Source organism: Viridibacillus sp. d25.2, assembly GCF_055456015.2.
In genome coordinates this window covers 2,767,818-2,825,488 of record NZ_CM196652.1, presented here as the reverse complement: position 1 = coordinate 2,825,488, position 57,671 = coordinate 2,767,818, and the positions used below count along the sequence as shown (strand labels likewise).

The 57,671-nt window shown below is 33.0% G+C and carries 54 protein-coding genes and 4 pseudogenes (2 of these 58 cut by a window edge); 42 read left to right on the top strand and 16 right to left on the bottom strand.

The features are described 5' to 3' along the window. Positions 1–632 carry the 3' portion of an asparaginase gene (locus ACZLO7_RS14025; protein ID WP_464939960.1) on the top strand. It extends 385 nt beyond the left edge of the window, so 632 of the gene's 1,017 nt are visible here — the last part of the coding sequence; its start codon lies beyond the left edge, outside the window; its stop codon occupies positions 630–632. Positions 633–982: 350 nt separating this feature from the next. Here the strand turns inward: ACZLO7_RS14025 and ACZLO7_RS14020 are convergent, their stop codons facing one another. Together ACZLO7_RS14020 and ACZLO7_RS14015 are read right to left on the bottom strand one after the other, a co-directional pair. Beyond that, positions 983–1,393: a GNAT family N-acetyltransferase gene (locus ACZLO7_RS14020; protein ID WP_464939961.1), complete on the bottom strand. Its 411-nt coding sequence runs from the start codon at positions 1,391–1,393 to the stop codon at positions 983–985. Between the two features lie 256 nt (positions 1,394–1,649). After that, entirely contained in the window at positions 1,650–2,504 is an 855-nt protein-coding gene (locus ACZLO7_RS14015) for an MraY family glycosyltransferase (RefSeq protein WP_464939962.1), read from the bottom strand. Positions 2,505–2,836: 332 nt separating this feature from the next. On the opposite strand from ACZLO7_RS14015, the gene ACZLO7_RS14010 reads away from it, so the two are divergent. The 6 genes from ACZLO7_RS14010 to ACZLO7_RS13985 all read left to right on the top strand — a co-directional run bounded on the left by ACZLO7_RS14010 (position 2,837) and on the right by ACZLO7_RS13985 (position 8,581). Further along, positions 2,837–3,034 carry a DUF6501 family protein gene (locus ACZLO7_RS14010; protein ID WP_100797522.1) on the top strand — a complete coding sequence of 66 codons (198 nt, stop codon included), beginning with the start codon at positions 2,837–2,839 and terminating at the stop codon, positions 3,032–3,034. A gap of 85 nt (positions 3,035–3,119) precedes the next feature. Beyond that, a complete protein-coding gene (locus ACZLO7_RS14005; RefSeq protein WP_464939963.1) occupies positions 3,120–3,983 on the top strand; it encodes an ATP-binding protein in 864 nt (287 codons plus the stop codon). A 10-nt stretch (positions 3,984–3,993) separates the two neighbouring features. Then, entirely contained in the window at positions 3,994–5,892 is a 1,899-nt protein-coding gene (locus ACZLO7_RS14000) for a vWA domain-containing protein (protein WP_464939964.1), read from the top strand. A 326-nt stretch (positions 5,893–6,218) separates the two neighbouring features. Next, positions 6,219–6,968, top strand: a complete 750-nt coding sequence (locus ACZLO7_RS13995) for an IclR family transcriptional regulator (RefSeq protein WP_464939965.1) — start codon at positions 6,219–6,221, stop codon at positions 6,966–6,968. A gap of 21 nt (positions 6,969–6,989) precedes the next feature. Next, entirely contained in the window at positions 6,990–7,922 is a 933-nt protein-coding gene (locus ACZLO7_RS13990; protein WP_464939966.1) for an aldo/keto reductase, read from the top strand. 116 nt (positions 7,923–8,038) lie between these two features. Further along, positions 8,039–8,581, top strand: a complete 543-nt coding sequence (locus ACZLO7_RS13985) for a GNAT family N-acetyltransferase (protein WP_464939968.1) — start codon at positions 8,039–8,041, stop codon at positions 8,579–8,581. Between the two features lie 210 nt (positions 8,582–8,791). On the opposite strand, the gene ACZLO7_RS13980 is transcribed toward ACZLO7_RS13985, so the two are convergent. Continuing rightward, positions 8,792–9,388, bottom strand: a complete 597-nt coding sequence (locus ACZLO7_RS13980; RefSeq protein ID WP_464940001.1) for a uridine kinase family protein — start codon at positions 9,386–9,388, stop codon at positions 8,792–8,794. A gap of 736 nt (positions 9,389–10,124) precedes the next feature. Between ACZLO7_RS13980 and ACZLO7_RS13975 the strand changes: the two genes are divergently transcribed. The 8 genes from ACZLO7_RS13975 to ACZLO7_RS13940 all read left to right on the top strand — a co-directional run bounded on the left by ACZLO7_RS13975 (position 10,125) and on the right by ACZLO7_RS13940 (position 16,993). After that, on the top strand, positions 10,125–10,490 hold the full coding sequence (locus tag ACZLO7_RS13975) for a hypothetical protein (protein WP_464939969.1): 366 nt from the start codon (positions 10,125–10,127) through the stop codon (positions 10,488–10,490). Positions 10,491–10,982: 492 nt separating this feature from the next. Further along, on the top strand, positions 10,983–11,738 hold the full coding sequence (locus ACZLO7_RS13970) for an SH3 domain-containing protein (protein WP_464939970.1): 756 nt from the start codon (positions 10,983–10,985) through the stop codon (positions 11,736–11,738). Positions 11,739–11,819: 81 nt separating this feature from the next. Next, positions 11,820–12,515 carry a response regulator transcription factor gene (locus tag ACZLO7_RS13965; RefSeq protein WP_464939971.1) on the top strand — a complete coding sequence of 232 codons (696 nt, stop codon included), beginning with the start codon at positions 11,820–11,822 and terminating at the stop codon, positions 12,513–12,515. A 1-nt stretch (position 12,516) separates the two neighbouring features. Then, positions 12,517–13,452 (top strand): sensor histidine kinase, encoded by a 936-nt coding sequence (locus tag ACZLO7_RS13960; protein ID WP_464939972.1) that lies wholly within the window; start codon positions 12,517–12,519, stop codon positions 13,450–13,452. Positions 13,453–13,695: 243 nt separating this feature from the next. Further along, on the top strand, positions 13,696–14,619 hold the full coding sequence (locus ACZLO7_RS13955) for an ABC transporter ATP-binding protein (RefSeq protein ID WP_464939973.1): 924 nt from the start codon (positions 13,696–13,698) through the stop codon (positions 14,617–14,619). After that, complete coding sequence (locus ACZLO7_RS13950) at positions 14,612–15,304, top strand: ABC-2 transporter permease family protein (protein WP_464939974.1); 693 nt, start codon at positions 14,612–14,614, stop codon at positions 15,302–15,304. The genes ACZLO7_RS13955 and ACZLO7_RS13950 overlap by 8 nt, the downstream gene beginning before the upstream one ends. 94 nt (positions 15,305–15,398) lie before the next feature. Beyond that, a complete protein-coding gene (locus tag ACZLO7_RS13945; protein ID WP_464939975.1) occupies positions 15,399–16,103 on the top strand; it encodes an ABC transporter permease in 705 nt (234 codons plus the stop codon). 20 nt (positions 16,104–16,123) lie between these two features. After that, a complete protein-coding gene (locus tag ACZLO7_RS13940; protein WP_464939976.1) occupies positions 16,124–16,993 on the top strand; it encodes a DUF4097 family beta strand repeat-containing protein in 870 nt (289 codons plus the stop codon). A gap of 1,073 nt (positions 16,994–18,066) precedes the next feature. Here ACZLO7_RS13940 and ACZLO7_RS13935 read toward each other — a convergent pair. Beyond that, a complete protein-coding gene (locus ACZLO7_RS13935; protein ID WP_464940004.1) occupies positions 18,067–18,219 on the bottom strand; it encodes a hypothetical protein in 153 nt (50 codons plus the stop codon). Positions 18,220–18,497: 278 nt separating this feature from the next. Here ACZLO7_RS13935 and ACZLO7_RS13930 point away from each other — a divergent pair. Both ACZLO7_RS13930 and ACZLO7_RS13925 read left to right on the top strand, forming a co-directional pair. Continuing rightward, positions 18,498–19,877, top strand: a pseudogene (locus tag ACZLO7_RS13930) (M60 family metallopeptidase); the annotation flags it as partial. Continuing rightward, positions 19,866–20,036: a carbohydrate-binding protein gene (locus tag ACZLO7_RS13925; protein ID WP_464940002.1), complete on the top strand. Its 171-nt coding sequence runs from the start codon at positions 19,866–19,868 to the stop codon at positions 20,034–20,036. The pseudogene ACZLO7_RS13930 and the gene ACZLO7_RS13925, both read left to right, overlap by 12 nt. A gap of 1,168 nt (positions 20,037–21,204) precedes the next feature. Here ACZLO7_RS13925 and ACZLO7_RS13920 read toward each other — a convergent pair. Then, positions 21,205–22,146 (bottom strand): helix-turn-helix transcriptional regulator, encoded by a 942-nt coding sequence (locus ACZLO7_RS13920; protein WP_464939977.1) that lies wholly within the window; start codon positions 22,144–22,146, stop codon positions 21,205–21,207. A gap of 118 nt (positions 22,147–22,264) precedes the next feature. On the opposite strand from ACZLO7_RS13920, the gene ACZLO7_RS13915 reads away from it, so the two are divergent. The 5 genes from ACZLO7_RS13915 (at position 22,265) to ACZLO7_RS13895 (ending at position 26,823) form a co-directional block, all read left to right on the top strand. Then, a complete protein-coding gene (locus ACZLO7_RS13915; protein WP_464939978.1) occupies positions 22,265–22,786 on the top strand; it encodes a dihydrofolate reductase family protein in 522 nt (173 codons plus the stop codon). A gap of 221 nt (positions 22,787–23,007) precedes the next feature. Continuing rightward, complete coding sequence (locus ACZLO7_RS13910) at positions 23,008–23,325, top strand: DUF3784 domain-containing protein (protein WP_464939979.1); 318 nt, start codon at positions 23,008–23,010, stop codon at positions 23,323–23,325. Between the two features lie 168 nt (positions 23,326–23,493). Then, a complete protein-coding gene (locus tag ACZLO7_RS13905; protein WP_464939981.1) occupies positions 23,494–23,688 on the top strand; it encodes a YwbE family protein in 195 nt (64 codons plus the stop codon). 681 nt (positions 23,689–24,369) lie between these two features. Beyond that, positions 24,370–25,527, top strand: coding sequence for a rod shape-determining protein RodA (gene rodA / locus ACZLO7_RS13900; RefSeq protein ID WP_464939982.1), 1,158 nt, complete (start codon positions 24,370–24,372; stop codon positions 25,525–25,527). 639 nt (positions 25,528–26,166) lie between these two features. Continuing rightward, positions 26,167–26,823: a helix-turn-helix domain-containing protein gene (locus ACZLO7_RS13895; protein WP_464939983.1), complete on the top strand. Its 657-nt coding sequence runs from the start codon at positions 26,167–26,169 to the stop codon at positions 26,821–26,823. Positions 26,824–26,979: 156 nt separating this feature from the next. Here ACZLO7_RS13895 and ACZLO7_RS13890 read toward each other — a convergent pair whose 3' ends face one another. From ACZLO7_RS13890 to ACZLO7_RS13880, 3 genes are read right to left on the bottom strand one after another with little or no spacing between them, the layout of a single operon-like run. Next, the gene (locus tag ACZLO7_RS13890; protein WP_464939984.1) at positions 26,980–27,981 is read right to left on the bottom strand and encodes a sensor histidine kinase; all 1,002 of its coding nucleotides are present in this window, start codon (positions 27,979–27,981) and stop codon (positions 26,980–26,982) included. After that, on the bottom strand, positions 27,978–28,649 hold the full coding sequence (locus tag ACZLO7_RS13885; protein ID WP_464939985.1) for a response regulator transcription factor: 672 nt from the start codon (positions 28,647–28,649) through the stop codon (positions 27,978–27,980). Before ACZLO7_RS13885 ends, ACZLO7_RS13890 begins: the two co-directional genes overlap by 4 nt. A gap of 33 nt (positions 28,650–28,682) precedes the next feature. Beyond that, entirely contained in the window at positions 28,683–29,669 is a 987-nt protein-coding gene (locus ACZLO7_RS13880; protein ID WP_464939986.1) for an alpha/beta fold hydrolase, read from the bottom strand. Between the two features lie 313 nt (positions 29,670–29,982). Between ACZLO7_RS13880 and ACZLO7_RS13875 the strand changes: the two genes are divergently transcribed. The 16 genes and pseudogenes from ACZLO7_RS13875 to ACZLO7_RS13800 all read left to right on the top strand — a co-directional run bounded on the left by ACZLO7_RS13875 (position 29,983) and on the right by ACZLO7_RS13800 (position 44,006). Next, on the top strand, positions 29,983–31,452 hold the full coding sequence (locus tag ACZLO7_RS13875; protein ID WP_464939987.1) for a UDP-N-acetylmuramoyl-L-alanyl-D-glutamate--2,6-diaminopimelate ligase: 1,470 nt from the start codon (positions 29,983–29,985) through the stop codon (positions 31,450–31,452). 134 nt (positions 31,453–31,586) lie between these two features. Next, positions 31,587–32,123, top strand: coding sequence for a YusW family protein (locus ACZLO7_RS13870; protein WP_464939988.1), 537 nt, complete (start codon positions 31,587–31,589; stop codon positions 32,121–32,123). 186 nt (positions 32,124–32,309) lie between these two features. After that, positions 32,310–32,540: a hypothetical protein gene (locus ACZLO7_RS13865; protein ID WP_464939989.1), complete on the top strand. Its 231-nt coding sequence runs from the start codon at positions 32,310–32,312 to the stop codon at positions 32,538–32,540. A 215-nt stretch (positions 32,541–32,755) separates the two neighbouring features. Further along, a pseudogene (locus ACZLO7_RS13860) lies at positions 32,756–32,929 on the top strand (GNAT family N-acetyltransferase); the annotation flags it as partial. A gap of 602 nt (positions 32,930–33,531) precedes the next feature. Continuing rightward, on the top strand, positions 33,532–33,900 hold the full coding sequence (locus tag ACZLO7_RS13855) for a hypothetical protein (protein WP_464939990.1): 369 nt from the start codon (positions 33,532–33,534) through the stop codon (positions 33,898–33,900). A gap of 507 nt (positions 33,901–34,407) precedes the next feature. After that, entirely contained in the window at positions 34,408–35,346 is a 939-nt protein-coding gene (locus ACZLO7_RS13850; protein WP_464939991.1) for an aminoglycoside phosphotransferase family protein, read from the top strand. Positions 35,347–35,737: 391 nt separating this feature from the next. Beyond that, complete coding sequence (locus ACZLO7_RS13845) at positions 35,738–36,319, top strand: hypothetical protein (RefSeq protein ID WP_464939992.1); 582 nt, start codon at positions 35,738–35,740, stop codon at positions 36,317–36,319. A gap of 131 nt (positions 36,320–36,450) precedes the next feature. Beyond that, positions 36,451–37,071 carry a hypothetical protein gene (locus ACZLO7_RS13840; RefSeq protein ID WP_464939993.1) on the top strand — a complete coding sequence of 207 codons (621 nt, stop codon included), beginning with the start codon at positions 36,451–36,453 and terminating at the stop codon, positions 37,069–37,071. Between the two features lie 64 nt (positions 37,072–37,135). Further along, the gene (locus ACZLO7_RS13835) at positions 37,136–37,636 is read left to right on the top strand and encodes an NUDIX hydrolase (RefSeq protein WP_464939994.1); all 501 of its coding nucleotides are present in this window, start codon (positions 37,136–37,138) and stop codon (positions 37,634–37,636) included. A gap of 90 nt (positions 37,637–37,726) precedes the next feature. Next, positions 37,727–38,200, top strand: coding sequence for an 8-oxo-dGTP diphosphatase (locus ACZLO7_RS13830; protein WP_464940003.1), 474 nt, complete (start codon positions 37,727–37,729; stop codon positions 38,198–38,200). A 267-nt stretch (positions 38,201–38,467) separates the two neighbouring features. Continuing rightward, entirely contained in the window at positions 38,468–39,058 is a 591-nt protein-coding gene (locus tag ACZLO7_RS13825; protein ID WP_464939995.1) for a histidine phosphatase family protein, read from the top strand. Positions 39,059–39,221: 163 nt separating this feature from the next. Continuing rightward, the gene (locus ACZLO7_RS13820; RefSeq protein WP_464939996.1) at positions 39,222–39,824 is read left to right on the top strand and encodes a nucleotidyltransferase domain-containing protein; all 603 of its coding nucleotides are present in this window, start codon (positions 39,222–39,224) and stop codon (positions 39,822–39,824) included. Positions 39,825–39,950: 126 nt separating this feature from the next. After that, positions 39,951–40,961 (top strand): phosphotransferase, encoded by a 1,011-nt coding sequence (locus tag ACZLO7_RS13815; protein ID WP_464939997.1) that lies wholly within the window; start codon positions 39,951–39,953, stop codon positions 40,959–40,961. Positions 40,962–40,994: 33 nt separating this feature from the next. Beyond that, entirely contained in the window at positions 40,995–41,864 is an 870-nt protein-coding gene (locus ACZLO7_RS13810) for a Clp protease N-terminal domain-containing protein (protein WP_464939998.1), read from the top strand. Between the two features lie 3 nt (positions 41,865–41,867). Then, positions 41,868–42,056 carry a hypothetical protein gene (locus ACZLO7_RS13805; protein ID WP_464939999.1) on the top strand — a complete coding sequence of 63 codons (189 nt, stop codon included), beginning with the start codon at positions 41,868–41,870 and terminating at the stop codon, positions 42,054–42,056. Between the two features lie 765 nt (positions 42,057–42,821). Continuing rightward, the gene (locus ACZLO7_RS13800) at positions 42,822–44,006 is read left to right on the top strand and encodes an IS256 family transposase (protein ID WP_464941454.1); all 1,185 of its coding nucleotides are present in this window, start codon (positions 42,822–42,824) and stop codon (positions 44,004–44,006) included. Positions 44,007–44,200: 194 nt separating this feature from the next. Here ACZLO7_RS13800 and ACZLO7_RS13795 read toward each other — a convergent pair whose 3' ends face one another. Together ACZLO7_RS13795 and ACZLO7_RS13790 are read right to left on the bottom strand one after the other, a co-directional pair. Continuing rightward, positions 44,201–44,650: a hypothetical protein gene (locus ACZLO7_RS13795; RefSeq protein ID WP_464940497.1), complete on the bottom strand. Its 450-nt coding sequence runs from the start codon at positions 44,648–44,650 to the stop codon at positions 44,201–44,203. Positions 44,651–44,858: 208 nt separating this feature from the next. Next, positions 44,859–45,314, bottom strand: a pseudogene (locus ACZLO7_RS13790) (MFS transporter); the annotation flags it as partial. A gap of 177 nt (positions 45,315–45,491) precedes the next feature. Here ACZLO7_RS13790 and ACZLO7_RS13785 point away from each other — a divergent pair. After that, complete coding sequence (locus ACZLO7_RS13785) at positions 45,492–45,986, top strand: hypothetical protein (protein WP_464940496.1); 495 nt, start codon at positions 45,492–45,494, stop codon at positions 45,984–45,986. A gap of 158 nt (positions 45,987–46,144) precedes the next feature. Here the strand turns inward: ACZLO7_RS13785 and ACZLO7_RS13780 are convergent, their stop codons facing one another. From ACZLO7_RS13780 to ACZLO7_RS13760, 5 genes are all read right to left on the bottom strand, one after another. Continuing rightward, positions 46,145–47,263 carry a DUF2705 family protein gene (locus ACZLO7_RS13780; protein WP_464940495.1) on the bottom strand — a complete coding sequence of 373 codons (1,119 nt, stop codon included), beginning with the start codon at positions 47,261–47,263 and terminating at the stop codon, positions 46,145–46,147. Continuing rightward, positions 47,260–48,144, bottom strand: a complete 885-nt coding sequence (locus ACZLO7_RS13775) for an ABC transporter ATP-binding protein (RefSeq protein WP_464940494.1) — start codon at positions 48,142–48,144, stop codon at positions 47,260–47,262. Before ACZLO7_RS13775 ends, ACZLO7_RS13780 begins: the two co-directional genes overlap by 4 nt. A 51-nt stretch (positions 48,145–48,195) precedes the next feature. After that, positions 48,196–49,437, bottom strand: a complete 1,242-nt coding sequence (locus ACZLO7_RS13770; protein ID WP_464940493.1) for an ABC transporter permease — start codon at positions 49,435–49,437, stop codon at positions 48,196–48,198. Positions 49,438–49,840: 403 nt separating this feature from the next. Next, positions 49,841–51,169, bottom strand: a complete 1,329-nt coding sequence (locus tag ACZLO7_RS13765; protein ID WP_464940492.1) for an MFS transporter — start codon at positions 51,167–51,169, stop codon at positions 49,841–49,843. Positions 51,170–51,406: 237 nt separating this feature from the next. Beyond that, positions 51,407–52,009, bottom strand: coding sequence for a LysE/ArgO family amino acid transporter (locus ACZLO7_RS13760; protein ID WP_464940491.1), 603 nt, complete (start codon positions 52,007–52,009; stop codon positions 51,407–51,409). Between the two features lie 105 nt (positions 52,010–52,114). Between ACZLO7_RS13760 and ACZLO7_RS13755 the strand changes: the two genes are divergently transcribed. Then, the gene (locus ACZLO7_RS13755) at positions 52,115–53,539 is read left to right on the top strand and encodes an aminotransferase-like domain-containing protein (RefSeq protein ID WP_464940489.1); all 1,425 of its coding nucleotides are present in this window, start codon (positions 52,115–52,117) and stop codon (positions 53,537–53,539) included. Positions 53,540–53,670: 131 nt separating this feature from the next. Here ACZLO7_RS13755 and ACZLO7_RS13750 read toward each other — a convergent pair whose 3' ends face one another. After that, complete coding sequence (locus tag ACZLO7_RS13750) at positions 53,671–56,454, bottom strand: dynamin family protein (RefSeq protein ID WP_464940488.1); 2,784 nt, start codon at positions 56,452–56,454, stop codon at positions 53,671–53,673. Positions 56,455–56,910: 456 nt separating this feature from the next. Between ACZLO7_RS13750 and ACZLO7_RS13745 the strand changes: the two are divergent. Beyond that, positions 56,911–57,404, top strand: a pseudogene (locus tag ACZLO7_RS13745) (HIT family protein). 99 nt (positions 57,405–57,503) lie between these two features. Further along, positions 57,504–57,671 carry the beginning of an elicitor-associated permease-like protein gene (locus ACZLO7_RS13740; protein ID WP_464940487.1) on the top strand. Its footprint extends 1,137 nt past the window's final position, so the window shows 168 of its 1,305 coding nt (coding positions 1–168); its start codon is at positions 57,504–57,506; its stop codon lies beyond the right edge, outside the window.

The window sequence follows — 57,671 nt, the reverse complement described above, 5'->3', positions numbered from 1 at the left end:
AATTGTATCACAATTGTGCGGGCAAACATATGGGCTTCATCACGGTTTGTCGTGAATTAGGTTACCCTGTAGATGACTATTGGCAGCCAGGTCATCCTCTACAACAGCAAATCCTACATATACTTGCCAAACTATCAAATATGGCAGTTGATCAAATTAAAATTGGTATTGATGGCTGTGGAGTTCCGGTATTTGCAATTCCGCTTAAAAATATGGCTATTTGTTTTCTCAAATTAGGTTGTCCAGATTTGATTGACGATATCGAAATAAGAAAAGCTGTAGTTAAACTAACCGAAGCTATGAACCGCCATTACAATATGATTGCATCAGAAAACTTCATATGTAGCACGCTATTGCAAAGTTCAAATATTGTAGCAAAAGGAGGAGCACAAGGAGTTTATTGCTTCGCTTTAAAAGAGGAAAGAATCGGTATTGCGCTAAAGGTGATGGATGGGTCAGAAGATGTGTGGCCTAATATCATTGCTTCAATTTTAGAGCAGATAAATTATAAAGATAAGAACATGATCCAGTACTTAAAAGAATTACGACCACCTTTCATTCAGAATGATGCAGGGGATATTGTAGGTCATATTGAAGATGCAGTTATTGTAAACCAATTCAAATTTATATAACTGTTATATAAAAAAGCGATAGGAGACAGCATCTCATATCGCTTTTAGTCGTGTTATTTTCTTGTTTTCCATTCTGCAACGATAAAGAATATAATGAAGAAGGCAAATGCGATGACGAAAAACCATCCCGGTAAGCTACCAAAGGACATGAGGACACCTCCAAGTGTGAAAAGTACAATTATATAGTATTAGCATACCATAAATCGGCTGAATATCACTTCGCAGCAGTACAACCATGATTTTAGGCGATATTAAATTTTATCATTGATTAAATACAAATAGGTAGAGTTATAGAATCAACTCTACCTATTTTGTAACATTTCTATGATTAAATACTAGACAAATACCTTCTAATTTAACTTAGCAAAAGATACTAAATCGCCTTTATCACAAGATTGAAAGCCTTGTTTTTCATAAAAGTGTCTTACATCAGGAGCCTCTTCAGTTAACAGTACTTTTTGACGAACACTTTCATATCTTTTTATAACATCTTGTATTAATTGAGAAGCAATTCCTTTGTTTTGATATTCATTTAATACAAGTATGTCCTGAATATAAATTATAGTTAAACCATCACCAACTATACGAATTAACCCCACTAAGTTGTTATCATCCCAAGCAGTTACGACCTCTAAAGATTGAAGTAATGCTTGTTGAAGCAATGTTATATCTTTTGTATAAGCAGTCCAACCAACATCGTTATATAAATTTTTTAATTGGTCACTATCGATAGTTTTACTATTTTTAAATGTTAATTCCATTTATTATCCTCCTCAAAATTTTATTTTGAAGAGTCACTTCTTAACTTATCCACTGTCTTATACCTCCGTTCAAGCTTGCATACCCCTAGTGATTGGTTAATTATTACATATACATTTTATATATTGTTTTTAAATATTAATTGATTATATCAGATTCTTTTGAATTGTCATATATTTTTTATTATAGGTCCAAATAATAAATTTTTTTGAACTTACAAAAGCAATCGTTTTAAGAAAGCCTTACTCGATTTTTCTTCTAATTAAATCTGTATTTATAGAAGAATTGAGAAATAACTATGATCACTGTTAATATGATTATAAAGCACCACAACACTAAAGTTGAAAGGAGAAATACAGGTATACTAAGTAGAATTGCGACTGTACAACAAATCAACGTAGATTGTTTATTTGTAAAGTTGTATTGAATGAAATAGTAATACAGACCTATGGGTATAGCTAAAGTAAATAGTGGAACGTAAATGTCTACAATGTCTGTTTTAACAAGGAATAATGAAAGTATAGCTATCATAAAACCTAATAAAATAGTTCCTGTATTACCAATGTCAACTTTTGATGAAATGGAGCCGTACAGCAGAAAGCCTAAAGTAGATACAATAAGTAGCAATCCAGTTGTTGCAGCAAACGAGTCCCCTTGTATAAATGAGATTATTGATAGAGAAATTAAAGTAATTATTGAAAGCGATGTTATTAAGCCATCAGGACTTTTTTCAATGTTAGTCGTATTTGTGAAACAAATAATAAATAGTAAAGTAAAAGGAATTGTCAAATAGCCTAAATCAATCTGATTAATAAAGCTAATTTCAACTCCACCCACTAAAATAACTATTAGTGCTGCAATAATTTGGCTAATTAACGTCCAAGTACTAGATAATTTAAAATATTGAACAAGTATCGATGTAAAAACGATTAATGATGCGCTAATAATTATTGGCATGTTATAAGGTACTTGTTCATTTAAGACAAGCATTCCAATTAAAAAACTTACAAAAATCGTTAAACCATGCATTTCTATAGAATGATTGAATTTCTTTAATATTGTAGGTATTAGAATCGATAATACAATACAAGTAAGCAAAGCTATGTATAACAAATTTCCTACCTCCTAAACCTTCTGTATTTCAAATATAATCCATTTTAACATAAAATATCTTGCTGTGTTTTTTTCTTACGTTAGGTGAAATGCTCTAACACAGACTATTTGTGCATTAATTTTGCAGTAAATATGAAAAGCTGGCACTAATAAAAAGTCGTTGGAATGGGCTCTCATTTCTCTCGTTTTTTGGTGACTTTATTAATCATTGATAATTCCTAAAAAAATTATGCGCTTTTCTCGCACATTCCAGTGAAAATCGTTTAAAATAGGAGAATGTAATCTATTTACGTATTCATTAAGGATTTTCTAATAAGAGAGGTTGTTTCTAAATGTTACATTTAAAATGGAAAGACGCACCAACGATTAAAACAGTTACTTGTAAACAAACAGATGCAAAAAAATACCTTGTATCAAATGTACTAACAGTTGGGAAAGAATATGAAGTGAAAAATGAAACGGAAGAATTCATTTTTGTAATCGATAATTCAGGACATATTGGTGGCTTCTACAAAGAATACTTTGAATAAGTAATATCAAACCAAAAACGGCTTCCGCAAAAATATGCGAAAGTCGTTTTTTATCATATGTAAGCACAACAAGGGGGAACTACTTATGCATGAATTAGTTGAAAAGGTTAAGAATGATCGCGTAGCTCGTATATATAGTGAAGAACAGGTATTACTTATTGGAAATGGCGGCTATATTTCACCAGATCCAACGCTGTGGCAAGATGTACTAGTAAGTGTTGCTTTGCAAAAACCAGTGCTATTAAAGGGTCCAGCTGGTTCAGGTAAAACAAAGTTAGCTGAATCGGTATCTGCTTATTTCGGACAGCCCATGCACAGTATCAACTGCTCGGTTGACTTAGATGCAGAAAGCTTACTTGGTTTTAAGACGATTGTGCAAAAGGACGGGGAAACAGTAATTGAGTTTGTGGAAGGTCCGGTTGTTAAGGCGATGAAGGAAGGACATTTACTATATATTGATGAAATCAACATGGCAAAAGCGGAGACGTTACCGATTTTGCATAGTGTTCTTGATTACCGTCGTATGCTAACGAATCCATTTACGGGAGAAGTAATTCAAGCACATCCACATTTTAATGTGCTTTCTGCAATCAATGAAGGTTATATCGGAACAGCACCAATGAATGAGGCGCTGAAGAATCGTTTTATTTCCTATAGCATTCCATATTTAGCTGGTGAGCAACTTAAGAATTTATGGGAGAATGCTTTCCCAAATGCACCACAAAGCTTGAAAAATGTTATGTACAATTTAGCAGAAGATTTGAAGGGACAGGTGCAAAATGGCTTACTAAGTGAAGAAGCTGCATCTATTCGTAGTTTACTGGACGCAACTGAATTAGCTCAATATATTGAGCCACTACGTGCAATTCGTTATGCAGTTGCAGAAAAATTGGATGACATTGGTGAACGTGAGCTGGTAATGGAATTAGCTAAAACGTGGGTGAAGTGAGGTTGATCGCATGTCACAGATGAATCGCTTTATTCAATTTAATAATGAACAGATCAATGCACGCCAGATGCTTCATTATGAGCAATTAACGCGAGCTCTATCTCATGCACCATATTTATCTTTAACCGAGAGACAAGTGTTAGAATTACGTCCAAAGGAGCAAGCACTTTCAATGAGTGTTTTTTGGCGTCATCGTGAGAAAGAAATTATGCACGCAGGACGATTATCTGATATCTATTTGCTAGCGGCAGGATTTTGGCGCTATTTTACGGTTCAACCATTTTTAGAATTACTTGAAGAACTGCAAGGGGAACCTTATGTACATTTGTTTGAACAACTTGTTTTAATGGCAGAAGAATTTCGTTTGATGGATGCGGTTGAGAAGGAACGGCCAGGTACAGGTGAGGCATTTAATGTAAGAAGAAGGGTGTATTTGGAGTTTCATAAACAACAGCTTCAAGTTAATTTACAAAAGGGCTTTATAGCAGATGCCACTTTAAATTACTTATTCATCATGGCACATGAAGGTTCTATGCAATTAGATACATCCAGTATGCCTGACTTTTTTGAAATTCTTCAATTCACTTGGCAGTCTCTTTATGATGCTCGTTCTACAGTAGATAGTATTGGGCTAGTTTATCGAATGATGGCTATGATTGAGGAGCATTTGGATAAGGACTTAATGCACACTTATTATGCAGTTATGGATTCTATAGCAGAAGCAGCGAAGTTTAATGAACATAAAGGTGTGACGGAACAAGAACAAGGTAACAAAGACGAGGCAAAAGAAACAATAGAAGAGTTATTCCGTACATGGCATCGGGAATCGCAGTCTGATGAAGGTGTTCATATGCGCTATGAGCTCGAACATGGTAACGAAGGAAAAGCCATGTCTACAGAAGCAGAAGAAGGGCGAGAAGGCGCAGAGATTTCGGAAGTCGGTATTGGCGGTGCACAAGATCAAAAGGATTCTGTTCAACAAGATGATACTAATGATGTGAAAAAATTGCCCCCTGAGAAAAAAAGTACTGGCAAATACTTTGGTGAAGAACATCGCAACGTTATCTATGAAGAAAGAAGAATTGAAACGACCCGAGAAGCAAATTCAATGGATGATCTAGTCACTTGGCGCAATGCACAAGAGCCCTATGTAAAGGCATTAATGGCTGAATTCAGAAAGCGTATGGCTCAGAAGGAAATCGCCAGACGGGATCATTTAACAAAAGGTCGACTTTCCTCCAAGCTAACAACGTTTTTAATCGATGAAAGACCAAAACCTTTTTATAAGAAAAACTCACCAGCAAAGCCTCTAGATGCGGTGTTTGGTTTATTAGTTGACGGCTCAGCTTCCATGATTGATAAAATGGATGAAACAAAGCAAGCGGTTCTACTTTTTCATGATGTTCTACGCAAGATGGGTATCACACATGAAATCGTCTCTTTTTACGAAGATGCGTATGAAGCAACTGAAGAAAAACAACCGAATACATTTGAATGGGTGCATAAATTAGAGGATGGAGCAAAGGATAGTGGCTCTGCCATAATGGCATTAGAAGCACATGAAGATAATCGTGACGGCTTTGCCATTCGATGGATGATGAAGCGATTAGCAGCTCGCGATGAAAAGCATCGCTTTTTACTCATTTTCTCAGATGGAGAACCCTCTGCATTTGGCTATGCGTTAAATGGAATTGTTGATACGGCAGAAGCGGTGATGGAAGCGGAGAAGAAAGGCATCCATGTCATGCATTTATTCTTGAATACAGATATGCCTACTGAGGAGCAACTTCAGTTGTTTCGAATGATTTACGGACCTCAATCTGTTGCGGCTGATAGTGTGGAGAAGTTTACGGATGTGACGTTGCGGTTATTGAGGAAGATGATTGGGCTGGTTATACAGTCTGGGTGAGTTGGTTGGGGACAATGTTGAAAAAACGCTCCAAGGGCATTGTTAAATCAATGTCCTTTCAAGCCACTCTAGTAACCTTACAATATATAAGGCTGGTATAACAAAAAACGATTTCAAGACAGTGTTCAAAATTGATTTAAATCCAAACGTAAAAAACAATAAAAGTGTAGTGTGATTCAAAAAAACAGTGAAATCAGTTGGCGAGAATTACGAGAATTAAAAATAGCAATTAATCCTCCTAATTTCCCTATATACGAAAAAATCATACAATTATTTTCTATTTCCTCAAGCAATCTTTATGCTAAACATGTAGTGAGGTGAGTGAGTTGAAAGCAACTGAGCAGAGAACATTGCAAAATGGTCTTAGGATGTTGGAGTTATTAAAACAGCATCCAAAATTGAAAGCGACTGAGATTGGAGAAGCACTTGGATTAAGTTCAACATCAACTTATCGGATTTTAGCAATTTTACAAGAATACAAGTTAATCACGAAAGATAAGGCACATTTCTATGTGAATCAGGCATTTTTTCAAACGGTCATTGTGAACCCTAAAAAGATTCCTTGGCATCAATTAGAAACACCATTTAAAGTCGTAAAAGAAATACATGAAAATGTTTATCTTGCTGTTATCGAAGATGCGCAACTTGTTACGAAACGAATTGTGAATAGAGAGGGTATTGAGATTGACGTGCAGTCAAGGGTGAGAAAATCTAAAGTGCATCATTCCGCCATTGGAAAAGTACTACTGGCTTTTTCATCCGACGAAGATCAACAATCCTTAATTGATACTATTGACTTTAAGCCAATGACTTCTCAAACGTTTCAGGAAAAGGATCTATTCTTAAGGCATATTCAAGAAATAAACAAACGTGGCTATGCTATTGATGATGAAGAAACTGAAATCGGTATGCGATGTATCGCAGCCCCGATTATGATCAACCAAGAAGTAGTAGCAGCCTTTGCCGTTTCTGGTTCAACTGAGAATATATCACGTCGAAAATTTAATCAGCTTTCCAAAAAAATCATCAGTTATAGTCGCTTAATTGCTGAAGAACTCATTAACTTATCACGCTAAATGTAAAAGGAGGAATTTTAGATGAACTATACGACAATCGAAAAACAAGGTATTTCAATTTCTACAATTGGTTTTGGAACGAACGCTGTAGGTGGACATAATTTATACGAAAACTTGAATGAGGAAGAAGGAAAAGAGCTAGTGAGAGTGGCATTAAATAACGGTGCAACTCTCATTGATACTGCTGATGCGTACGGCCCAGGTCGTTCAGAAGAATTAGTAGGCGAGGTACTTCAAAGTTTCCCACGGGAGCAGTACATACTAGCTACAAAGGGCGCAAGGACGGTAAATGATCAAGGTGAATCAACTGTAAACAATGAACCTGCTTATTTACGTAGTGCTTGTGAAGCCAGTTTACAACGATTAGGCTTAGACTACATTGATATATACTATATCCATTTCCCTGAACCTGGCGCTTCGCTAGAGTTAGCTGTTGCAGAATTGGTGAAATTGAAACAAGAAGGGAAAATCAAAACTATCGGTATCTCCAATGTGTCACTTTCACAGTTAAAAGAAGCAAACAGCACTGGGGATATTGATGTAGTACAGCTTGAATATAATATGCTAAACCGAGATATTGAATCAGAAATTTTGCCATATTGTAACGATCATCAAATAGCTGTTGTTGCTTATGGTCCTCTTGCTTTTGGTATCCTCGGAGGAAAGTATACAAAAGAGTTGAAATTAGATACAGGAGACTGGCGAAATAGTGTCGAGCTTTTTAAAGAGGGCAATTTCCAAGCTAACTTATCAAAAGTAGAGAAATTAAAAGAAATAGCTAAGAGGAAAGATACAACTGTAGGCAATTTAGCAATCGCTTGGTTATTAGCACAAAAAGGTGTAACTGCGGTCATACCTGGTGGGAAGAAGACTGCACAAATATTAGAGAATTTTAAAGCAAGTGAGATAAAACTTACAGCTGGAGATTTAGCTGATATTGAAGAGATTGTTTAAGAATTTCTCAGCTCTAAATTACCTTTACTTTATTTCTTTATCGGGTCAGGATAGTACTCTAGATATGTGAAAAGAGAATTTAAGATTCATAAAAATGTAATTGGAGGAATGTATCTATGCTTAATATAGAAGTAAGGAGGCCAAAAATAGAGGACAATAATGAGCTAGTTACATTTTTCCGAACTGTTATTACTGATACTTACATAAAGGAAGGTATTGGGAATAAGAAAGAGGATATTGAAGGTGAAATTGAAACAAAGAAAGCATATTTAGAAAGCGACTTCGAAAGTAATGGGGAGAAACGATATTTTCTAATTGCTTTGTATGAAGATACGATAATCGGTACGATAGAATTTGGTCCTGCAAACGAACTTATAAGAACAGGTACTAATAATGACTTAACAGATATATGCGAAGTAGGTACAGTATTCGTGCACCCTAACTTTCAAAGAATGGGCGTAGGTAATTCATTATTAACTAAAGTTTTTAAGGTTCTACAAAAAAGAGGGATAGAAGAGATTTGTATAGATAGTGGATATAAGAGTGCACAAAAAATCTGGACAAAGAAATATGGAAATCCTGATTATTTTATAATGAATTATTGGGACGATGATAATCATCATATGATTTGGAGGGTTAATATCCTTAAATTTTTATAGTAACACATGTACTTTGAAGATTGCCTTCAAAGTACAGAACTAGCAAATTTATGAAAAATTTCTAACAAAGGCTATGGTACTAACCATTGCCACATAGACTATAAAAAAGAGACAGCAATCGCTGTCTCTTACTAAACTTACGAACCCTTTAGTTGAATAAGAAAGAGGCATTACTCCTTATTGAAAAAGCCAAAATCAGTTGAAAAAGATCTAATTGGTTCCAAAAACGATGATATCTGCTCTTTCAAATGGTTTATGTTTTTCAACATAAATATCTTCTGAAATCATCCAGTTATTTTCCCACATATCACGAGCCTCTTCCCCGTCTCTTTCAAGACCTCTTGAAAGCCTAGTTTCTCTTGGACAGTCAACCCATATTGTAAAATCGTATTTATTTGATAATTCCTTGCGAATAGAATAGACACCTTCTACTATGACAATTCCACCAACAGGAACACTATGCCATTCTGCCAAATCATCCGCTTCCCAATCATACCGCTGATATCGTGTTTCTATATTTTGATTGATTGGTGCAAGAACTTGATTTAATACACGCTTCCAATCAACATCAGCACCAATAGGCTTTTTCTCTGGATGAGTTTTAATAAGTTGTGAGGATGGAAAGTGAAAATCATCCATATGTACAACAGTTACATTAGAAAATTCATCCTTTAATTTATTTGCAAATGTACTCTTTCCAGAACCTCCACAACCATCAATTCCAATTAACAAGGTTGACTGTTTTTTGGGAATTGAATTAATTGACCTAATCAATTGCTCAAAATTATTAAATTCACCATTTTGCATTTTGAAATTCACTATATCACCACTTTTTAATTGTTTACATTCTTAGTTCTTCGAACATTGCATTAAATCCTGCTTCTTTAATTATCCTGCTCCATCAGCTCAATAAGAAAAAAATAGCTGCTTATTCAACTCAACGATCTTCAAGTAAAGCCCCCCGTTAATTAAACAAGGTTGCTAATTTATCTAACCACTCAATTAAATCAATTATGTTTGAACTGGGGCAGCAGTCCAATTAATCATATTTACACCTTTAATATTAATGTCTCCTAAACTCAAAATATGAAGAATATGTGCAAACATCCCAAAGTTTAGCCCCTTTTTATGTTCTTCTAGTAAATATGATTTCTCATAAATTCTTGGATAATCGTAATTAGTAGCGGATCACCTTATTTATTATTTTCTTCATATTGTTCATTAGTTTGCTGTAACGGATAAGTTAAGAAGCTAGATAAGTTCAAATAGTATCTTATTCAACCATATTCAGTATTTTCAAGAGAGCAAAGTCTATAAGAAAACAGCCTTTATTTAAAATTTGAACTTCTAGTAAAAGTATAGTGGATTAAAAGGTAATCGATTGGGTCCTACTTCTTTATTTGAAATGAATCGAGTAGAGTTTAAAAAATTTAAATAGAATAATATACCGATATTGTATATAATTTAGATGTATTTATTTTTACCAAATTAAACAAAAATGGTAAATTTATAAATTTAGGCAATGAAGTATAGGAAGTGGGATTTGATGAAAATAGATTCAATTATACAATTGCTATTATTTACTTTGTTACCAACTATAATGATGAGGCGAGCTTTTAAGAAGATGTCAGAAGAAGAGAGAAATCAGGTTAAGAGAGAGTTGACGAAAAAAAGCGTTCTTTCTACTTACGGTTTGATGGTACTTAGTATTCTAATCATATTGATTGAACGAATATTTGACATAGCTTGTTTGAAAATAATTAGCGGTTTGCTCTTTACTATTGGAATAGTAGTGCATAGCATTTTCACTTGGTTACAAGTTCAATCAAAAATTAAAGCATTAATAGGAATTACGTTAAGAATTATCGGATTAATAATATATTTATGGTCTTTGTGGAAAATTTACTAAAGAAGAATTATCGAAGAGGTTATTTAAAATAATCAATCAGCTCTACTTCAAGAGATATCCAGAAATAATATAGCCCCAACCTAATCATAGAAAGGATTCTTATCCAAAAATAAACTAAGATATGAAAAGGATTTTAAATCCGAGCTCATTTCGCACTTTTTTTGTAAACACTTCTCAGAAAACAATTATGAAAGTTATAGGCTAACACCGCCATTTAGAGAGGTTGGCCATTTGTGAATGGCTGCTTAACCAATCAAGCAAAAATCCATTTTCGGCCTCTTTGATAATGTTTCCATCGCGCCAAGTCCGCTTTTTTCTTGTACACTCTACATATAGAATCATGAAGCTTCTTTTTGCTTAAAAGGTGAAAATAAAAAGAAGGAGAGTTCCTTAGTCTAATAAAGATTTCTCGCTTTTTTTTGTTTTTTATAAATAAAGTGGGTTACTTTGTATGCAAAAAAAGGTAATATAGTGTAATAAAGGAGGGTTTTCATGAAGAAATTATTCAAGTATTTGTTATCATTTATTATTGCTCTAACTATATTTTCACCTACATTGCTTAAAACTGAGGCCGCTTCTAAAAAAGCGCCAATTACATCTCTTCGTTATGTAAAAGTGTCTGGTAGTAAAGCCATTGCGATTAAATCCGAGGCAAAGTCATCTTCATTTAGCTATACAAAAGTACAAAATGGTGATGCAGTTATGATTACAGGGAAGAAAAAGGGACAATGGACGGAGCTTTACACAACAAACTTGCGTGGCTATATCCAAACAAAGTATTTAGAAAAAGCAAAACCACAGCCAAATAAAAAGTACACAAGCTACACAATGAATACATCAAAAAAATATACATATAAAGATCTAACACCTAGCAGATATGATCGCCGAGATACGATTACAACAAATTTCGTTAAGAAAAATTTTGACATCATCAATACTTGGATTTTCACCCAAGACCCAACGCCTTGGGGATACTTTGAATTTGAAACGAGTAGAGGTTTATATACAGGAATTGGTGAAGAATTTGCATTACATTTAACAGTAAAATATCCAGTTAAGAAAAAACAGGAATTCGGAAGAGGTTATAAAGTTGTAAATACGAATGCTACTATTTACACTAATGCCGGTACGTTTGATAATGTTATTGCTATTAAAAAAGGTAAAACAACTAACTTTTATTCACCGAGTGTCGGTCGTATCCAAAGTATCAACCCTGAATATGGCTTTACACTTGTGAAATTGAAATAGTCCATTTTAATATTGGAATCTCAACGAAAGACCCGTAGTCCATCATGGATACGGGTCTTAAAAACTAGGAGTGGGAAAAGAATGCAATCTAATATTTTGCTTGTAGAAGATGATATTTCTATTCAAGAAATGGTAGAAAACTATTTGACAAAAGAGGGGTTTGTTGTAGCAACGGCTTCTGATGGAGAAGATGGGCTGGCTAAATTTATAAAAGGTTCGTTTGATTTAGTCATTCTTGATATTATGATGCCGAAGTTAGATGGTTTAGAAGTTGTGAGATTGATCCGCGAAGGAAGTGCTGTTCCTATTTTAATGATGTCTGCAAAGGATACAGATGTGGATAAGGCGATTGGGTTAGGGCTAGGAGCAGATGATTATATTTGTAAGCCTTTTTCAATGATTGAGTTGTCTGCGCGGGTGAAGGCAGGGATTCGTCGTTCGACAAAATATTCAGCTCCTCCAAAGGCAGAAGATGAAATTATACAAATTGGAGATTTGAAAATAGATACAATCAATTTTACAGCTTGGAAGAAAGGTGAAATCATTAAACTCACCTCTAAAGAGTTTGAGCTATTAAAGCTATTTTCAAAGAATCGCAATCGTGTATTTTCAAAAGCTCAAATTTATAATCTTATTTGGAATGAAGAATATTTTGGCGATGAAAATGTTATTAATGTTCATATGAGAAGGCTGCGAGAGAAGATAGAGGATGATCCATCAAACCCAGAATATATTAAAACGTTATGGGGAATCGGATATAAGTTGGAAGTGGTGTAAAATGGTGTTTTTTTTGCTAATGATTATTGTCATATTAATAGGTTTTATCTTTTTTCAATATAATATGCAGAAAAATAAAGATGAGGATTTACGATACATATATGAGAAGCTACAGAATATTTTAGAAAAGCAAACAGCTGAAAAGTTATTAGTTGTGACAGATAATAAAGAACTGCAAAAGTTATTAGTCACCATTAATCATTTAATAGAAGCAATACAAACTACAAAAACCGATCAAACGAAGGTAGAAATGTCTATGCGCAAAATGCTCTCTAATATATCGCATGACTTGAAAACACCGCTGACAGTTGTTCTTGGCTATGTCGAGATGTTACACACAGATCCTACAATGACCGAGGATGAACGACAAGCTTTATTGAAAAAGGTACATATAAAAACGATTGAAGTAATGGAACTCATTCATAAATTCTTTGACTTATCGAAATTAGAGTCAGGAGACAAAGAAATAGAGTTAACTAGAATTAATATGAATGAAGTATGTCAGGAAAATATTTTATCGTTCTACGATTTACTTATTGCAAAGGGCTTCTCTGTTGATATTGATATACCAAATGAACAACTATATGGACATGGAAATACAGAAGTGTTAAGTAGAGTATTAAATAATTTGATTTCAAATGCAATTACATATGGCGAAGATGGAAAAACACTAGGTATGACCTTAAGAAGTGATGAAAAGATTGTGTATATTGATATTTGGGATAAAGGAAAAGGGATTTCTGAGTTACATATTGATAAGGTATTTGAGCGTATGTACACATTAGAAGATTCAAGAAATCGTATATATCAAGGTAGTGGGCTTGGGTTGACGATCACGAAGCGTCTTGTGGAAGCTTTGGGCGGGGAAATTCATCTTTCCAGCAAGCCTTATGACAAAACAGTTTTTACAATTATGTTAAAAAGAATGAAATATTAGCTTGTAGGAAGAAGCATTCTACAAGCTTTTTTCTTTTTCTAGGACATATTGTCAATCAAACTGCTAACTCAAGTTTATGACAATTAACAATGATTCATATCCCATTCTGAGTGGAAGGGTTGACGTTTATTAAGTGTATCCTTTGTGCTTTTCTCTAAGCTTAAGGAATTAGTAAGAATTGAGTAAGAAAAAAGAGAAAATCGTTCCATACAATTAATATAGACAGCGAAAGGGGAAAACAAAATGACATATATATTAAGAACAAATCAACTGACAAAAGTATTTGAAGGTAAAGAGGTTGTTTCCGGAGTAAATATGAATGTTAAAAAAGGTGAAATTTACGGGTTTTTAGGTCCAAACGGGGCTGGTAAAACAACGATTATGAAAATGATTACAAATTTAATCAAACCAACAAGTGGTGATATAGAAATTTTTGGTGAGAAGTTAACGAATACTTCATATGAAGTATTAAAACGAATGGGAACAATTATTGAATATCCTATTTTTTATGACAAACTAACAGCTCGAGAGAACCTTTACTTACATTGTGAGTACATGGGCTATTATGATAAGCAGTCTATTGATCATGCGTTAGATCTTGTGAAGTTACACAATGTCGATGACAAAAAAGTAAAAGATTTTTCTCTTGGAATGAAACAGAGATTAGGAATTGCTAGAGCGATTACGACAAAGCCAGAACTGTTAATTTTAGATGAACCTATTAATGGTTTAGATCCTATTGGTATTAAAGAATTGCGAGATCTTTTTAAGATGCTTTGTAAAGAATATGGCATTACTCTATTAGTTTCGAGCCATATATTAGCTGAAATGGAACAAATGGCGGATACAATCGGAGTCATACAAGATGGGAAACTGATAAAAGAAGTTTCGATGGAAAGTATCAATGGAGAACAGACAGATTATATTGAGGTGACGGTTCAAGATATTAAAAAAGCAGCTTACATTTTAGATCATCATCTAGGCTTAAATAATTATAAAATTATGAATGAAAAGAATATCCGCATTTATGAAATGACTGTAACACAGCAAGAGATTTCAAAGGCACTTATTATGAATGATATTGAGATCGAAAGTATCAATAAAAAGCATAGCTCATTAGAAGAATACTTCCTGAAATTAATGAATGGAGAGGGGATTCATGCTTAAATTAATTAAATTAGAACTAGTGAAAAACAAATTTGGTTGGTATATAAAAAGCGCAATTATCGCAAACATCATCATGACAGCAATACTGTGTTTAATTATGTATATAACACAAATAGAAGGCGACTTAATCGTTACAACACATCAAGATGCCTTTGTAATGATAGGCGCAATGGTCAGAGCTACATTTATTGTCTTTGCCGCAGTATTAATTGCGAAGATAGTTATTGAGGAATATAAAAATAAAACTATATTAATTATGTTCTCATATCCAGTTAATCGAAAGAAAATGATTGCTAGTAAATTGTTATTTATAGCTGCATTGACATTTATCACCATGTTATTGACTAATATCATTGTTGCGGGTTTATTTTCTATAATTAATAATTATTATCATTTAGTTCCTTTCTCAATCACTGCCAGTCAATATTTTACTGAGGTCTTCAAAATGATTCCATATTCCGTGGCCTCTTCAGGAATTAGCTTGATTTCATTGTATTTTGGAATGCGAAAATTTTCTGTTCCTACCACTATATTTTCATCTCTCTTAGTGGTGATGATTGCTTGTTCTACTAACCCGGAATTTTCAATGGTCACAATCATTCCTTTCCAATTTGGACTTGCCGTCATCGGAGTAATGATTGCTTACTTAGCAATTCGTAATATTGAGAAGGAAGATGTGATTTAAATTAGTAATACGTTCAATCAAATAATTGGTAATAACCTAGTTACTATTACTTACTTGTGAATAAAATAAAAAACATTATATGGAGATGTTTAACATGATTAAATTAATGAAATTAGAATGGAAAAAAAATCAGTTATCTAGTTATTTTAAAGGATTAATAATCTGTATCGTGGGAATCTTCGCGGCAGTTTCTCTTATGGCGTGGGGTTCTAAAGTTGAAGATGATCTGATGTTTAAAGATTATGTTGATTTCATGTCTTTAGCTAATATTTTTATAAGAATAGTATTTATAATTTTTTCCAGTGTCATTTTATCTCGTTTAGTAATCGATGAATACAGAAACAAAACGATTCAATTATTATTTAGTTATCCCTTGAAAAGAAAAAAATTAATGCAAGCTAAGTTATCTATTGTTTTTGCATTCTGTTTTTTTAGCATAATCATTTCGACTTTTATCATTAGTATACTAGTATACTTCTTAAATCCTATTTTTGGCTTCTTTGAAACACCGGTTAATTTGAGTGTCATGATTGCTACAGTGCCAACAACTTTTATTAGCGCTTTTATGATTGCTGGAGTAAGCTTAATTCCTCTTTATTTTGGTATGAGAAAAAAATCAACTGCAACAACTATTACCTCTGCTGTATTAATTAGCTTCGTGATTAACGGAAATGTATCTAATGGTGCGAGCCAGGTTAATTTGTTTCAATTCATTGGAGTACCAATTATACTATGTCTACTGGGACTTCTAATCGGCTACCTTTCTTACCATAAAGTTGAAAAATTAGATTTAGCTTAAAAGGAAATGAGGAATAAAAAGTGAAAAAGATCTTTATAGTTTCCATAGCAATCATAGCTATAGGTGGATTAGTTTTAAGTTTGATGGCGGGAAAAGGAAAGAATTATAGGAAAGAAATTTCATTTGAAATAGAGGCGATTAAAGAAGTAGTCATAAACAATGAATCTTGGGATCTTGAGTTTAAAAATACTGAATCAAACAAATTAACAATTTCAGTTGAAGGAAAACAAAAAGACAAAAAGAGTGACCCTGTAACAATCGAAAATAATGATGAAAAAATAATAATTAATCAGCAAGATGAAGGTGGAAGTTTTACTAATAATTTCAGTTTCGGAAAAAGAGGAACTATCTACATTTCTATCCCAAGTAATGTATTAGATACTCTTTCAGTGAATAATAGCTTTGGTGATATAAAAATGAATGCTGTAAAGATTGATAATATTGTAGTTTCAAACGACTCCGGCAATGGAAAAATGGAAGGATTGTCAGTAGAGAAAGGTATATTTACTTCAAAAGATGGGGAACTAAGTATAAAAAACAGTTCGTTAAATAATTTAAATGTAGTATCTACTTCTGGTGATAACTATCTTACAAATGTGGCCAGCACTAAGATGAAGATTACTTCAAAAGATGGTGAAGTAAAAGTTGAAGATGCAGCAGAAGGAAAGTCATTACTTGTAGAAACAAAGTCAGGTGATATTGCGGTATCTTATAAAGAAGTTCCTACTTCACTAATGGTATCTGCTAGCAGTAATTCATCTGATATAACACTGAATTTAAATGGTTTGAAACTAAACACGAATACTGAAAAATCTAAAGTAGGTACAATTGGTGATGCAACTAATACATTGGATCTCAAAAGTGAAGATGGAACAATTAATGTAGAGTGATAAATTAATTATAAATGCAACAGTAGACTAAAAGCTGTCACAGCTCTTAGTCTATTTTTATGGAAATAAAGTTGTTTAATTCTGCAAGAGAATTGTGAAGATACCCACAGAGGCATATTCCTGAAAATGCTTCTAAACAAGATAAATCTGATTTTCCGAAGCTTACCACTCGCTTTCCGCGGGCGAGCGTCGAGCCGCTTCGTCGCTACGCTCCTGCAGGGTCTCGTCTGTCTCGCTTTTTCCGCAGGAGTCGAGTGGACGCATCTCCAAACCAATAAAATGCTGCCTGCTGCTTTCCTGTTTTTTTACTCTCATTCAATTAAATAGAGACAGTAGACAGATTCGGAAAAAACGGATTATCTACACTCTTTCTCTTTATTTTTATTTTCAAACAGGATAGATTAGGTTTTCCGAAGCTTACCACTCGCTTTCCGCGGGCGAGCGTCGAGCCGCTTCGTCGCTACGCTCCTGCAGGGTCTCGACTGTCTCGCTATTCCCGCAGGAGTCGAGCGGACGCTTCTCCAAACCAATAAAATGCTGCCTGCTGCTTTCCTGTTTTTTTACTCTCATTCAATTAAATAGAGACAGTAGACAGATTCGGAAAAAATGGATTATCTACACTCTTTCTCTTTCTTTTTATTTTCAAACAGGATAGAGTATCATTCTACAAATATCCCCAAAAATCATGTCATGCTCTCATTTTTCTTAATGGAATCGTTTCGTTCGTTTCGGCCTATTTTCATTGCTACTAACTTACTCCCTCTTTAATTGACTTAGGATATGAGAGAAAAAACTAAGTTGCCTTAGTTAAGAAAAGGGCAGTTCTCAGGTAAAATATATGAATCTCTTCAAAGCTATCAAGGAAATGGAGATCCAAATTGGATATTCGCATTGTCTTTATGGAAAGAAATTAAATAAAAATAGAGTCCTAAAAAACCTTGCTTATTGCAAGGTTTCAGACTGTCGACAAAAGGCATCAAGAAGCTCATTCTAGATGCCTTTTGTCATTTATTTATGTTCAGCAAATAGCATTTTCTTACTAAAGAGAACATACTCTTCTAGCGATATTCTCTTTATAAAGAGCTTGTCATGTCCAAGTAGCAAGATTTTTCAAATTCATGGCAGTAAAAGTAAGCATCCGCAAAAACACGTTCAATTGTTTCTTTACGCCTCGCATAGATTTGCTTGATATCATCAGAATGTCGTAAATGGTCGGCTATTGCCACTTACGTTTCTCATATATGACGTTGAATGATGTCTTACATAATAAACAAATTATGGTAATGAAGGTATTATTTCCAGTAATTTTGTATTAATAATACTATTCAAAGTGTTTATTGATATGTTTATTTGATCTGTATAAGGAGTTAAGAATGATTTATAATGCGTTGATATTGGAATATTTATAGTAAAAATGTAAAAAAATGCATCAAAAGGTACTGTGGAAATATAGGTAATAGTATATATACTTGATTTGAATAAAAAAAATAGTAGGAGAGATATGATGAAAAGAAGACAGAAACAAAAATCAAAAAAGTTAGTGGTGGCAACTGCTCTATTTTCTATGTTTGCTACCGGAATAACGCCTTCATTAGAAGTCTTTGCGGAAGAACAAACACAGCAACAGAAAGTATCTAACGTGTTAAACAACGAAAAATTTGCGAAAGTGGAAAATCGGGAGTTTGCAGTTCCAGGAAAAGGAGATATCGCGAAATTCCAAAATAGCGAAAGAAGAGATAGACAATTTAGTCCTAATGAACCGACTGGGATATACGCTAGGCCTAATGAACAAATAATCATTCAGGTAGCAGGAAATCAAAATATCGAAGCATATATTGGAACTTTTTCATATGATGCTTCTTGGAGAGAAGATTCAAAAATAAAATCCTTTACATTAAAACCGGGTCCAAACACTATACAGTCTCCAACTGGTGGGATGATTTATTTTTACAATAAACAACAAGGAGGCACCATTCAAACAACAGTAACAACAGGCGGAACGGCTACCCCTCTCTATGTACTTGGAAAGCATACGAAACAAGATTTAATAGATATGCTTAATCAATATCCAAATGCACATACGGTGGAATTAAAAGGGGAGCGTGTATTGATAACTGCTAGCCCGGCACGTGTTAAAAAATATTTAATCGGCACTAACACAGATCCTACTCAACTATTGAAAAAGTTGGATGAAGCTACTAGAATTCAAGATAAAATATCTGGATTATCTGAAGGACAAGTAGATAAACATTATCTACATTATGTTGAGGATAACAATTCTCTAGATTATTTTATGTATGCATACCCTTATAGAACTGCATATGTAGGAGATGCAATCCAATATGTATTAAATATTGATAAATTTACAAACGATGGATGGGGCCCGTGGCATGAGGCGGGGCATATGAGACAACAAAGTCCTTGGGCATTTCATAATATGACAGAGGTTCAGAACAATATTTATAGTCTTGCTGTAGAAAAAGCATTTGGTCAACGGACCAGATTAGAAAAAGAAGGTGTTTATCCTAAGGTTTTTCAATACTTAGAACAGCAGAATAAGAATTATGACGAGATTAGTGATCTTTTTGTTAAACTTGCTATGCTATGGCAATTAAATCTAGCGTATGGAGAAGAATTTTATCCAAAATTGCATCAATCGTATAGAGATATGTCTGATAGTGTATTACCTAAAAATAATGAAGATAAGAAACAATTATTTATGATTGAAGCCTCCAAAGCAGCTCAACAAAATTTAATTCCATTTTTTGAAAAATGGGGATTACGCCCAAATAATAATACGATCCAAAAGGTGGCGGCCCTAGGGTATCCAAACTTAACAGCTGAAATTTGGAAAAGTACCGATTCTAATCCAATTAAACCGGACACATCAGTTCCTGGAGATGTTTGGAATCCTCATAAGGCATACACAAAAGGTGATAAAGTAGAGCACAAAGGTAAAATATATGAAGCTCTTCAAAGCCATCAAGGAAATGGAGATCCAAATTGGATATTCGCATTGTCTTTATGGAAAGAAATTAAATAAAAATAGAGTCCTAAAAACCCTGCTTATTGCAAGGTTTCAGACTGTCTACAAAAGGTATCAAGAAGCTCACTCTTGATGCCTTTTGTCATTTTCGAGCATAAAGATACTGCACAAGCTATTCGAAGGTTATTTCCTGTTTAAGTTAATGAAAAATTTGAGGGGGAATTTCGAAGGTGCTCTATTATAAAGAGGACCTTAATCAATCAAAATCTACTAAGTCATAACCAAAAGCCGCTTTAGCTGTGTCGATGGATTCTAATAGTGTCAGAAAGCTTTAACTTTCAAATCATGATTCCAAAAAGGTATGTTAGATTCGCCTTCAATTGTGATTTTCAAGTCAGTTAATCCTGTTTCTATGCTTCCAGATGCCATTAAATAACTTCATGTGCCAACTCGGAAAAAACGGATTATCTACAGTCTTTTTATTTTTAAACAGGATAGATTTGGTTTTCCGAAGCTTACCACTCGCTTTCCGCGGGCGAGCGTCGAGCCGCTTGCAGGGTCTCGACTGTCTCGCTATTCCCGCAGGAGTCGAGTGGACGCATCTCCAAACCAATAAAATGCTGCCTTTTACTTTTCTAATTACTCATTCATATTAATAGATGTTAGACGGTAGACTAACTCGGAAAAAACGAGTTTTCTACAGTTTTTTTATTTATATCAGGATAAATCAGATTTTCCGACGCTTACCACTCGCTTTCCGCGGGCGAGCGTCGAGCCGCTTCGTCGCTACGCTCCTGCAGGGTCTCGACTGTCTCGTTATTCCCGCAGGAGTCGAGTGGACGCATCTCCAAACCAATAAAATGCTGCCTTTTACTTTTCTAATTACTCATTCATATTAATAGATGTTAGACGGTAGACTAACTCGGAAAAAACGAGTTTTCTCAGTTTTTTATTTATATCAGGATAAATCAGATTTTCCGAAGCTTACGACTCGCTTTCCGCGGGGAGCGCCGAGCCGCTTCGTCGCTATGCTTCTGCAGGGTCTCGACTGTCTCGCTTTTTCCGCAGGAGTCGAGTGGACGCATCTCCAAACTATAAAATGCTACCTTTTACTTTTCTATTTATTCGTTCAATTTGATCTAAAGGCAGATTATTTGAAGTAAAAGTTTTTTAAAAAAATTTCAGTTTCAGATTTAGAAAATTGACAACTAATAAAAATAATACCTTAATTACCATCTTGATACATAGCTAAAATTTCTTTAGCTTGTGAACACATACCATCAATTAATTCCTTTGGTTCTAAAACTCGTGCATGAATCCCAAGTCTATAAAAAAGTGGGGTTATAAAGCCGAGCTCACCTTGATCAATGAAAGAATTGATATGTCCAGTACCATCTTCGTTTGTTACTACAAGCCCTTCAAAACTAGGTACGCTTTTACATTGGCGTACGCCTTCCATCGTTAATTGAACGTGTAGCCGAATTGGATTTTTTACTTCATAAGAGCTAAACCATTCTTCTAAATTCATAAAATCATCTTCATTGTTTTCAGTTGAAATAATTGAAAGAATACGATCAACACGATACAGTAATATTTTTTTCTTCCTATAATCATAAGCGGGCAAATACCATAATCCATCATGGGCATAGACACCAATAGGACGAATATGCTTTGCTTTATTACCCGATTTAGATTCATATTGAATATGTAAATTTTTATTTTTAATAGAAGCTTCTAAAACATCTCTTAATAATGGTGTTTCAATTGTCCTTTTAGGATTCCAAAAAGTGATATAGGAACGAATTTTATCGACTTTTACTTTGGCATCATTCGGAAGTGAAGTAAAAAGCTTATGTTCAACGGAGCTGATTTCTGTATTAAAAGGCAAGTTGCGATAGTAGTTTAAAGATTGAAAAGCAAAAAAGATTGAAGCAGCTTCTTCTTCTGTAAATAAAATAGGAGGGAGCAGTCTATTAGTTAATACTGTATATCCACCGTTCCGTCCTTGTTCAGCATAAATCGGTAAGCCCATATCGCTCAAATCTATAATATATCGGTGAACTGTGCGAATGGAAATATTAAATTCATCCGCAATTTCTTGTGCCGTAAATTTTCTTTTTGCATTAGCAAACATAAGAATATCTAACAATCGTTTTGCTTTTGACATTTATTTCACCTTTTCTTTTTAAACATGCCATTACTTGTCATGTTTTATCGTTAGTATAGTTTATACCTTATGATTTTATCAATTAGGGGCAATCTAAAGATAAAAGGAGACAAAAATTATGTCACGAGAAGTTATTTTATATATAGCTGTTAGTTTAGATGGATTTATTGCTAAAGAAGATGATGACTTGCAATGGTTATATGAAGTAGAAGGGGAAGGTGATAATGGATATTCAGAGATGTATGAAACGATAGACACTACTATTATGGGAAAAAGAACATATGACTATGTAATGGAACATGCAGAATCATTTCCATATCCTGAAAAGAAAAACTATGTCTTTACGACTTCTGACCAAGAATCTAATGAATATGTGGATTTTGTAAATGAGGATGTAGTAGCGTTTACGAAAAAATTGAAAGAACAAAAAGGAGCTAAAATATGGATGGTTGGTGGAGCAGGTATATTGGATGACTATATAAAAGAAAACTTAATTGACGAGTATATTATAACTGTTACACCTCATATATTGGGTTCTGGTATTCCATTATTTAGAGAAAAAAATCCACAAATCAATTTGACTTTAATAGATACAAAACGTTTTCGACAATTTGTCCAATTGCATTATATAGTGAAATAATTTATTTTAGACATTTTATTCTTTTGAAATAGTATTATAACAGAGAACTTCTGTCGTTTGATAGAAGTTCTCTATCGATTTTAAGTATCTGCATAAATATACAAAATAAGGATGAGGTGCTATTATTAAGAAGGCTTCAGTTTTATGTGTTCATGACTATTATAAACAAAATGTCGAAATAAGCAATAATCAATAAATTTTTATAAGAGGGTGTTGAATACATGATTTCAAATACGGAGTTTTTAATAGCTGTTCTTATATGTCTGATTGTGGGTTTACTTATGTTCTTATGTGGATGGTTGATATGGAAAAAGAAAAAGCTTGGTTTAATCGCAGGTTTCCAAGAATCTGAATATAAAGGGGACAAGGAAAAGCTTGCTAAAGATATGGGGGTTTTTTCGATATTTATAGGTGTTTTTGTAATCGTACTCCCGTTCGGCTTACAGTATATTGGTGAATGGGTTGCATGGGCATTTTCGATAGTCATTTTTGTAAGCTCAATTTTTATTTTCATTAAGATTAACTTTAGAAATAGTTGATGGAAAGTAATGAAGGATATTGATAAAAAAGCACAGACAGAATTCTGAATTAATACATATATTGTGGTAATAAACTCTAAATTGTTTTTAGCTGCTTGTTATCCATTCAGTAGAATCGTTATGCTATACTAAATGAATGATTAAAGCAGTAGAGAAGGGAATTATCATATGAACGGACAAAATCGAAGTGACGTAAAAGCTGGACTTGTCGTAGATATTATCTTAAAGAAAGATCAACGAACAGGCATTAAAACAAGAGGCGTTGTTAAGGATTTGTTGACAAATTCTTCTTTCCATCCTCATGGTATTAAAGTCCGTCTTACAGATGGTCAAATTGGACGTGTGTGTGACATTATTGAATAATAATAAATGTGATATGCTAGATACAAATTTTTGAAGCTAGGCGGAAATAGTTCGGATAAAAAATGCTAACTAATGGCTAGTTTCTTACGGTTATATTGCCTTATTAAAAGCGTTGTATTTTGCAATGTTCAGACTGTAGATAAACTCGAAAAACGAGTTTTCTACAGTCTTTTGCCTTTTGTACAAGCATTTTATTGGTTTGGAGAAGCGTCCGCTTGACTCCTGCGGAAAAAGCGAGACAGACGAGACCCTGCAGGAGCGTAGCGACGAAGCGGCTCGGCGCTCGCCCGCGGAAAGCAAGTGGTAAGCTTCGGAAACCCCAATCTATCTTTACTCATTCTTTCGAGTATTGACAGTAATTCACATTGACACCACGCTACTTAAATATATATGATGTGGATGTTATTTGAATATGATTCTTGTTAGGTGAGGCTTCTATGATAGAAATACGTTGATGCCCAATAATGTTCATAGACGCTTTCTTCCACGTTGAATTTTCTTAATATTTAAATTCCTTATAATCTGGAATCATCATTCACTTAAACATTCTATTCGGCCTAAGTTTCTATTAAAAAAGTAAAGTTTCATTAGATTAGAGGAATGGAGAAAAGTTAATAAACCGTGTACGCTGAATTTAATAGAAGGTAGAGACTATTATAGGTTTAGGAAGGCGGGGAGTAATTGAAGAGAAGAGAAATTCAGCTGGATTATATATTGCTGATTACTTTATTCTGTTTATTCATTTACAGCTTGATTGCTGTTTATAGTGGGTCAGGGCAATATGAAACGCATGATCCTTATTATTTTGTGAAAAGACAAGTAATTTGGTACAGCATTGGCGCAATTGTTTTGGTGGGAGTGGCATTATTCGATTTTGAATTGCTTGAAAGATGGGCACTGCCTTTTTATTCTGTAGGAATTGTGTTGTTAATCCTTGTACACTTTTTCGGAACGTTTAAAAATGGTGCTACAAGATGGATAAGTTTCGGCTTTTTTGATTTGCAGCCATCTGAGTTTATGAAAGTGTTTCTAATTTTATTTTTATCAGTTATATTAAAACGTTTTGCCAATCGAGCGCTTTCATTTAAACATAGTATTTCCATTACTATAAAAGTACTTTTGTTATCAATTGTTCCGTTCTATTTTATTTTGGTACAACCTGATTTAGGCTCTGCACTTGTCATTGCCGCAATAGCATTTAGTTTAATCCTTGTCTCTGGAATAGACTATAAAATAGTTGTAATCGTAGTTTCCTGTTTTCTAGCTTTAATTGGCTTCCTTGTCCATTTACACAATAATTTTTATGACATTTTTATAAAAATTATTAAACCTCATCAATTGGAGAGAATATATGGCTGGCTTAGCCCTGATAATTATGCCTTAAGCTATGGTTATCAACTAAAACAAGCCGTTCTGGGAATTGGATCAGGTCAAATGTATGGGAGTGGGTTCAACCAGGGGATACAAGTGCAAAGTGGCAAAATTCCCGAAGCACACACTGATTTTATCTTTTCAGTGATTGGTGAAGAATTTGGTTTTATTGGTGCATCTATATTAATATTATTGTATTTTATATTGCTTTATCGAATAATGATCATCGGGTTAAATTCTAATAATGTGTTAGGCTACTATATTTGTGCTGGGGTTATTGGGTTAATATCATTCCAAGTTTTTCAAAATATTGCTATGACAATCGGGTTAATGCCGGTTACTGGAATTGCCTTGCCACTGTTAAGTTATGGAGGGAGTGCACTCTTAACCAATATGCTTGCTCTGGGATTGGTAATCAGTGTGAATATACGTACCAAAAAATATATGTTTAGCAAAAGTGAAATTTAGTGTAAAATATCTTATTTTTATGAAAAAATAAAAAAGTATCGACTTCCGAACAAAGCGATATGAACAAGATGAAGTTTATGCAACGTTGCCCCTCTTGTATTGTTAATGGGGAAGGGATCAGTCTGGTTATAGTGTTGACAATTCGTCAAGTTTGAAATATATTTGATGGAGCAAATGTACAGATTAAAAGGTGGGTTTTATTTGTTTTTGTCACTCTCATATAGTTGATGGTGGAGGAATCAGTCTGGTTATAGATTTGGCGTTTTGTCAATTTTTCATAAATGTCAATGGAAGATTTTTTTACCACATTAGGTGCTTTACCACTTTATCATAATGCTAAATAAGACAATCCTGTTCACTTTAAAACTTTTGGTGTTTGTACGGTCAACATAGTTATCATAAAGTAAATTAAAGTTCAATCTTCACGTTTTCTTGAGAACTTTTGTGAGTAGTTTGTTCATTTTTTTATGATACAATTGTAATAAATCGTATTGATTATTTATTAAGGATTTTCAAAAAGTCTGCTAAAAAAATAGCTGTCGCTTTATCAAAGACTTGCTTCTACATTCGAAAACTCGTCTTCACGACTCTTTTATTGCTTCTTTTTGAACATGAACTACATTGAAAGGAAAATAGAATATGTCTGTAGGAAGAAACAATAGTAATTTTGGTTTGGTGTTAAAAGACTTATTAAAAGAACGATCAATATCAATGCGGAAACTTAGTGAACTAACTGATATTGATCCAGCTACAATCTCACGAATTATCAACGGTAAACGAAAAGCAAAGCCTGATCATATACAAAAATTCTCCAAACACCTTGGAGTTCCCTTTTCAGAGTTATTTGCTGCAGCTGGATATGATATTGAGCAGAAGCAGGATAAGCCAGGTTCAGATATTCATACATCAGTTGACAACATTCAAACCTTCCTCGAATCTGCTAATTTATATGATAAGAATTTTTCTATAGCAAGTGTTGAAAAGAAATTAGCTAATTATGAACAATATACACAAACAGAGGATGGGAAAGAAACGATACTTAATAGCTTTGAGGATAAGGTCCAGAAGGTGGGTAGTATAGGTCCGTTTATTAGCAATTTGAAGGGAATGTATGAGAAATTCCGCTTAAAGAATGGTACTCCAGCTGAACTCGCTTTAATTGGAAGTGCGCTCATATATTTCATACTACCAGTAGATGTTATTCCAGATTACACATTTCCAATTGGTTATTTAGACGACGCTATGGCTGTACAATTGGTGTTGAATTTATTAACAATTAAAAAAGATACTCTATGAAAAGTAAATCTAACTAAAGTGAAAAATACTATCGATAATGCATTTAATGGTACTTTAAGCAGCCCCCTCGTATAGGACCACCTAATAAGTGGCCACTATGCGGGGGAGGGGGTTTATATATTTGTCATCTCAACTGTATTAAATAAAAAGTTTACGTTATATATATCTTTTTTCGTCTGTGAAAGAAAATAGAGTCCCATTTTGATTCGATTCTATAGTATATTTTATATTTAGTGATCTAGCAATATCCTCTATAATTTTTAATCCTAGCCCTAAATTATCGCTATCAATATCAAAACCAATGCCATTATCTCTTATAGCAATAACACTATTTTCTATTGATATTTCAAGCTTCTTGGCTTTTGAATGTTTTAATGTATTTTGGAAGATGTTATCGAATAATCTTTGGAGCCATAAATCGTTACTTAGCCATATCAAACTTGGATTTTGTGTATGAAATATTAATTCAATATCATGAATACTATACAAATAACCCCATTTTTTAACCATGATTTCTAAAAAGTCATTCATATTCACTTCATTATTTAAAATATAAGAATTCTCTAACGTGTCAGTGGATTGAATATTAAATTCATTTGTCAAATCAGCAATATATTGTATTTGTTGATAAAGTGATTTTAAAATAGGAGCTTGATCCGTATACTGACTTTCTAAATAAAATAATTGTAATCTGATTGCTGTTAAAGGTGTATTGATATCATGCCTTAATTTATTTAAAATTTCTTTTTTCAATTCTTCCTGTTGCTTAAGTTCTAATTCTCTATATGTTGTTCTATCAATTAATATATTTACTGATTTAATTAATTCTCCTATTTCATCTTCACTTGTAACTTCTAATTTATTGGGTGTTTTTTCATCACTAGCTAAATGATGAATAGTTTTATTTAATATATTTATTTTATTTAAAAGAGAGTTAATGGATTTCGAAAATAAATAGGCTAACAAGAATAATGAAAGCAAAAATACGAATAACATCGTTGGATATGCAAAAGATTCATGAAAAGGGATGTTCTTATGTTTCGCTTTAAAGGCTATATTGTAAATTATTGACATAATGATACTTATTACTAGTAATAAAAATGGTACACTGATAATTGCAGAAAATAATAATAACCGATATTTCTTTTTTAATTTCATTTCTTTATATAGGTATTTAATCGATACCCTTCTCCATATATATTTTGTATAATCTCACCGTTTATATCATTAATTTTTGTTCTAATTTTTTTCATGTGTACATTAATAATATTTTGGTTTCTATCTTCAAGTGGCCACAAGTAATTAAAAAAATGTTCCTTTGTTAAAATCCTATCTTTATTATCATATAAATAAAAGAATATTTTCCGTTCAATTGAAGTTAAAAAAACCTCATTATTTAGGGCATTAATGAAAACCCTTGTAAGATCCGCATCTATATATAAATGTTTGATTTGTGTAAAAGTTCCATATTGATTCTCTAGCATCTTCTGTATTCTAAGTAATAACTCTCTAGGATCAAATGGTTTTATCATATAATCTTCTCCAATTGTTAAACCTTGAAGTTTACTATCAATATCTTGCCTTGCGGATAGAAAAATAATTGGAATATTTAATCCTAGATGTTTTATTTTTTTTGTAATTTGATAGCCATCTTCACCTGGTAACATAACATCCATAATCACTAAGTCTATCTTATGGATTTCATCAAGTACTTCATTTCCATCTGTTTTCCAACAAACATTATATCCCTCGCGTTGCAAAATCTTCTGTAGTAAACCACCAATCATTACATCATCTTCAACAATCAAAATATTATATTCTTTCATTGGCTTGACCTTCCGTCTATAAAATAAAATCCGTTAATTTTTGTCTACTTTTTTATTAATAAAATCCATAGTAAGGTTATATATCTCCTCAGGAGCGTATAAATGAATGCTGTGCTTGCCTTCGATTATTTTTACATCTGATGTTAATAATTGTTTTGCAAACTCTTCATAGTCTTTATTTTTTTGCTTTGTATATTTCGAGTTTTTATTTTCTTTAGCAATGGCATCAATAAATAAAATAGGAGTTTCTTTAGGGATTGGTAGTTTAATAGATATTTTACCATTTTCGTATGCCTGTAATAGTTCTTGCTTCATATTGTTATTAAAAAATTGTTTATACGAAATAGCTTTAAATTCTTTTTTTTCTTTATTAGTTAAAAAGTTTTGCTTTATTACTTCTGGATTATAAGTATTTGATGGCATGAGGCGATGAAAACCGATTTTCGTTAATATGCTGATACCTCTAACTGTTAATGACTGAAATAGTGTCAACTTATGAGTAACGTATTGTTGAGGTAAGCCTATATCTAATGCAATAATTCCCTTCACTTCATTTGGGTACTTTTGTGCCCAGTAAATAGCTTCTAATCCTGAATAAGAGTGTGGTACTAATATATACGGAGGTTTATTTCCGCTTTGAATCAGTGCGTCCCTAGTTTGTTTTAATATTGTATCAATATCTCTTTTATCGTTAAAAACATCACTATATCCATATCCTGCTAGTTCAATTACAGCAACCTTATTTTCTTCGGAAAATTTACTGTAGAGACCTTTCATTTCATAAATAGGGGCAGCAATGCCGGAACCAGCCATAAATACATATGTATCATTCCCGCTACCTTCATTGTAAACATTGATCTTCTTGTTATTAAAATAGACTAATGTACCCTTACTTTTAACTAATACGGATTCTTTTTTTAATTGATAATTATGGTATATAAAGATAGATACTGATACAAGGACCATAAAGGCAATTAACAGAACAAGTAATTTCATTAATACTTTTAATATTTTTCTCATAGATGTCTCCTCTCAAGTTATATTGAAAGGATATAATATAAAAATAAATTTCTAATTAATTTTCTAGTAATTAAATTTATTTAATGAAAAATCTGATTGGTAATAACGTTACTAATAAAGAAAATATAACTAAGCTGTAGAAGGTCGAATTAAGCGCATTATCACTTAAATCTAACGCCTTAAATTGATGAATTTCATTTTTAATTGCTCACTCAATAGAACGTCTTATTAAGTATAAATATTTCATTATAGGTCATTAATAAAATGCAAGGTTAAAAAAATGACTCGTTTTGCATCCTAGGAGTGAGCCTTAATGAAATTAAACATACTTTTAGAACATGTAGATAAAGCTATGAATTCTCCTCTCCTTGATATTGATGTTGATATTGAGGGGATTGCTACGAATTCCTCTTTAGTAAGTCCTAATGACATTTTTGTTGCGATTCCAGGTTATCGTGTAGACGGTCATCAGTTCATAGACGATGCTATTAGGGCAGGAGCAAGTGTAGTGGTGGGAGAGAAAGAGATAAAAGATTTGATGGTACCTTATGTTCGAGTACCTAATAGTCGTTTAGCACTTGCTAAAATGGCATGTCAGTTTTATGGGAATCCCTCTCGCAATAAAGTTGTTATTGGCATTACAGGTACAAATGGTAAAACTACAACCACCTATATGCTCAAGTATATATTGGAAACCTCCGGAAAATCCTGTTCCTTATTTGGTACCGTTCAAAATGTAGTTAACGGTAAAGCTTTACCCTCAATTAATACTACCCCCGATGCTCTTGAACTTCAAAAGCAATTTGCCATGAGTGAAGATGAAATTATTATAATGGAAGTCTCATCACATGGCCTTTCTCAATATCGAGTAGAAGGCGTGGAGTTTGACTATTGTTTATTTACAAATTTAGATAATGAACATCTTGATTATCATCGTGATATGGAAGCTTATTTTTCTGTAAAAGCAAGTCTCTTCGACCAATTAAAGCCGGATGGACTGGCTATAATCAATTATCTGGATAGCTGGGGAAAAAAGCTAGCGGATCAATTAACTCATAAAGGTTGTAAAATATATTCACTTGGTGACAAAAGCCATCATGATTTACAAATCGTTAATTACAAACCAGGTGTTTCAACAATTGCCTTTGAAGGGAATCAAAGCCAAGAGTTAAGGCTCAATATTTTAGGAAAGCACAATCTAGTTAATGCTTCCATGGCTTTTTTAACCGCACTATCGATTGGTATTCCACAACACAAAATTGTTTATTCATTAGAAACATTTCCCGTCGTACCAGGTAGATTTGAAGTATTGCATCACCCTAAAGGAGCTACAGTTGTAATAGATTATGCACATACAGCAGATGCTTTTTATCATTGTCTTCAAACGGCAAGGGAGGAAGGCGCAAATCGTGTATTTCATGTTTTTGGATTCAGAGGAGACAGGGATACGGAAAAAAGACGAGAAATGGTTAGTATTTCTAAAGAAATAAGTGATGTTCAAATTCTGACGTTGGATGATTTGAATAATGTTCCTTATGAAGAAATGGAACAAGTTCTTTATACATTAAGTGATGGGGGATACGTCATCTCTGACCGTACTTTAGCTATTAAAGAAGTATTAGAACATACTCATAAAGGAGATTGGGTTTGTATAACAGGGAAAGGGGCAGAAGATTATCAACAAAAATTTCGCTTGCCAACCGGCTCTGATAAGGAAACAGTCCAGTTTCTTTTCCAACAAAGTGACCAATCAGCAAATCAAGACTTTAACTCTTTTCATTAAAGAAAATTTAGTGAAAAGTATTCCATGTCTATTTTTTTGCTATCTTTTGTAGTGTAAAATAATTTGAAAAGTTTAATTTTTCTATTATGGGGAATATTAAGAATCGAGAAGTAAATAGAAAGGATGATTGTTAAATGAAATATTTGAAAATGGCTCTAGGAGTACCACTTCTATTTGGGATGTTATACGGCTGTGGTAAAGAAAAAGCAACAGACGTACCAGAAAAGGCACCGGTTGAGCAAAAAGACAGTGATACAAATATGAATAAAGACACAAACACCGACACAAACACCGACACAAACACGAATACCAACAATGGAGAAGAAGGAACAAATCAAGCCACGGAAAAATTACCGTATAATTTTGCGGAGTTTTCTTTGGACGTTGATTATTCACCGACAGAGTCATATGAGGTTGATTACGAAAACGAAAATACAGGTGTGGATGTTGAATTAGATGATGACCGCAATAATGTGAAGCTTAAAGGAGACGAAGCATTAGCTAAATTAGAGCCGATGTTTAAGAAACTGAAATTTGATGCTACAACAGCAAATGATGAAGTAATCAACCATGTGATTTCTGTCTTTGATTTAGACAAAAATTTTACTTCGTTTGAACTTGAAGTTAAATTCGCAGATGGAACAGAGAAAGAATATAAGAAAACAAAATAAGATGTTTTAAAAGGTGTCTCATTAGTCGATTCTTGACTTTTGAGGCATTTTTTTGAGGAGAAATGAAAGCGGTGATATAAATCGAGCTTGAGGGTGCAATTATAATAACTAATTTTGGAATATTTATGGCAATATGATATGGTAAAACAAATACTAAAGAGTAGCAAAATATAGGAGATAAAAAATTTGATGAAAAAATTTAATATGAAAAGTTTAATATTGGTTTTAATTGTTTTATTAGCAGGATGTGGAAATACAAGTGAAGGAAAGATAGAGTTAAATACGAGTGCACAATCACAATTTGAAAAACCACCAGCTTTAGCTATCTCAATAGGTAAAAAGACAGTTAATGCTCAACCAGGTGGATATAGTTGGAGTTATTTGATAACAAAGGAATATTTTAATTTGAAATTTTAATAAATACTATTAAAGACGTTTTTCGTACAAATAATGGATTTATGAGTATATTTTGATATTAAATTGTATATAAAAAAATTATTCTTAATGAGTAATTGTGACGTAAAGCATAAATTTTCCGTTTGGAAAGCTTATGCTATATTTTATTTTAGGAATTTTATGGTTGAATATTCACGTTTAGGATTAGTTCAACATTCTTGGACAAAAAGATTTGTACATTACTAGATAAAGTAAAAGCATAATCAAATGGGAGATTAACATTATACACATTTGAAGTAAATGAAAATGCACAACGATTTTATGAAAAACAAGGATTTGAAATCATAGGTAGAGGACACGAAAATGAAGAAACCTTAGCTGATATTAAATACAAATGGATATGCAAATAAATGATTATCAGGTGTTTGTGTGGTAATGTGAATCGAAAATTTAACTAAAGCACCTCGTTAGCCATATATTACTTAGATTTACATTACCTATATTTCCTTTTACTGAGAGGAAGTAACAGGATTTTCACGGAAGATATGGCTATACTTCTCCATAGAGCGATCAAACTGATATTGAAACTGGTACAAAGACAAATATTGAAAAGATGTCGTTCAGAAAAATACAGCTAATAATATATATTACATAGCTTTAGATGCTTGTTATAGTACCAAATTTGAAAAAATGAAAATCGAAATATATTAGAAGCGTTTAATTAATTCAACTTCACTTAAGTAGAAAATCCATGGGGTATTAACTTGGGTTTTTTTCCAAAAACATTGATCTTATGAAGGCTCAATCTTATTTTTTTACTCAAGTGTATGAAAATAAGTGAAGTTTCTTCTATTAATAATATAAATGCTCGCAGCATACTTTCAATCAATCTTTATTTGAAAGTTTTGTATAGTTAAAAGTCAAATTAGTTATTTATATTTTGAACTTTTTACTGCTGTTCATTATAATCCAGAAGGGAACTAATGTTCTGGTTGTTTTAGGAGGATTGATTATGGGTGGTGTAAAATGGTTGTATATTTCTAAAGATAATAAAATTTATAAGATTCCTAATCCTAAGGATGGGAGATTTAAAGAAATGAAGGAGCTTTCAGAGCAGGATGTTTTAAAGGTCATGCTGTACTACAGAACAAAAAATAGAAAGCCAGACAAACTAGTAATGGTTGAATTTGACCGCATTACTCTTGACTCACAAGGGGTGTATGAGGTGAATGATGAAAGGAAAAAAAGGATGCTACAAAATGCCTTTCAGTTTATATATAATACTCCTCAACAATTGGCAGATAACAAATTACCATTCGAGTTGCCTCTAGCACCTAGCGTTCCATCCTATATTGAAAAAAGGCTTTATATGAATATTTAAATCAGAATTTCCCTAACTTAGGAAACGATGCTCCGGCAATCGTAGAAAATGCAATAAGCTCAAAAAAAAGTACATCAAAAAAAATTGACTTAATTAAAGAAGCTAATAAATTAAGAAAAAGTAATTTGAAATTGTACTTTGAATCAAAAAAGGTTTAATGAAATTACGGATGATTTAGAAGTGGTTGATTTGGATTACAAAATATTTTAGAAGAGATATTCGGGAAACCTTTAAAGGAAATTATGTATGAAGCTTGTATAGAAAAAGAGTTGGAGAAGTGAAATGGTGCTGAATTCTACAGCTGGTAACTTTTTTAAATGCCATTGCTCTCGATAATGAATTGAAGTATGTCATAACGAGAAGTTTAGTGATCTTAATGTACTCTGACGTTTTTCAAGGAGTAATTCAAAAAAAGGATTACAAAACCAAAATAACATAACATTGACAGTTATTTAACCGTATAGTATCATTTTCATTCTTACTTGTTGCGAGAAAGGCGGATTGAATTTGTTAATTGAGAGTGTAATAGACTACATATCGAGCCTTAAAGGGTATTCATCTATAAAAAAAGTCGAGAAAGGATACTCACTAGATGAAAAATACATAGTTACCGTCAGCCAAAATCAATACTTTGTACGATTATCTGACATACAATATCACGAAAAACGAACCATCGAATTTTCATTGCTTCAAGCATTAGAAAAACAAGGTGTACAAACGCATAAAGCCATAGAATGTTCTTTATTGATTGAGGCTAATCTTTCTGTCATGGTATTAAGCTATATTGAAGGATACCCTACTGATGAATTCATTTCGAATCTTTCTGATGTGGAGCAATTTAATATAGGTCTTGCTGCTGGGAAAGAATTAAGGAAAATTCATCAACTACATGTCCATCCCCCACAAACGATACACTGGGAAGAAGCTCAAAGAAAGAAATTCAGCTTTTATTTAAATGAATATAAAAAAGGTAGCTATCAACTGCCGAGAGAGCATAAAATACTAAACTTTATTGAAAACAATTTCCACCTTCTTAAAGGTCGACCTATAACCTTACTCCATGATGATTTTCATCTGGGCCATATCATCGTTCAACATAATACATACAATGGCGTAATTGATTTTAATGGCTATGATTTTGGTGACCCCTATCATGATTTTTATAATCTTTCTTTATTTAGTAGAAGACATAGTATCCCATTTTGTATTGGACAAATAAATGGTTATTTTACAGATTCTCCAGATGAAACTTTTTGGCGAATATATGCTCTTTATGCAGCGATGAATATTGTCTCTACGATTGTGTGGACGAAAAAATATGATGAACAATCTTTTGATGATGCATTGCAAAGAATCCATCTCATTTTAGCAGATCATGACTATTTTAATTTGGATCAACCATTATGGTATAAGTCCATACCTATTGATAATGTAACAGGTTTATAAACAGTGATATGTTTACTATTGTGTATTTTTAAACTGAACTAATATTTATTAAATTTAGTTCAGTTTTTATTTGTGAGCAAATCTATTCTTAAATTATTGAGCTTGAGGTGCGGTTTGGTAGATTAAGGGATTATTATGCAAAATAGAGTAATATTGTATTTAGGATGATTAGGAGGTATTTATGACGACAAATATTTTAAATATACAAGAGGAAGCATAAAAAATTGTAGAAAAAGTTGCTTATATTTATCAATATCATATAAGAGAGGATTTTGTAGGTTTAATTGTCCACGGTTCGGTAGTAAAAGGTGGCATTATTCCAGGTTCAAGCGATATTGATTTTCATCTTTATTTGAAGGAAACGGCTTTTGAAAAACAAGGTATACTACCATTGGAGTTATATCTAAAAATTCATCGAGACTTAAGCAAAATTGATACAAAACCATTTAGCTATATTCAATGTGAAGCATTAACAGATAAATTACCAGAGGGATTTGTTGGTCCAGTTCCTGGTGCTTATCAAATTGTGGCTGGAAGGTTGCCAGTAGAAGAAGCATCAAATGAACAATTGAAGCAAACGGCATTACAATCATTAAATGATTTAACAGTTGTCCCCAAGTATTTTCCTACACTATTAGACCACGGAAAAGAGAGGTTAACGAGAGTTGTACGTTTACTCAATACACAAGTTTCTCCAACAATATCTCACGTCCTATCTTTAGTACATCAAGATGCCATTGAAATATGGCAGATGCCAAAAAATAAGGCAATACACTTATTACCCGAAGAAGAAATGAAAAAATTTGCAATTCAATTTTATGAATGTGCTAAAAGGTATTACCCTGATGAAATTTCGGTTAATGATGCTTTAGGTATGATTGAAAATGGTGCAAAGTTCTTCGAAAGTGTAAATCTCTGGTTCAAATTGAGAAAAACTAACGGAGAAGTTCTTAAAGGATACAATCAACCTTAAAAGTACAGTTGCTTTATAAGATTGTGAAAAAATGTACAAATGTACTTAAACTAACGGTGCATTTAGTTGAACAAGCGTAAATAATTCTACAGACCTTATTTAGATAGAAATAACATTAATTAGGGGGAAGAATGAGTAATTTTAGAGGGATAATTTTAGAGGGCTACTCGAATGCTGGAAAAACATCAGTCTTAAAAGCGTTGAAGCAACTTCACACAAGTGATGATGCCGAACGTAGTGTCATAGTTCTCAGTGAGCATTATTCGCAGGTATTACACAAAGTAAATGGTGAATTTAAGTCGTTAAGTCGAGATGAACACTTACAAGTCTTAAAAGAAAGAGTCACGATGCTGAAAATGTTAAATAATTGGTCAAGAGAAATAGGACAAACCCAACGTTCAAAAGGCTTATTCTTTATATTGGAAAGGTTTCATTTAAATCATCGAGTAGCATTTTCTCATTCAATATCAGATGAAATCAAGGAATTAGAAGCACAGTTATATGAAATGGGAGCAAGATGTACTTTGTTAACTGTATCACCAGAGAATTTAGAGCAAAGAATAAGTAGTAGAAATCCCAATGAATGGGAAGGGAAAACCATGGAGGAAATGAAATTAGCGTGTGAATTATTATTAGAACAACAACAAGAGTATAGGAGTCAAGCTAAAAATTCAATCATTCCTACAATTGAAATAAATACTGATAATAAAGATTGGGATTCCTACGCAAAACAGGTTTACTTATTCAACTAACGGAGCAGGTTGGTTGAAGAAAGGTCAAATTTATTTTAAGGTTATTTTTGGGAGGAGATAAGCAATGAGGGCACCATATCAAGTTTTGGTATTTCCTTATAGAATCACTGACAATTCTATTGAATATGCAATTTTTAAGAGAAGTGATTATGGATATTGGCAGGGATTAGCTGGTGGTGGAGAAGAGGGTGAGACTCCTATTGAATCAGCTAAACGAGAAGCATTTGAAGAGGCTGGTATTACAAGAGATTATCCATATATTGAATTAGATTCTATGTCTTCACTACCAGTAGAAGATGTAGTTGGGAACTTCCTTTGGGGAGAAGATGTTTATGTATTAAAAGAATTTTCTTTTGGTGTTAAAGTTCCTACAAAAGATATATCTTTATCAAAAGAGCACCTCAACTACAAATGGTTATGTTTTGAAGAGGCAGCAACGCTTTTGAAATGGGATAGCAATAAAACGGCGTTATGGGAATTGAACAAAAGGTTATTAAATCGTATTAACACCAAGCAAAAGTTTTTGAAAGAAAATCTTGAGCTAACGGAGGCTTTACTTTCATAAGGGGTTGAGCCTTCTTCTACTTAAATTAAAGACGCAGGTTAGTCGAATAAGAAGGATATATATATGGTGATGAAAAATATGGAGGGGATTATGAGCGATTCTATTAATTATAAAATATGGACTGTTTGTATGATTCAAAGTGAAGAGAAGGTTTTACTTCTGGATAGACAGCACGACAATTTCAAAGGATTTATTCCACCGGGTGGTAAAGTTGAGTTTCCTGAAAGTATTGTAGAGAGTGCTATCAGAGAAGTAAAAGAAGAAACCGGGTTAGAAGTTAGAAACCTCATTTATAAAGGGCTTTATGAATATGTTAATCCAGTCGCTAAAGATAGATATATGATATTTAATTACATAACAAAGGATTTCGAGGGTGAACTTTTGAAAGATGCTCCTGAGGGGAAAGCTGTTTGGGTAGATATAGAGAACGCATATAAACTTCCTATGCAGACATCGATACGGAGAAGATTTCCTTTATTTTTTAAAGATGGAACATTTGAGATTCAAGTTGAATGGAACCACGAAGAAAATAAAGAAGGGAAAGTTACAATACGTAACACATAAAGCTTCTTTTTAGACTAACGGGGGCAATTGTTCAATAGTGCAGTCGATTTTCAATAACGTCGAGGTCAGTTCAATACATATATAACTGAAATTCTAGCAGATACAGTAAAAGACCGAAAATCCTATACATTAGGTGAATCAGAATTTATAAATAAGATATTAGAAAAAGTAATGGATTAAAAAATAAATAAACGATGTTCTTATTCAATTAACAGAGCAGTTTAGTTTTATACTTTTTGGATTTTAAAAAAATAGGGGGAAAAAGACATGCAAATACTATTAATTCGACACGGAGAATCGGAAGCAGATATTTTAAACGTACATGAAGGAAGAGCTGATTTTGAATTAACGGATAGAGGTAGAAAGCAAGTGGGAAGTTTATCACAAAAAGTAAAAAATGATTTCCCGCCAGATTTTATTTGGGCAAGTACGTTAAAAAGAGCACGCGAAACCGCCGAAACTTTAGGGAAAACTATTGGATGCCCAGTGCAATTGGAAGAAGAATTAATGGAGTTTAATAATGGTGTACAAGCTGGATTATCCTTTGAAGAAGCGAAAAAGTATCCTGAGCCAAAATTTTTTCATGAAAGTTTTGAAAATGGAGAGACATTCATAGAATTTCGAATGAGAATTGAAACGATATTTTCTAAGATTGTGACAGGAAATACATATGAGCGAATAGCGATTGTTGCTCATGGTGGGGTAATTAATAATATATTACGAGCTTTTTACCAAATGCCAATCAACATGGATTATTATTTTAAAATTGGAGATACAGGAATCAGTTTAATTGAACTTACTGATAAGGAAAAGGTAATTCACTTTATAAATGATACGAATCATTTAGGAAATATATAGGATAGCTTTCTTGGGAATTTTGTTCAACTTTTTAAGAAAACACACTATTTAATCAATAGAATCCCACCGTTAATTTTAAAACGGTGGGTTTTTATAACGAAAATCAACGTTTACAGGATATTTTTAATCAAATTTTATTTCAACGCTACGGGAGGACATTTATTTGAGGACAGATATAGATAATTGGGAATCAATCACCGTAACAGAGATTTATAAGCTCTTTTCCATTATTCCAATTAAATGGGGTGTTGCAGGGGGATGGGCTTTAGATTTACATTTAGGCAAACAGTCAAGGGTACATGATGATATAGATGTAATAATACTTCGAGAGGAACAATTAACTGCCTATAATTATTTGTCAGGTGATTGGATGTTATACAAAGCAGAGAATGGGAAACTTGTTCCTTGGCAAGAAGGCGAGTTTTTAAAAACCACAAATGACATCTGGGCTACTAAAAGCAGTAGTTCTCCCTGGGCTTTTCAAATTATGTTAGTAGAGACAGAGCAACAATCCTGGATATACAGGAGAGAAAAATCTATTCGAAGAAGATTAGAGGATATTTTTTTTAGAACAGCTGAGGGGATACCTTACCTGAGGCCCGAGATTCAACTTCTTTATAAAGGTGGTAGCTCAAATGTTAGGGAAAAAGATTTTAAAGATCTTCAAACTATGCTTCCATATTTACTGCCTGAACAAAGGGATTGGTTAAAAATGACTTTGAAAAGACAATTTCCAACTGGTCATTCGTGGCTGGATTATATCTAAGTGTGAAATATGATTCAAAACATAAATTGAACCAAGTGTTAAGTGAGCTGTGAGGTAACAAACAACAAGATATAAAGATACTTTAATGTAAACTTATCAACTACTTAACTCTAAGGAGATATAAAATTGTACCAACTAATAAAAAAAGCACTTGAACCATACTCATTAGGGAACAGATCACTAATTATAGAAAAAGAGCTACACATAGGAAGTTGGAATAATGACCTACATTATAAAATAGTTGCTGATGGAAAAAAATTTTATGCAAGTTTCATTAAAAAGGAGCGTTCCCCCAACACTGTATTTGGAGAAATCTCAAATAATATTTTATTTGAACAAACCAAATTTTGCCGATTTCTTATTAATAATGAAGTTCCTTTTATGCATTTATTCCCCGTTTCAGTAGATTTACCTTTCACAACAATTGAAATAGAAAATGAAAGTTATCGTTTTATACTATTTGAATGGATTGAAGGAGAACATATTACTCATTGTGATGAGTACATTGCAGAGGAATTTGGTAAAATGGCAAGAAAGTTTCATGATATTTCAAGCTTATATAAAAGTTCTGCCTTTTCGAAACAATCTCAGCTTATTGGTTACTCCCAATTTGTTGATAATCTTCGAAATAAAGTTGAGAAATCTTACATATCATTAAAAAATTTCAAAATGGTAGTTAATTATCTTGAAACAACCGAATATCACATAGAAAATGCAAAAACGAAGCAATTTGATTTTATTATACAATCAGATTTAAATCCACTTAATATTATCTGGGATAAAAATAGAAAAATAAAAGGAATTGTTGACTTTGAATCAATCGGCTACAGTGATAGGATAGAGGGTTTAGCTTGGCTAATCAAATGGTATTCCCGAACAAACGGAGTATCTTCAAATGAAATTTCTCCTATTGTCGCTAATGCCTTTATAAAAGGTTACAAAATAGGTGATTTTCTTTGTGAAAATGATTTTGACCGTCTATCTTCACTAATATGGTTAGCTGGTTGCATAAATTGGAACTTCGTAAGAAAGACAATTAACATTTTAGAAACTAATAATGAAGAAATATTAAAAAATCATTTGGATGCTTATAAACAGCGTGGTGAAAAATTACTGAAATTAATTCCGAATAAATAGGATTATTAAAAAAATAACAGGGAGGAAGACTATTTGAGATTTACAGAAAGAACGCTAAGAATTCTAAAATATGCAGAAACAGAAGCTGAAAGGACAACCAAGGTTGTTTATCCTGTACACTTACTTTTGGGGTTATTGCTTGAAAGAACAGGTGTGTGTGCTGAGTTATATATTAATTATCCAAATCTTACAGAGATACTAAACGAACGAGTCAGGGACATGCAATTTGAAATGGAAGATGAAGGTATTAGTTACGGACCTTTTAAATCAAATATTACGCAAACCTCTAAAATAGTAATATTGAACGCAAATAATCGTATGAACCGTTTCAAACAAAATTTTATAAATGAAGGTCATATAGTAGATGCAATTTTTAAAATTGATGACCCTTTAACAAAAGCAATACTTTCTGGACTCGATATTTCTCGTATACTTGAAATCGTGTCTTATCCCAGGGATATGATTGTTTCTTTAAAAGATTATTCGTTTCCTCCTATTCCAGCAAGCAATATAAATTTTAGAAAAGCAGAGCAAAGTGATTATGCCTCCTTGAAAGCTTTTGTAGAAAAAGAATTTGGAGAAGAATGGTTAGACTCTATTGAAAATGGTTTTTTACAAGTAGATATTCCTATTTTTATCGCTTTAGAAGACCAAGATAATGTAGGTTTTTCTTGCTTTGATGTTGTTCGAGGAAAAAAAGGATTATTCGGTCCAATGGGTACATCTTTTTCAAATAGAATAAATGGGATAGGAAATACTCTGCTGCATTTATGTTTAGTTGAGATGAAGGAAAGAGACTATGAATACGCTATTATTGGAGAAGCTGGTCCCGTTGAGTTTTATGAAAAATCTTGTAATGCCGTTGTTATTTCTAAAAACTTTTTAAACTCTGAAGGGAAATAAGAAATGGATATAAAAAATTATGACCAATTTTATTCAAATGCAGAATACCACTTTGGTATAGAGCCAAACAAGCTTGTGATTAAATTGCTTGATTTCCTACCTTCCGATTCCTTTAAAGATAAAGTTGTCCTTGAATTAGGATGTGGTAAAGGCAGAAATAGTGTTTTCTCGCTAAAAAGGGTTTTAAGGTAATAGGGGGAAAAATCTTATGAAGTGGATTACTTAAGGCAGAAAAACGGGCAAAAGAAAATGGATTGATTATTAATTTAGTTGAGGGAAATGTAAACGATTTAGTTATTTCTGAAAAAGTGGATGTCCTTCTTGGTATGGGCATTTTACAATACCTTAAACCTGAGAATAGGTTAAAACAAATTCAGCATTTTAGAGAGATGACTATGGTGAAGGGGAGCAACTCGCATTGTTTTAGAGCAATTAATAAAGTAGTGTGATCGATAAAATTACTTAATTACACTAATTAACTGAAATTAGTATGAAAAGAGGAAATGTTCTAATGAAAAATCAAAACGTTGTAGGTACCTATTCAGAACTTATTAAGGCGGACCGGAGGAAAACTTTACACAAAAGGGCAAAGAGTAAATAAAAGTGTCCGTCTTAGAAAACAAGTACATTACAGAGTTTTTTAAAAAATAAGTTGTAAATTTCCATTTGTTTCTAAAAAACAATATTTTCCTTTTAATATTCACAAAGAAAAATAGTATTTACAGATAAAATTAGTGACGCTGAGATTAAGACTTAATATTTATTCAACGCTAATTAGGTTTGTTTCATTACATATAAATACAAAGATAAATACAAAATAAAAAACAATGTTGCAAATGTTAGTTTTTAATAAGAGAGCGTAAAATATCTTGTGTAAATGAATAAATAGAAAAAGGAAGACCTTTTCTTGTAGAATTAAGTCACCACAACACAATTCACAGAAAAGAGGTCTTCCCTATGAATAAGTTTACAACAGATATTGTCCAAGCTCTAGTAAAAAAAGAAGATATTAAGGAAGTTTTTCGCACGCACCTAGAATCGGCCGTAAACGCGCTCTTAGCGAGCGAATTGACATGTTTCTTAGATTACGAAAAGTATGACCGTATTGGCTTCAACTCTGGCAACTCTAGAAATGGCGCCTATTCACGGACGCTTCACACAGAATTTGGTGATCTTCAAATTGCCATTCCACGTGATCGCAACGGTGAATTTAGACAACAGACTGTGGCTCCATATAAGCGTTCAAATGATACGCTCGAATCGTTTGTCATTCATATGTTCCAAAAAGGTGTAACGATGACGGAAATCTCTGATTTAATTGAGAAAATGTATGGTCATCATTACACGCCACAAACGATTTCGAATATGACGAAAGTGATGTCTGAACAGGTAGAAGCTTTCCAAGCTCGAGCTCTCTCTGCACGTTATGCGTGCGTTTATTTGGACGCGACATATATCGCTCTAAAACGTGAAACAGTCGCAAAAGAAGCCGTCTATATTGCCGTTGGTATTCGTGAAGATGGTTCTAAAGAAGTCTTAGCTTACACAATCGCACCAAATGAATCAGCTAGAGTTTGGAAAGAACTTTTGGAAGATATCAGAGATCGTGGCACAGAAGAAATATTATTATTCATTTCAGATGGTTTAAAAGGTATTACTGATAGTATTTTCTCCGTCTTTCCCGAGTCAAAATATCAATCGTGTTGTGTGCATCTTGCACGTAATATTGCACATAAAGTACGTGTGACAGATCGAGCTGAAATTTGCGAGGATTTTAAGACTGTTTATCGTGCAGACAACCTCGAAATGGGGCAAAAAGCATTGCAAGAATTTGTGGAGAAATGGAAATCCATTTACCCGAAAGTAACGAAGCCATTGCTTGAAAATCCGTATATTTTCACGTTCTACAGCTTTCCAAAAGGTATCTGGCGCAGCATCTACTCCACAAACTTAATAGAATCCTTTAATAAACAAATCAAGAAATACAGCAAGCGAAAAGAGCAATTCCCAAACGAAGAATCGTTGGAACGCTTTCTTGTATCTCAGTTTGATCAGTACAATCAACGCTTCGCTACACGATGTCATTTAGGGTTCGACAAATCGCGTGCAGAGTTGGAATTAATGTTCAAATCAAAAGAATAAAAGAGCATCTACAAGAAAAGGTCACACTCATTTACACATAAATATTGACGGTCCCTTTAATAATGCAACATTGTTTTTATTAATGTATTAATTTTTATGGTTAATTAAATTCTATGGCAACAGAATGATTACATATTATTTTACTTCGCCAATCATGTTGTGAATAATTATCATAAATACCCTTCAATTGCTTTTTATATTGACCTTTTATAAGCATTAAGTGTTGCGCTAAGTTTATGATTTCTTACATTTTCTTGCGAATTAAGCTTACCTAAAGACCCCATTCCTTTCAAGAAGGGAGTCAATAATTCACTTCTTGAAGCACTTTTTAACATTTTAATTTGATTAGAGGTTAGTTTTTTACTTTTATCCCCACCAAGAGTCGCGTTTGTTTTCTTTGCATTATTAATTGTGTCTTGTAATTCACGCGAATTTCGCATCCCCGACGGACCCATTTCCTTCAAGAAAGGAGTCAATGATCCATTTTTTGAAGCATTTTTTAATACTTCAATTTGCTCTGAGGATAGTTTTGAACCCTTATTTATATTTTTTAGTGCTTCTTGAATAATTTTAGAGTTACTTTTATAGATGTTACCAGTATTTTGTTCAGAAAAATTACTTTGCCTATATGCTCCTCGATTCATTAAATAGTGACTGCTTGTACTTCTCAAAGATATCATAATACCAACTCCGCATCCTAATTTTTTTAATTACTACCAATAATTGATAATACCTTCTTAATATCGGGGTAAATAAATTTTTTTTAACTAAAAGTGAGATATTCTATCTATTTGGAAGTACGGACCTGTACGATCGCTGTGCCGCCTGGTAGGAATTAACCAATTGCAGAGTTTACTCTTCTGAACTTAATAATATTTGCTTTTTCGGTATACTTCGTGACCAAACTACAACTGGGATCAGTAAAAGTGAAAGTATACTTCCTACAATGGAAAGTGTAGCATAACTAGAATTTGCTACGACCATGCCGGACAATACTCCGGCAGATGCTCCTGATAAGGCAATTAAAACGTCCACTGTCCCTTGCGTTTTTGCACGATTAGTAATGCTAGTAGCGTCTACAATAAGTGCTGTTCCACTAATAAAGCCGAAGTTCCACCCCATGCCAAGTAAAACAAGCGCAAGTATTAAAAATGGCAAAGAATCTCCAGGTGTTAAAGCTGCTAAAATACCAGATGCTAGTAGTGTGGCACCAGCAGCAATAGCCATAGTGATACGTCCCATTTTATCTACTAGTACACCAGTTAGAAGAGAGGGGAGATACATTGCTCCAATATGAAAGCCAATTAGCTTGCAAGTTAGTTGCTGTCCCTGCACCATAAATTAGTAGAGAAGCTTTTTTGAGGAGAAATGAAAGCGGTGATATAAATCGAGCTTGAGGGTGCAATTATAATAACTAATTTTTTATGGCAATATGCTATGGAAAATAAATAAAAAGAGTAGCAAAATATAGGAGATAAAAGTTAGATGAAAAAACTTAGTATGAAATGTTTAATATTGTTTTTAATTGTTTTATTAGTAGGATGCGGAAATATGAGTGAGGGAAAGAAAGAACAACTTAGTAATTTAAATACGAGTGCACAATCACAATTTGAAAAACCACCAGCTTTAGCTATCTCAATAGGTAAAAAGAAAGTTATTGCTCAACAAGGTGGATATAATTGGAGTTATTTAGATACTAAAACAGGGGAAACAGTGGGTGTAGAATCAGAATCATTACCTTCAACCGAATTAATTATTGTTGATAAAGCCATTAGCGCCGATCTAAATGAGCATGTAAAATTAAGTTTTAAAAAAGAACCAGTTACATATGAAATTAGAGTCTTGGAGAAAGATAGTAAAATGAATGCCAGTTATGAAAATTTTGAAGATGCAAAAGAAAAAGGGCAAAAGATATACGAAATCTTAGCTACATGGGAAGAGGGAAGTTGTATCTATGTAGTAGCATTAGATTTTCAATAATAATCAATAAAGAAGACGCAGAAAAATCAATGGGTTGTTTACAAGTAAAAAAGCAAGTGCATAAAGCGCCTGCTTGTCTTATAAATCATTAGCATTTTTCTCATTACGTGCTAATCAGTTATTGTTAATGAGTTTAACAAACAACTTTCTCCTAATAATTATTCCATTTTAGCAGATCTTATTTTTAGTAAGGATATTAAGTAAAATACAACTGTCACCAGGATAGTTATAGGTATTCCTTGATACCATACATGCTCATTTTGTAAAACGATAGTATTTTCCGGTAATAAATATTGAAATGGATTGATCCAAGCAAAAGGCTTCCAAGTTATGAATAAGGTCAATATATAACCACCCAATAAAGTCCCAAATAAAACAAACAGAGTTGCCAAAGTGTGTTTCAATAAAAGGCTATACAACATACATAACGAAATCACCATTAAAACTGTCACAGATGTGACAATAATCGATTGGATCATATAGTCGGTTATTGTTAAATAATCGACTGAGTGATTTTTTTCGATGAGGATGGGATAAGCAAATGAGCCTTTTTCACCAAAAGTATGCCCAATTATTATTGTAGTGATTAAAATGATGCATGTCGTAAAAAGATAAACTATCAAGGAATTGAACAACTTACTATTAATAATATGCTTCTTTTTTAATGGCTGAGTAAATAGTAAATGAATTGAGCGGTTTTCGAACTCTGCTGACAAAATATCACCAATCAATAGAATAATAATAATGATAGCTCCAAAACTTGTATAAAAATCAATGATCTGTTTCGTGAAATTTGGAAGCGCAATACTATAAGTTTCATGTTCAGGAATAATATCTTCACCTAGTAATTTCTGATTTAGGGCAATCTTATGATTAATTTCGGTGTATGATAATGGATTATCTGAACCGGATTTTTTTAATGCATATAAATGATTCAAAAATTTATTTTCAAGTGTCAATTTTTTTTGCCAATCACTAGTTCCAACTAAATCACTTAATTCATATAAACTTTCGAGGATAGGATCAATGATTTGTAATAATTCTTTTGCCACTTTGTCATTGGGGTTTCTCTCCAGTGCATCTAAATGCAATCTAAGACTTGACTGACTTGTTTTAATATATTCTTCAATTTTTTGTTTTTCCTCTTTTTCTATATACGTTTGATACATAATGTTACGGACAAATAATATAATAACGCTTAGTATTAAAAGCAGCATCAAATATAAGAACTTTTTACTAAAGACAATCTTTTTTAATTCGAAGTTTATTATCTTCATGTGGGTAGATTCCCTTCAAATAATTCCTGATATCGTTTCTCTGCACCCACCTTTAAATTCTCAATTTTTTCAATTTTAATATCATTTTGATTCAACTGATTGATAAATGTTTGTAATGATACATCAGATTCCTCAAAAATCAATTTGTTTTGATCGGTTACTGAAAAAGGAATTTTTTGTTCTCTCAATATATCATTTGCCTTTATTAAATCATTTACAGTGAGATGATATTGATTAATAGAAAAGTCTTGGAGTGATTCTTTTAGTAAAGCACCATCTTTCATAAAATAAATGGTACTTGTTAATCGATCTATTTCATCGAGATTATGAGATGAAATAATGATCGTTGTACCGTCTTTATGCAATTCTAATAAAATACGTCGCATATTAATTGCGCTAGTGGGATCCAATCCATTTAAAGGTTCGTCCATTAGTAATAATTTTGGTGCATTAATGATTGCCATTGCTAATAATAAATGCTGCTTCATACCGAGTGAGTAATTTCTGACCCTTTTCTTCAGATAATCTTCCATTCCAACACGTTTCGCAACTTCCTTGACTCGAGATATTGGCAACTTTTGTATATGGCAGATGAACTTTAAATGATCCTTACCAGTCAAATCGCCATATAAAATCCGATTATCTTGTAAATAAGATATTTCGTAAAAAAGGGAAGAATCGGTATGCTTCTTTCCTAATAAATTAACTTGGCCTTCGTTAAATGAAAGTAGGTTTGTCATACAGTTTAACAATGTAGTTTTCCCCGATCCATTTGGACCTACTAATGCTATGATTTGCGGAGTCTCCACTTTAATATCGATTTCCCTTAGTACAGGTTGCTTTTTATATTGTTTCTGTAAATTGTTTATTTCAACAATCATCTCATCACTCCCAATTTGAATTGTTTCTTACAATAGGTTATTTTAAGAATCTCAGCGAAAATGCTTATACTGTAGGGAAGAGAGAACAATTGATACAAGCAAGATTACGATGCTGGAAAGACATAAAGTAGTAACCCCATTTGTAAAAGAAAATGCAAAATTATCCACTGTAACAGCTAATTCATTTGTAATCACTTCTGATACGGAAAAATAATGAAATGGTACGTAAGTTGCAAAGCTAGATGATACGTCCTCTTCACTCCACTTGATGCCTATAAATAAAGTGATAATTGTTAAACCAAGGGCCACTACAGCCTTTTTAGTTAAAATAGAATATAGGAAAAGCAAAGAATAACAAAATAGTAGAATCATGAAAAATAGGATAACTGACTTGGATAAAAACATACTCAAGTTCATAAATGTAAATGAGTATTCTTGACCATATATCAATACTGGATAATTCCAATCACCAAACCTATCAAAAACTGTACCAATTAATAACGAGAGAGTAATTATCCCAGTGAGAATAAAAACTGTCATCAAAATTACTGTAGTGAATTTACCTATTAAAATGTTTTGTCTACGAATCGGCTGTGTGTGTAATAAATGAATCGGACCGTTTCTTCCAAATCCTTCCTTTGTTACGATATCGCTAAAGAAAAATAGGAATAAGCATGCTCCAATGAAACTGAAAAGTAGTCCAAAAAGGTGGTGAAGATAATAGATTCCTGAAGATGAATATTTAATGTTTTTCAAAACCCACTTTTCAATAGATTCATCTTGGAAGACTTTATCGTAGGCAGTCATCCAAGAAAAAATGAGAGGGTATATTGGAGTAACTTTTTTATCGTACATCCATTTATGCTGATTTAATAAACTTTCATCAGTAAAAAGTGTGGGCCAAGTGAATGTATTATAATTTCTGAGTGGAAGTCTTTCTTTAAACCTAGGTTCCATTTGATCAATCTCCAGTGCTAAAAGTGTCTGCCAGTCAATTTCTTTTAATGCTTTAAGTTTTATTTTTTCTTCTTTTACTAAGGTGTTTAAATCCATAATTTGTCCTTTAGTTTCATCATCAACTGTATCCTTGCTTGAATCACTCGAAGATGCCAACTTTTGAAGATCAGTCTGTATAACTTTAAGTCTAATCTCAGAATCTAATATTAAATTAGAAGGTCTTACAGAATGCATATAAATGAATACATAGTAACTAATAATAAATAAACATAAGACAATGAGCATTAATTTGAAAAATGCAGTATTTAATATCTTTTTCATTTCAAGTTGAATCAACCTTATCAATAAGCCACCTCATTCAATATTTTATAAGTAGATGTTCCATAAGAGAGATATCATATTTATTTCAGAATTATTCTAGACAATAGGATTTTGTAGGTTCTAGGATGTATAGTTAGTAATTCTACATATACACAAAAACACCTTCTAATTTTATAGTAATATCATTCTAATAATTCTAATTTATGTTAAATGTAGAATGGGTAAGCTGTTTATTAATAGTTGATTAGATGTTAATTAAAACAAATTTGAAATTCCACAAGAAAAAGCACAATTCTAACTTTATGAATTGTGCTCTATTTGTTTCTATAATAATTTAAGCGACTAGTCTATGCACTAAAGGTGAAGTGAACTAGTCGCTTTTCTTTAAAATAGTTCATATTTTTACCAATTGCAGAGTTTACTCTTCTGAACTTAATAATATTTGCTTTTTCGGTATACTACGTGACCAAACTACAACTGGGATCAGTAAAAGTGAAAGTATACTTCCTACAATGGAAAGTGTAGCATAACTAGAATTTGCTACGACCATGCCGGACAATACTCCGGCAGATGCTCCTGATAAGGCAATTAAAACGTCCACTGTCCCTTGCGTTTTTGCACGACTAGTAATGCTAGTAGCGTCTACAATAAGTGCTGTTCCACTAATAAAACCGAAATTCCACCCCATGCCAAGTAAAACAAGCGCAAGTATTAAAAATGGCAAAGAATCTCCAGGTGTTAAAGCTGCTAAAATACCAGATGCTAGTAGTGTGGCACCAGCAGCAATAGCCATAGTGATACGTCCCATTTTATCTACTAGTACACCAGTTAGAAGAGAGGGGAGATACATTGCTCCAATATGAAAGCCAATTACTAAACCTATTGCATTCAAACCGTGACCATGATGCCCCATATGTATAGGAGTCATAGTCATTATTGATACCATGACTACTTGTGTTAAGACCATTATTGTAGCTCCAACTACTATGCCACGCTTATTCACTGTTTGAGTAGTAGAATCCGAATTTAAATTATTACTAATATTAGTTTCCTTAGCTTCTGCAATTGCTTTGGCCACAATAAAGGGATCTGGGCGAAGAAAAATAAGTAGCACTAAGCCAGCAATAGTGAAGGCAACCGCACCGAGTATAAACGGTCCAGCTAATGGTGGTATACCTATTGATATAGCCAATCCACCCATAACGCTAACTAAATTTGGTCCTGCAACAGCACCGAATGTTGTTGAAACCATAGCAATACTAACTGCGGTTGCTCGTTGAGTAGAATTTGCCAAGTCTGTCCCCGCATAGCGAGCTTGCAAGTTAGTCGCAGTTCCTGCACCATAAATTAGTAGAGAAGCAAAGAGAAGTATAATGCTATTTGTTGTGGCAGCTAGTATCACCCCTATTGCCCCAATAGCTCCCGCTAAAAAGCCAGTTGTGAGACCCATACGACGCCCAAAACGTTGAGTGAGACGCCCGACAATTAACGCAGCACTTGCTGAACCTAAAGTTAGGAATGCTACAGGCAATCCTGCAAAACTATCTGTTCCTAGCATATCTTGAGCTAGAAGTGACCCTACAGTTACTCCTGCAGCAAGCCCAGCACCTCCAAATATTTGTGACATAACAATAATGAATAATGTTCGTTTATACAATTGTCGCTGTTTTTCTGGAGAGTCAATATAACTCTGTAACCAAGTTGCTTGGTTATTTAAAGCTTTAGAATCTTGATCTTCAACTGACAATACAAAGTCCACCTTTCAATTAAAAGAAATTAATTCACATGATTAGTTGTGAATTTATGCGTTTTAAGGATCCTACTTTCAAAGTACTTCGACTATATAAGATATTCTTAGGAATTAACAATATACAAAGCTTCTTATTTTTATATAGAGTTACTAGAACAACTCTAGTGTTCTTCTAGTTTATAGGTGATAGATTAATTAATCAATAATTTGGGAAAAATTTGTAGTTCAATCAATTTAAAATAATTCTTTGAATAAGAACAATGCTGTACACCATATAAAAATACTCGAACATTTATTGAAAAGATTCATTATTGTTCCTGAGCTATCAACTTTTTTCATCGTTGCTCCTGCTAATGTAATACCGAAAAACCAACACCATGATACGGCAATACAAGTAACAGTGAAAATAACTTGTTCTATGCCAGCGTATCGCAATGCACTTGTCCCAATTACAGCTACTGTATCTAAAATAGCATGTGGATTTAATAGTGACACCGATAATGCAAAGATGATTTGTTTCTTCATCGTCAGGCTTTTTCCTGTCTCAACTGTTGCAGGTTTAGAAGTCCAAATAGAATACCCCATATAAAGTAAAAAAATGATTCCAACACTCATTAACCCCAAGCGTAACCATTCAAATTGCAATACGATGGAAGATAAGCCAAACACCGCAAGTACAATAAGCAAAGTATCACAAAGTGAAGCAGCAATAGTCGCAGGTAGTGCCTTCAATAAATTTGGTTGCGAAGCACCTTGAGAGAAAATAAAAACGTTTTGTACACCTAAAGGTAAAATAAGTCCAAATGCTAGTAAAAATCCATGTAATATAGCTGCCATATGAAAAAAATCCCTTCCATTACAAATTTACCTATGTTACAACTAAAAGAAAACATCCAATTGGTTGGTTTTTAAACCAACCAATTTTAAGGGGAGGAAGATATTTTGCAATGGAAACCAAAACGACATTCACAATTATCACTTCATAGTCAAATTGTAGATTGGATGACTTCTCTTATACAACAAGGTGAATGGACAATAGGGATGAATCTCCCACCCCAACGAAAGTTAGCTGAAATGTTGGAAGTGAACCGTAGTACTATTATTCAAGTATTAGATGAGTTAAAGGCCGATGGATTACTTGAAACAAAAAGAGGCGGGGGAACTTTTGTGGCTAATAATAGCTGGAATGTTCTACTAAACAAATCACAGCCAAATTGGCAAAAGCACATTCAGATGAGTATTCATAAGCCTAATTACCATACAATTCAACTAATCAATGAATATGAGCAAGATGAGTCTATGATACGTTTAGGTACTGGAGAACTGTCCCCCGATTTATTGCCAACGACGTTGCTAGAAGAATCCCTTCAATCAATAACTCTAAATGCACGAGATATAGGTTATTCAGAACCCAAAGGGAGTAAAAGATTGAGAATAGCATTAAGTGAATATTTGGGGAGACAGGGCATTCAAACACCACCCGAAAGTATTTTAATCGTTTCTGGTGCACTACAAGCTCTTCAGTTAATTTCAGTTGGTTTACTTGAACAGCAATCGATTATTTTTCAAGAGCATCCTTCTTACTTAAATTCTGTCCACCCATTTCAATCTGCTGGAATGCAGATGGTATCAGTACAAAGCAATGAACGTTTAGACGAGACATTAAAATCGTTAAAAGGGAAAAGACAATCACTTTTTTATACTGTACCAACTTTACATAATCCAACAGGGCGAACTATGTCAGTTGATGAGCGTCATCGATTATTAGACATATGTAGGGAGTTGCAAATTCCAATCATAGAAGATAATGTATATGAAGAGTTACTGTTTGAGAATCCTGTCCCTGCCTTAAAGTCATTTGATAGGTCTGGACAAGTTTTATATTTAGGCAGCGTCTCAAAAACATTATGTCCTGGACTGAGAATTGGCTGGGTAGTCGCACCCGAACCGGTTATTAATCGATTGGCTGATATTAAAATGCAAACGGACTACGGCTCCAGTGCTTTTTCACAAGAAATCGTAGCACACTGGTTAGAGACGGGCATATATGATGAGCATGTTGTGCAATTGCGTCAACAATTACAACAGCGTGCGGCTTTCATTGAAGGTATATTAGAAAAGGAATTTAAAGAAGTTGCAACGTGGCAGAAGCCAAAAGGAGGCTTTTATATTTGGCTTCGCTTCTATGAACCTATAGTTAATAAAGCATTGTTTTTAAAGCTTTTAAAGCAAAAGGTTCTTATCAATCCTGGGTACATATACGATCCTAATGATATGCACCATATACGTTTTTCTTATGCATATGCTTCATTGGCTGAATTACAAGAGGGATTAGCTATATTGTTAAGTAGTATTAAAATATATTGAACTCAATTGAGACAGACTAGAATTCTTTCACAATGTATATACCATCTAGTTGCAGGGTACCGAAAAACTGAAACAAACAAAAAATAACTCCAAAATCAACTTTTATTGTTGACTTTGGAGTTACTTTACGTTTACTCTACGTTTGTTTCTAAAGGTAAATCTGTATAGGAATTAACCTCACCTTTATTTAAGATTACTTCACATTGACGTAATCTCAATTCAAAGAGCGTTATAGGATCATGATAAACTTCAGGATTTGATTTCATTTTATGGAGTGTATCTTGTTTAACTTGTATTTCTATATGAGTGCTTTCTACAGCTTGTTCCAACGCGGCAAATGGATTTCTAAAGAAAATATTAATATCCCGTTCTTGTGCGTTTTCAAATAGCTCAAATTGCAAGAAAAATTTGTTCATAATAGAAGCCGTTACATCGGTATAATCTTCATTCTCTAAATACTGTTTGTATTTGTTATATAGCATCACTTTATTTTTAGGTAAAACTCCAAATAACTTACCGGCACTTTTTAGTAAAAATTGTGCTGGTGTAAATCGGCGTAAAATATTTACTTCTTCCATTTGTATTCTAGTTGTCATTCTATCAGTATCTCTGCGCCAGTCATCAAGCACTTTGAAGTCACATTCTAATTGTATTCGATTTTCTCCACATAAAGAATTAAGTCCTTCACTGATTTCTTCTAAGTACAATTGACTTTGAAGGAACTCATTATTAGAAGTTGCAATCCAATTTTGCATAGAGCGAGCAAGATTAGGTAACACAGTTTGATCTAGATATTTTTGAACTCTTTCGTTCATCGCTGTATTTAGTTCAATATCAATGTGCCCAAAATCGCTTTCTACACTTATTAAATCAGAACAACTCTGCAATAGTTTCGGAATATGTTTTGTAAGATCATTAGCAATTTCATATTTCATTGTACGATATGATTCTGTAATTAAATGAATTTTTTCCTTCTCTAAAGTAGTAAGGTTATTAATAAAACCATTTAGTCTAACTAGTATATCTTCATTCCAATTAATAGAATCCACTAGGTTATTTTCCATCTCGATGCGTTTTTCCAAAAGATATGAAATTGTTTTTCGAATGAAAAACAATAGCTTTTCAGTCCGTTCTGCATCGATATTTTTATGGTTAAAGTTAAAATGAATAAACTCAGATAATTTGTTTAGTTGTTGACTATTTGTATATAACGAAGAGTAAGGTAAAATTCTCGCATGTGGGAAATATGCGTTTATTCTCACTTGTGTATCATCTATAACTCTTTTTGCTTCTGCTTCACTGTAAATGTTATCGATTTTATTTAATAAGAAATGAATTTGTAGATTTGGTGTATGTTCTTGAATACTTAATAGAATATCACGTTCTTTGTCAGTAAAAGGTGAATCCGCATTCAATACGAATAATAATTCGTCTACAGAATTTAAATATTCGAATGTCTCATCTCTAGTGTCGTTGTTTCTATTAAAGCTTGGTGTAACAACGAATGTAAATTTATTTTTACTTAAAAATCTGCATGGTAATTTAAATTCAACATATGCTCTATCTCTATGTGATTGGGGGTGTAGAGACATCATATTATGGTAATCTGAGAAATCTTCAGTTGTTGTAATTGCTGAATCTGTTATAGTATTAATTTCTGCATCAGCGTCATCTTTAAAGACAACTATATTTGAGATTGAGTTTTCTAATATATTTTCTCCTAGTACAGAGTTAATAAATGAAGCTTTTCCGTTTCCTGAAGTTCCAGTTACTAAAAGGCGATTTGTTCTTAAATCTGCAAGCTCGCTAACTAACCATCTAAATCGATGACCTATTTCTAAATCATGTTTTTGTGCCCACTGTGTAATAGATTCAAAAAGATGTAAACTATACTCTAAGCCATTCACATGATTAATAGAATATGACAGCAGGTTTTCCGCATGTTTTATATTTGCTGAATCTATTTCGGAAGGGAAAATCTCATCCCATGCCATTACTGCAGCAGATGGAAATACAGAATGAGATGGATTGGTTACCTTTAACCAATTTGTTAAAAGGTTTGGAATGATATCGTGTAATTGTCTTAGCATAAATTGACCTTGAATTAATTCAAAGTACGTTTCTTCGTATAGAGAAGAAATGTTGTCCCATATATCGGATGAATGTATTTCGAGAGGTAAGAAAAATTCATTTATTGTTTTAAGCCATAATAAGTAATTTTGTTCATTTTTATAGCTGTACCAAAGTGATGAAACAATTTGCGTAAATTGTACTTGATCTACATTATTTAATGTAACTAATACTTCATAAAAATAGTCTGGTGAAATATTTTTAGTAAATCCTTTATTGATATATTCTTTTAGAACCTCAAACCATGGAGAAGATTCTGTTCGAATTAACTCATTCACAGCAAGCTCTACTGCACTGTCAAAATCTTGCTGTTCTTCATAAAAGGAACGTGCAATAGTTGTAACGTTTGGATAATCAGGATTTAAAGAAACCGCTTCTTTAATAGCAGCAAAAGCTGAATCAAGATTATTTTGCTCGATGTAAAGAGACAGTAATTGCAGTACAATTTCGGTCTTAAGTATTTTGTTATCAGTAGTAATGGAGGTATAAACATTTTCAGCAAATGATAATTGGTTAAGTTCGAAGTAAGCATCCGCGATATTTTTTTGTGCCCATGGTGCTAATTCATTACTAACTTTCTCCCATTTAAAAATAGCTGATTCAAAATCTTGATGGTGATAATAAAATTCACCTTGTGCAAAACGAATAAAAGATCCATCGGAAATCTCATTTTTTTGTTCGTTTAAATAAGCTTCTCCAAGTACTTGAAGAGGTGGATGTGTTTCATTCTCTATTAGGAATGTTTCATAATATATCTTTTTGATTAATTTTTTTTCTAATCTCATTTTTTCCTCCACTATATCTTGAAGAATACATTTTTCTCCATGTGTCAACACTTTTTTTGTATTGATGCTTCTTATCATAACAAAGAATTTCTTTTGGAAAATTTCATTTTCCTTTCATTTTTAAAGGGAATCGAAGTAAACTGAAACATTTCTCATTAAAATTCAATCTCAGTTATGAAAGAGCATTAGATGTTCCTAATAACTTAATGCGAATATAATATTCTACATTAAGTTGTAACATTCCAATAGAGTTCGTTTTAAAAACAAAGTATAGTGAATAGGTATGCTATGTTTTCTTCGTTGATAGAGAGGGTACAATGTTCAAATGTACCATCATAACATTTACACTTTTTGTAATTACAGAACAATAAGGTTTATTAATGGATATTATCAATGTTATCCTCTGTTTAGCGTGAAGTAATTATTAGTTGTGTACATTTGGTTATAGGAGGAATTATGAGGAAAATCACTTTGTCTAATGGAAAAATAGTAGAAGTTGAATGCTTAAGTTGTGCATTAGCAGGTGGACAAATTGAACCTGATGGTGGGGTAATAGTTGAAACTAAATATTTTCATGCTCATCAAGATGTTGCATACCCCATTGAGGGGTTAGTTATTTTAGCATTGAAACGTCATATTAAATGTTTTGACGAATTATATGAAGAAGAGAAGATTGATTACATTAACTTATTATCTAAGATTCGAAAAGCACAAAGAGCAGTTTTAGGAATAGAACATGTTTATTACTTTTACAATGAAGATACTACACACCACTTTCACACTTGGATGGTACCTCGATATGAATGGATGAATGATTTCGGTCGCTCAGTGGAATCTGTTAGACCTGTTTTGCTACATGCAAGAAACATATTAAATAATGATGACGTGATGACAATGTAAGAAGAGTTATTGAAGGAATAAATGCATTAAGAGAAGAATTGAATAAGTAATAATACAGGCATAACAAAACTCATTTGGGTTACAGTTAGAAATAGTATCGCGTAAAGACGGATGGAGGGTGTGGAGATGATCTCTACACCCTTATATTATTGCTATTTCATTCGGTTGAACGTGAAATATTGCTTGTTGCCCCGATAAAAAATTCTCAAATTATTTTAGCAAGATTGTTCAGTGTTGCTATTCAAGTAGCGTCTATTAATTTCTTATTCTTATTTCCTTTTACTTTAGCAAATTACTTTGCTAATAATATCTCTTTA

Coding starts and splice junctions, on each gene's coding strand:
- ACZLO7_RS13775 (WP_464940494.1), bottom strand. CDS start 48,144: ATGATTGTTGAAATAAACAATTTACAGAAACAATATAAAAAGCAACCT.
- ACZLO7_RS13970 (WP_464939970.1), top strand. CDS start 10,983: ATGAAGAAATTATTCAAGTATTTGTTATCATTTATTATTGCTCTAACT.
- ACZLO7_RS13785 (WP_464940496.1), top strand. CDS start 45,492: ATGAAAAAACTTAGTATGAAATGTTTAATATTGTTTTTAATTGTTTTA.
- ACZLO7_RS13890 (WP_464939984.1), bottom strand. CDS start 27,981: ATGAAATTAAAAAAGAAATATCGGTTATTATTATTTTCTGCAATTATC.
- ACZLO7_RS13840 (WP_464939993.1), top strand. CDS start 36,451: ATGAGTAATTTTAGAGGGATAATTTTAGAGGGCTACTCGAATGCTGGA.
- ACZLO7_RS13800 (WP_464941454.1), top strand. CDS start 42,822: ATGAATAAGTTTACAACAGATATTGTCCAAGCTCTAGTAAAAAAAGAA.
- ACZLO7_RS14010 (WP_100797522.1), top strand. CDS start 2,837: ATGTTACATTTAAAATGGAAAGACGCACCAACGATTAAAACAGTTACT.
- ACZLO7_RS13780 (WP_464940495.1), bottom strand. CDS start 47,263: ATGAAGATAATAAACTTCGAATTAAAAAAGATTGTCTTTAGTAAAAAG.
- ACZLO7_RS14005 (WP_464939963.1), top strand. CDS start 3,120: ATGCATGAATTAGTTGAAAAGGTTAAGAATGATCGCGTAGCTCGTATA.
- ACZLO7_RS13875 (WP_464939987.1), top strand. CDS start 29,983: ATGAAATTAAACATACTTTTAGAACATGTAGATAAAGCTATGAATTCT.
- ACZLO7_RS13835 (WP_464939994.1), top strand. CDS start 37,136: ATGAGGGCACCATATCAAGTTTTGGTATTTCCTTATAGAATCACTGAC.
- ACZLO7_RS13915 (WP_464939978.1), top strand. CDS start 22,265: ATGTCACGAGAAGTTATTTTATATATAGCTGTTAGTTTAGATGGATTT.
- ACZLO7_RS14020 (WP_464939961.1), bottom strand. CDS start 1,393: ATGGAATTAACATTTAAAAATAGTAAAACTATCGATAGTGACCAATTA.
- ACZLO7_RS13990 (WP_464939966.1), top strand. CDS start 6,990: ATGAACTATACGACAATCGAAAAACAAGGTATTTCAATTTCTACAATT.
- ACZLO7_RS14000 (WP_464939964.1), top strand. CDS start 3,994: ATGTCACAGATGAATCGCTTTATTCAATTTAATAATGAACAGATCAAT.
- ACZLO7_RS13750 (WP_464940488.1), bottom strand. CDS start 56,454: ATGAGATTAGAAAAAAAATTAATCAAAAAGATATATTATGAAACATTC.
- ACZLO7_RS13825 (WP_464939995.1), top strand. CDS start 38,468: ATGCAAATACTATTAATTCGACACGGAGAATCGGAAGCAGATATTTTA.
- ACZLO7_RS13885 (WP_464939985.1), bottom strand. CDS start 28,649: ATGAAAGAATATAATATTTTGATTGTTGAAGATGATGTAATGATTGGT.
- ACZLO7_RS13880 (WP_464939986.1), bottom strand. CDS start 29,669: ATGAGAAAAATATTAAAAGTATTAATGAAATTACTTGTTCTGTTAATT.
- ACZLO7_RS13955 (WP_464939973.1), top strand. CDS start 13,696: ATGACATATATATTAAGAACAAATCAACTGACAAAAGTATTTGAAGGT.
- ACZLO7_RS13830 (WP_464940003.1), top strand. CDS start 37,727: ATGAGCGATTCTATTAATTATAAAATATGGACTGTTTGTATGATTCAA.
- ACZLO7_RS13950 (WP_464939974.1), top strand. CDS start 14,612: ATGCTTAAATTAATTAAATTAGAACTAGTGAAAAACAAATTTGGTTGG.
- ACZLO7_RS13795 (WP_464940497.1), bottom strand. CDS start 44,650: ATGAATCGAGGAGCATATAGGCAAAGTAATTTTTCTGAACAAAATACT.
- ACZLO7_RS13920 (WP_464939977.1), bottom strand. CDS start 22,146: ATGTCAAAAGCAAAACGATTGTTAGATATTCTTATGTTTGCTAATGCA.
- ACZLO7_RS13910 (WP_464939979.1), top strand. CDS start 23,008: ATGATTTCAAATACGGAGTTTTTAATAGCTGTTCTTATATGTCTGATT.
- ACZLO7_RS13895 (WP_464939983.1), top strand. CDS start 26,167: ATGTCTGTAGGAAGAAACAATAGTAATTTTGGTTTGGTGTTAAAAGAC.
- ACZLO7_RS13945 (WP_464939975.1), top strand. CDS start 15,399: ATGATTAAATTAATGAAATTAGAATGGAAAAAAAATCAGTTATCTAGT.
- ACZLO7_RS13805 (WP_464939999.1), top strand. CDS start 41,868: ATGGATATAAAAAATTATGACCAATTTTATTCAAATGCAGAATACCAC.
- ACZLO7_RS13760 (WP_464940491.1), bottom strand. CDS start 52,009: ATGGCAGCTATATTACATGGATTTTTACTAGCATTTGGACTTATTTTA.
- ACZLO7_RS13980 (WP_464940001.1), bottom strand. CDS start 9,388: ATGCAAAATGGTGAATTTAATAATTTTGAGCAATTGATTAGGTCAATT.
- ACZLO7_RS13905 (WP_464939981.1), top strand. CDS start 23,494: ATGAACGGACAAAATCGAAGTGACGTAAAAGCTGGACTTGTCGTAGAT.
- ACZLO7_RS13855 (WP_464939990.1), top strand. CDS start 33,532: ATGGGTGGTGTAAAATGGTTGTATATTTCTAAAGATAATAAAATTTAT.
- ACZLO7_RS13985 (WP_464939968.1), top strand. CDS start 8,039: ATGCTTAATATAGAAGTAAGGAGGCCAAAAATAGAGGACAATAATGAG.
- ACZLO7_RS13960 (WP_464939972.1), top strand. CDS start 12,517: ATGGTGTTTTTTTTGCTAATGATTATTGTCATATTAATAGGTTTTATC.
- ACZLO7_RS13965 (WP_464939971.1), top strand. CDS start 11,820: ATGCAATCTAATATTTTGCTTGTAGAAGATGATATTTCTATTCAAGAA.
- ACZLO7_RS13870 (WP_464939988.1), top strand. CDS start 31,587: ATGAAATATTTGAAAATGGCTCTAGGAGTACCACTTCTATTTGGGATG.